We start from the raw sequence: 57,671 nt of genomic DNA, 5'->3' as shown, positions 1-57,671 counted from the left end.
CCGGTGGCGTGCTGGCGGCCTTCCCTGCGCTGTCGATGGCCACGAGTGGGTCGGACTCGCTGTATGCGGCCCGCGCGATCGACCTTGCCGACCGCTACGTCGTCCGGCTGACCACCACCAACGCATGGGTGGCGATCGTGGTGCTGGCCGGAACGCTCTGCTGCGTCGGCGCGGGTGTACTGCTGATGCGTGCCGCGTCCGGGGCGGGCATGTCGAGCAAGTACCGCACCCCGGCGGCCCGCCGGGAGGAGCTCGAACGGCAGGTCTTCGCCGACTACGAACGGCGAAGGTCCGGCGATGCGGAGTCGGCGGGTGACGACACCTCCGCCGACGGGTCGCGGGGTACGTCGAAGGCCGATCCGAAGCCGCAGACCAACGAGCGGATGATGTGGGATGCGCTCGACACGGGGATCGACCCGACCGACCCGCACTGAGTGATCACTTGTGCGCAAGGGACTGTGAGGTAACCCGCGCACGGGCCGTCCGGAGTCGCGGACTACCCTGGTGCGGGCAAGGATCGCGGGAAAGGGAACATCTGTCGTGAGCACTCCCAGCGTCCTCGATTCGATCATCGAGGGAGTCAAGGCCGACGTCGCCGCGCGCGAGGCGGTCATCGATTTCGAGGCCGTCAAGGCGGCCTCGCTGAAGGCCCCCGAGCCCAAGGACGTGATGGCGGCCCTGCGGGAACCGGGTATCGGGGTGATCGCAGAGGTGAAGCGGGCCAGCCCGTCCAAGGGTGAGCTGGCGACCATCGCCGACCCCGCCGAACTGGCATCGGCCTACGAGGCCGGTGGCGCACGGATCATCAGCGTGCTCACCGAGGAGCGTCGCTTCCACGGTTCGCTCGCCGACCTCGATGCGGTTCGCGCCGCGGTGAACATCCCGGTGTTGCGCAAGGACTTCATCGTCGGGCCGTACCAGATCCACGAGGCCCGCGCGCACGGTGCCGACATGATCCTGCTGATCGTGGCGGCGCTCGAACAGAACGTGCTGTCGTCGCTGCTCGACCGCACCGAGAGCCTGGGTATGACCGCGCTCGTCGAGGTGCACACCGAGGAAGAGGCCAACCGTGCGCTCGAGGCCGGCGCGTCGGTCGTCGGCGTCAACAATCGCAACCTGAAGACCCTCGAGGTCGATCGCGACAACTTCTCCCGCATCGCTCCGGGGCTGCCGACCAAGGTCATCCGCGTCGCCGAGTCGGGGGTTCGTGGCACTGCCGACCTGCTGGCCTTCGCCGGCGCCGGCGCCGATGCCGTTCTGGTGGGGGAGGGTCTGGTCACCAGCGGCGATCCGCGTGTGGCGGTGTCCGAGCTGGTCACCGCCGGCACCCATCCGTCCTGTCCGAAACCTGTTCGCTGAGCGCGACGTCCGGCCGCGGCCGGAGTCGCCGACGAACCCAGTGCAGTCAGTGAGTTCTCTGTGACGATCGAGCACGGCGACCAGTCGGTCGCCTCATCCGCACCCGCGGCCGGCCTGCCGACCGCCAGCCAGGGCGTGTCCACCCGCACGTCGATCGAACCCGACGAGGGCGGACACTTCGGGGTCTATGGCGGGCGTCATCTGCCCGAGGCGCTGATGGCGGTCATCGACGAGGTGACCGTCACCTACGAGAAGATGCGCACCGACCGCGAGTACCTCGGTGAGCTCGATCGGCTGCAGCGCGACTACACCGGCCGGCCCTCACCGCTGTACGAGGCCCGGCGCCTGAGCGAATTTGCCGGTGGCGCAAGGATCTTCCTCAAGCGTGAAGATCTCAACCACACCGGGTCGCACAAGATCAACAACGTGCTCGGCCAGGCGTTGCTGGCCCAGCGCATGGGCAAGACCCGGGTCATCGCGGAGACCGGTGCCGGTCAGCACGGCGTGGCCACGGCCACCGCCTGTGCACTGCTCGGCATGGAGTGCGTGGTGTACATGGGTCGTGTCGACACCGACCGGCAGTCCCTCAACGTCGCCCGGATGCGCCTGCTCGGCGCCGAGGTGATCGCCGTCGACACCGGTTCGGCCACCCTCAAGGACGCGATCAACGAGGCGATGCGTGACTGGGTCACCAACGCGCACAACACCTATTACTGCTTCGGTACCGCCGCGGGGCCACATCCGTTCCCGCTGCTGGTGCGCGACCTGCAGCGGATCATCGGCATGGAGGCGCGGGCCCAGATCCTCGCCGCCGAGGGCCGCCTGCCCGACGCCGTGACCGCCTGTATCGGTGGCGGTTCCAATGCGATCGGCATCTTCCATCCGTTCATCGACGACGCCGACGTCCGCCTGGTCGGCTTCGAGGCGGCCGGTGACGGCGTGGAGACCGGTCGGCATGCGGCCACCTTCACCGGTGGCACGCCCGGCGCCTTCCAGGGCGCCTATTCCTACCTGCTGCAGGATGAGGACGGCCAGACCATCGAGTCGCACTCGATCTCGGCCGGGCTGGACTACCCGGGCGTCGGTCCCGAGCACGCCTACCTCAAGGACATCGGCCGCGCCGAGTACCGCCCGGTCACCGACACCGAGGCGATGGAGGCGTTGAGTCTGCTGAGCCGCCGCGAGGGCATCATCCCGGCCATCGAGTCGGCCCACGCCGTCGCCGGTGCCCTGGAGCTCGGCAAGGAACTGGGCGAGGGCGCCATCATCGTGGTGTCGCTGTCGGGTCGTGGCGACAAGGATGTCGACACCGCCGCGCACTGGTTCCACCTGTTCGATCCGCCGCCGTCCGAAGCCGAGGCCGGGGTCACCGCACCGACCGCCGCGAGCACCGAGGAGACCACCCGATGACCGCCGCCGCGTCGACGCACCGCGCCGCCGACTCCAAGCTGGGTCCGGTGTTCGAGAAGTGTCGCGAGCAGGGGCGGGCCGCGCTGATCGGCTATCTGCCGGTCGGGTTCCCGACGGTGCCCGCCTCGGTGGAGTCGTTCCGCACGATGGTCGAGGCCGGCTGCGACATCATCGAGGTCGGCATCCCGTACTCCGACCCGGTGATGGACGGCCCCACCATCCAGGAGGCCGCCGACCTGGCGCTGACCAACGGCGTGCGGGTGCGTGACGTGTTCATCGCGGTCAAGGCGATCACCGAGGCCGGCGGAACCGCCGTGGTGATGAGCTACTGGAACCTGATCCTGCAGTACGGCGTCGACGAGTTCGCCCGCGACCTCGCCGCGGCCGGTGGAGCCGGAGTGATCACGCCCAACCTGATCCCGGAGGAGGGGGGCGCCTGGCACGCCGCCTCCGACAAGTACGGACTCGATCGCATCTACCTGGTCGCGCCGTCGTCCACGCCGGAGCGGATCGCGCTCACCGTCGACTCGTGCCGTGGATTCGTCTACGCGGCATCGACGATGGGTGTCACGGGTGCCCGCGATGCCGTCTCCGACGCCGCGCCGGAGCTGTGTGCACGTGTCCGTGCCCACTCCGACATCCCGATCGGCGTCGGTCTGGGCGTGCGGAATCGGCAGCAGGCCGCCGACATCGCCTCGTATGCCGACGGCGTGATCGTCGGGTCGGCGCTGGTGACCGCGGCCAAGGCCGGTGACCACCACCTGCGTGAGCTCGTCGCCGAACTGGCCGAGGGTGTGGCCCACCCGACCACACCCCGGTAGACCCGCACACCGGCCGGACCCGGGCGTCGCCGGAACGGTGTCCGGGTTCGGCTAGTGTGTGACCGTGATCGCGCCGACTACCACGCTGCTCGCCTACATTCCGAGTCCACCGCAAGGTGTCTGGCATCTGGGAGCGGTCCCGCTGCGCGCCTACGCGCTGTGCATCATCGTGGGCATCGTCATCGCCGTCTGGTGGGGCGATCGCCGATGGCAGGCCCGCGGTGGTCAGCCCGGCGAGGTCCTCGACATCGCGATCTGGGCGGTGCCGTTCGGCCTGATCGGCGGCCGCATCTATCACGTCCTCACCGACTGGCAGATCTACTTCGGCGACGGGCCGAAGTCCCCGATGGACGTCTTCCGGATCTGGGACGGCGGTCTCGGAATCTGGGGAGCGGTGATCTTCGGTGCGCTCGGTGCCTGGATCGGCGCACGCCTGGCCGGGATCCGGCTGCCCGCCTTCGGTGATGCGATCGCCCCGCCGATCCTGTTGGCGCAGGCCATCGGTCGACTCGGCAACTACTTCAACCAGGAACTCTACGGTCGTGAGACCACGCTGCCGTGGGGTCTGGAGATCTACGAACGCACCGACGGCTACCAGACGGGGCCGGGTCTGATCAACGGTCACTCCACCGGAGTCGTGTACTCGGTGGTGCAACCGACGTTCCTCTACGAGTTGCTGTGGAACGTGCTCGTGGTGATCGTGCTGGTGCTGCTCGACCGGTACCTGCGGATCGGTCACGGTCGTCTGTTCGCGTTGTACGTGGCCGGCTACTGTGTCGGCCGGTTCGTCGTGGAGCTGCTCCGTTCCGACACCGCCTACACGATGATCGCCGGTGTCCGGATCAACGTGTTCACCGCGGCCGTCCTGTTCGTCGCCGCCGCCATCTACTTCGTGGTGGCGACCAAGGGGCGCGAGCAGGGCCTGGAGATGTACCACCCGCGTCGCGCCGCGGAGCTGCGGGCCGAAGGGGTTCTCGGGTACGTCGACGATCAGATCGTCGACGAGGTGGACGACGAGGTGGGCGACGAGGTGGACCCGCTCGCCGGAGGCGCGGAACCAGCGGCCGCTGTCGACGAGATCCCCGCACCCGCGGATGACGGGACCGTCGATGCCGAGGTTGCAGGCGACGACACCAGGACGCCCGAAGGTGAGCCGGACGCGACACTTCTCGGTGAGACGGGCACTGGCGAGACGGCTGCGGACATCTCAACCGGCGACACCACCACGGAGGCGGGGGACCTCCCGAGCGAATCGGGCGCTGATACCGACGACGCCGACACCACCGTCACCGACGCCGCCGCCCCGGACGCGACGGGTACCCCGGACGAGATGGGCGCCGACAAGGCGGGCGCCGACGAGGAGGCTCCCAGCGAGGAGGAGGCTCTCAGCGAGGAGGAGGACTCTGCGGCCGAGGCGAGCACCCCTGCCGACGAGACCCCCGCCGAGGAGACGCCTGCCGGGGAGACCCCCACCGACGCATCCGCCGAGCCCGCTACCGACGAGCCCGCAACCGACGACACCGACGACGCCCCCGACGACGTCGTCGACGCCGCTCCCGGGGCCCACGGCGAGGCCGGGCAGGACGCCCCGGCCGGGTCCGGCGCAACCGCCGGGCCGCCAGCCGACACGACCGCCGGACCGGCAGCCGACGCCGCGAGCGAGGACCAGTCGCGCACGTCGTGAGCTGTTCCGTGCGTCATACGATCAACACCACATCTGAAAACCGGCCTTCTCCACCGACACCGGGACGTGAGGTCGGATAAACTCGTGTTTCACGGTCTACGGCAGCCCCACGTCCGCAGACCGGTGCAAGCTCCTCGGGCCAGCGCTGTCCCTGCGGACATCGACCATACGATTCGTCAGAATCCGGTGGAGGTAGTGATGTTGTTTTCGGCGCTCCCGGCAAAGCAGGGCCTCTATGACCCCGAGGCCGAGGTCGATTCGTGCGGTGTGGCCATGGTCACCGATATCTACGGCCGTCGATCACACTCGATCGTCGCCGACGGTCTGCTCGCACTCGAGAATCTCGAACACCGCGGCGCGGCCGGTGCGGAGGCCAACAGCGGTGACGGTGCCGGCATCCTGATCCAGCTGCCCGACGAGCTCCTGCGCGCCACCGTCGACTTCGCCCTGCCCGCCCCGTCGCAGTCGGGGGAGAACACCTACGCCGCGGGCACCTGTTTCCTACCCGCCGACGCCGATCTCCGCGCCGCGGCCCAGGCGCGGGTCACCGACCTCGCCGCCGCCGAGGGGATCACCGTCCTCGGGTGGCGGGATCTCCCGGTCGATCCCGCCGGCGCCGATATCGGTGCCACGGCCGTCGCGTGCATGCCGCACATGGCGCAGCTGTTCGTCACCGTCGACCCGTCCACCGGTACCCATCGGCTCTCCGGGGTCGACCTCGACCGGGCGATCTACCCGTTCCGCAAGCAGGCCGAGCGCGTCACCCCGGAGATCGAGCAGGCGGGCACCGGCCTGTACTTCCCGTCGTTGTCGAGCCGCACGATGGTCTACAAGGGCATGCTCACCACCATGCAGCTGCCGCTGTACTACCCGGATCTGCGTGACGAGCGCTGCCTGAGCGCCATCGCAATCGTCCACTCCCGGTTCTCCACCAACACCTTTCCGTCCTGGCCGCTGGCGCACCCGTTCCGCTTCGTCGCCCACAACGGCGAGATCAACACCGTGCGCGGCAACCGCAACCGCATGCGGGCCCGTGAGGCCATGCTCGCCACCGACCTGATCCCCGGCGACCTCAAACGGTGCTTCCCCATCTGCACCCCGGAGGCATCGGACTCCGCGTCACTGGACGAGGTCCTCGAACTCCTTCATCTCGGCGGGCGCAGCGTCGCACACGCGGTGATGCTGATGGTCCCCGAGGCCTGGGAGAACGTGCCGTCGATGGACCCCAGACGACGCGCCTTCCTGCAGTTCAACGCCTCCCTGATGGAGGCATGGGACGGCCCCGCATGCGTCACCTTCACCGACGGCAAGGTGGTCGGCGCGGTTCTCGACCGCAACGGTCTGCGTCCGGGGCGCTGGTGGCAGACCCGTGACGGTCGCGTCATCCTGGCCTCCGAGGCCGGGGTCCTCGACGTCCCGGTCGACGACGTCGTCTCCAAGGGCCGCCTCGAGCCCGGCAAGATGTTCCTCGTCGACACCGTCGAGGGCCGGATCATCCCGGACGAGGAGATCAAGGGCTCCCTTATCCACGACGAGCCGTACGACGAGTGGCTGCACGCCGGTCTGCTCGACATCGCGACCCTGCCGGGGCGCCCGGTCTACAAGCCCAACCACGACACCGTCGTCCGCCGGCAGGTGTCCTTCGGCTACACCGAGGAGGACCTGCGTGTCCTGCTCACCCCGATGGCCGCCTCCGGCTACGAACCGCTCGGTTCGATGGGCACCGACACCCCGGTCGCGGTGCTCTCCCAGCGTTCCCGGTTGCTCTACGACTACTTCGTGGAGCTGTTCGCACAGGTGACCAATCCGCCGCTGGACGCCATCCGGGAGGAGATCGTCACCTCCATGGGCCGCGTCATGGGTCCGGAGCAGAATCTGCTGAAGCCCACCGCGGCGTCGTGCAGGCAGATCATGCTGCACTGGCCGGTGATCGACAACGACGATCTCGCGAAGCTCGTCCACATCAACGACGACGGTGAGCATCCGGGACTGTCGGCCAAGGTGTTGCACGGGCTCTACGAGGTCGCCGACGGCGGTGAGGGCCTGGCGCGTGCGCTCGAGGACCTGCGGATGCGGGCCAGTCAGGCGATCGCCGAGGGGCACCACACCCTGGTGATCTCCGACCGCCACACCGATCGTGACCATGCCCCGATCCCGTCGCTGCTGGCCACCTCCGCGGTGCATCATCACCTGGTGCGTACCAAGGAGCGCACCAAGGTCGCGCTCGTCGTCGAGTCCGGTGATGCCCGCGAGGTCCACCACATCGCCCTGCTGATCGGTTTCGGTGCCGCCGCGGTCAACCCCTACCTGGCGCTCGAGTCCATCGCCGACCTGATCGGCGAGGGCGAGCTGACCGGTGTCGCCGCGTCCAAGGCGATCCGTAACTACATCGAGGCACTCGGCAAGGGAGTGCTCAAGGTGATGAGCAAGATGGGCATCTCCACCATCTCCTCCTACACCGCCTCACAGGCCTTCGAGGCCGTCGGCCTCTCGTCGGCGGTCGTCAAGGAGTACTTCACCCGCACGGTCTCCCGGATCGAGGGTGTCGGTCTCGACGAACTCGCCGAGGAGGTGCGCATCCGCCACCACCGCGCCTTTCCAGAGAACGCCACCGAGCAGGTGTACCGCCGGCTGGAGGTGGGCGGCGAGTACCAGTACCGCCGCGAGGGTGAGCTGCACGTGTTCACACCGGAGACGGTGTTCCTGCTGCAGCACGCCACCAAGACCGGCCGCGACGACGTCTTCGCGAAGTACTCCGACGAGGTCAACCGGCTGTCGGCCGAGGGCGGCACCCTGCGTGGACTGTTCGAACTCGACCTCACCTCCCGGGATCCGATCCCGCTCGACGAGGTCGAGCCGGTAGAGGCGATCATGACCCGCTTCAACACCGGGGCCATGAGCTACGGGTCGATCTCGGCGGAGGCCCACGAGACCATCGCGATCGCGATGAACCGCATCGGTGCCCGGTCGAACTCGGGGGAGGGTGGCGAGGACGTCGACCGTCTCTACGATCCGGAACGTCGCAGTGCGGTCAAGCAGGTCGCCTCCGGCCGGTTCGGCGTGACCAGCGACTACCTGATCAACGCCACCGACATCCAGATCAAGATGGCGCAGGGCGCGAAGCCCGGTGAAGGCGGTCAGCTCCCGGCGTACAAGGTGTACCCGTGGATCGCCAAGACCCGGCATTCCACGCCGGGCGTCGCCCTGATCTCGCCACCGCCGCACCACGACATCTACTCGATCGAGGATCTCGCGCAGCTGATCCACGACCTGAAGAACGCCAACTCGCAGGCCCGCATCCACGTGAAGCTGGTCAGCGCGGTGGGGGTCGGTACCGTGGCGACCGGCGTGTCCAAGGCGCATGCCGACGTCGTGCTGATCTCCGGTCACGACGGCGGTACCGGCGCCTCCCCGCTGACCTCGCTCAAGCACGCCGGAACCCCCTGGGAGATCGGTCTCGCCGACGCCCAGCAGACGTTGATGCTCAACGGATTACGTGATCGCATCACCGTGCAGTGTGACGGTGCCCTGCGCACCGCCCGGGACGTGATCATGGCCGCGCTGCTCGGTGCCGAGGAGTACGGCTTCTCCACCGCTCCGCTGATCGTGTCCGGCTGCATCATGATGCGGGTGTGCCACCTCGACACCTGCCCGGTGGGCGTGGCCACCCAGAACCCGCAGCTGCGGTCGCGGTTCACCGGCCAGGCCGAGCACATCGTCAACTTCTTCAGGTTCATCGCCGAGGACGTACGGAAGTACTTGGCGCAGTTGGGGTATCGAACCCTCGATGAGGCGATCGGCCAATCTCAGCGGCTGCACACCGACACCGCCGTGGCGCACTGGAAGAGCAAGGGACTCGACCTGACGCCGATCTTCCGGCGCATCGAGGACAAGGGACCCACCCGTCGCGTGCGCGGCCAGGACCACGGCCTCGACAAGGCCCTCGACCAGACCCTCATCCAGCTCGCCGAGGGTGCGCTGGAAGACGCCCACCCGGTGACCCTGGAACTGCCGGTCCGCAACGTCAACCGCACAGTCGGAACGCTGCTGGGCTCGGAGGTCACTCGCCGCTACGGTGCCGCGGGCCTCTCCGAGGACACCATCGTCGTCAATCTCAGTGGATCCGCCGGACAGTCGCTCGGCGCGTTCCTGCCGCCGGGCGTCACCATCAACCTCACCGGCGACACCAACGACTACGTCGGAAAGGGCTTGTGTGGCGGCAAGATCGTCGTCGCCCCGCACCCCGACGCGTGGTTCATCGCCGAAGACCAGGTGATCGCCGGCAACACCATCCTCTACGGTGCCACCTCCGGCGAGCTGTACCTGCGAGGCAAGGTGGGCGAACGGTTCTCGGTTCGCAACTCCGGTGCGACCGCCGTCGTCGAGGGCGTCGGCGACCACGCCTGCGAGTACATGACCGGCGGCCGCGTCGTCATCCTCGGACCCACCGGCCGCAACATGGCCGCCGGGATGTCCGGCGGCATGGCCTACGTCTACGACCTCGACGCGTCGAAGGTCAACATGGCGATGGTCGAACTCCTACGACCCGACCCCGACGACCTGTTGTGGCTGCAACAGGCCATCGCCAAACACACCGAGCAGACCGGGTCGGCCATCGGTGCATCGATGCTGGCCGACTGGCCACGCCGATGCCTCGGCTTCACCAAGGTCATGCCCACCGATTACAAGCGGGTCCTCGACGCGGCCAGAATGGCCGAAGCCGAAGGGCGCGACGTCGATTCAGCGATCATGGAGGCGGCACGTGGCTGACCCACGAGGATTTTTGGAGGTCTCCAAGAAGGAGGCCCGCTACCGGCCCGCGACCGAACGGGTCCACGACTGGGAAGACGTCTACGAGCACAGCATGAACCCCGCCGGGGCGCTCGAGGAGGTCGGCGAGCAGGCCCGTCGGTGCATGGACTGCGGTATTCCGTTCTGTCACTCCGGAAGCGCGGGCTGCCCCTTGGGTAACCTGATCCCGGAATGGAACGACCTCGTCCGTCGGGGGCGTTGGGATGCGGCGAGCAGCCGGCTGCACGCCACCAACAACTTCCCGGAGTTCACCGGGATGGTCTGTCCCGCGCCCTGTGAGGCCGCGTGCGTGCTGTCCATCTCCGACCGCACCACCGGCGGCAGCGTCACCATCAAACGGATCGAGAAGACCATCGCCTACGAGTCGTGGGCCGAGGGGATAATCGGCCCGGAGCCGCCCGCTGCCACGACCGGCAGGTCCGTGGCGGTCGTGGGCTCGGGCCCTGCAGGACTCGCCGCCGCGCAGCAACTCACGCGCGCCGGGCACGACGTGACCGTCTACGAGAAGGACGACCGACTCGGCGGCCTCCTGCGGTACGGCATCCCCGAGTACAAGCTCCAGAAGTCCGACATCGACCGCCGAATCGCCCAGATGCGTGCCGAGGGAACCGAATTCGTCACCGGATGCGACGTCGGCACCACCCTTACGGTGGCCGACCTCAAAGCCCGCCACGAAGCCGTCGTCCTCGCCATCGGTGCGATGGCGGCCCGCGACAACCCCGTCCCCGGACGCGACCTCACCGGTGTGCACCTCGCGATGGAACACCTCGTGCCCGCCAACCGCGAATGCGAGGGCGACGGGCCGTCGCCGATCACGGCCAAGGACAAGCACGTCGTCATCATCGGTGGCGGCGACACCGGCGCCGACTGCCTGGGCACCGCCCACCGACAAGGAGCGGCGTCGGTGGTGCAGCTCGACTACAACCCCGAACTGCCCATCGACCGCGACGACGACCGCTCACCCTGGCCGACCTGGCCGCTCGTCATGCGCACGTCGTCGGCACACGATGAAGGCGGACAACGGAAATACCAGGTCGCCGTGCAGCGGTTCGTCGGCGACGCCGACGGCAACGTCACCACCCTGGTGCTCGCCGAGGTCCAGGTGGTCCGCGAACCCGACGGCCGCCGCGTCATCACCCCCGTCGGCGACGAATTCGAGATCCCGTGCGAACTCGCCCTGTTCGCAATCGGTTTCGAGGGCGTGGAACGCGGCCCCCTGCTCACCGGCCTCGCCCTCGAACCCAACAAGCGTGGCGCACTCTCGTGCGGAAGCGACTGGCAGACCGACGCCCCCGGCGTCTTCGTCTGTGGCGACGCCCACCGCGGCGCATCGCTCGTCGTGTGGGCGATCGCCGAAGGCCGGTCGGCGGCACGCGCCGTCGACGAGTTCCTGATGGGCGCATCCGATCTGCCGTCGCCGGTCCGACCCGCGGCACTCCCGCTGTCGGTGCGGTGAAAACCGCTGCGCAACAGGCGTGTCGTCGGAACATCGCATTGCCGGGCGATGACAAGTCGTGACGGCGGATAGAGAAGCCGAAACGACCGGACTAAGGTGGACACCGTGACGCGCCGTACGAAGATCGTTTGCACCCTGGGCCCTGCCACCAATACCGAAGAACGACTGAAGGAACTGGTCGAAGCCGGTATGGACGTGGCACGACTGAACTTCAGTCACGGTACCCACGATGACCACCGCACCGTCTACCAGCGAGTGCGGCGAGCGGGTGACGCCACCGAGAAGGCCGTCGGCATTCTCGCGGACCTGCAGGGCCCCAAGATCCGCCTCGGCAAGTTCGTCGACGACGGTGCCCTCAACGGCCAGGTCATGTGGAACACCGGCGACGAGGTCCGCATCACCGTCGACGACATCGTCGGCACCAAGGACCGGGTCTCCACCACCTACGCCCAGCTGGCCGAGGACGCGGAAGCCGGTGACCGCCTCCTCGTCGACGACGGCAAGGTCGGTCTCGAGGTCACCGCCGTCGAGGGCAACGACGTGGTCTGCACCGTCACCGAAGGCGGCCCGGTGAGCAACAACAAGGGTCTGAGCCTGCCCGGCGTCAAGACCTCCATCCCCGCACTCAGTGAGAAGGACATCGACGACCTCGAGTTCGCCCTCGAACTCGGCGTCGACCTGGTCGCCCTGTCCTTCGTGCGAAGCCCGTCGGACATCGAGCTCGTCCACGAGGTCATGGACCGTGTCGGCCGCCGCGTACCGGTCATCGCCAAGCTCGAGAAGCCCGAGGCGATCGACAACCTCGAAGCCATCGTGCTCGCCTTCGACGGCGTCATGGTGGCCCGCGGCGACCTCGGCGTCGAACTACCCCTCGAGCAGGTGCCGCTGGTCCAGAAGCGCGCCATCCAGATGGCCCGCGAGAACGCCAAACCGGTCATCGTCGCCACCCAGATGCTCGACTCCATGATCGAGAACTCCCGGCCCACCCGTGCCGAGGCCTCCGATGTCGCCAACGCCGTCCTCGACGGCGCCGACGCCGTCATGCTCTCCGGCGAGACCTCGGTGGGCAAATGGCCACTCGAGACCGTCGGCACCATGAACCGCATCTGCCAGGCCGTCGAATCCGGCTCCCGCGACGTCCCTCCGCTCTCGCATGTGCCCCGCACCAAGCGCGGCATCATCTCCTACGCCGCCCGCGACATCGGTGAGCGACTCGAGGTGAAGGCCATGGTCGCCTTCACCCAGTCCGGCGACACCGTCCGACGCCTCGCCCGCCTGCACTCGCGGCTACCGCTGCTGGCCTTCACGCCCACCCAGGCCGTCCGCAGCCAACTCGCACTCAGCTGGGGCACCGAGACATTCATCGTCGACAAGGTCGACACCACCGACCACATGATCGACCAGGTCGACCACCAGCTCCTCAAGATCGGACGACTCAAGGTCGGCGACGTCGTCGTCATCGTCGCCGGCGCCCCGCCCGGCACCGTCGGCTCCACCAACATGATCCACGTGCACCGGATCGGTGAACAGGACCACTGAGTTCGATTGCGTCGGAAGCCGCGGTGCGCCCAGGTGCGCCGCGGCTTCCTCCTCATCGCATCGGTCGCAAGCTCCCGCGCACTTCGTCGTGCAGGCGCGGCGCGGGCGCACCGCGTTTCCGACGCGAGGCGCGGTTCGGATGCTCAGTCGGCGAATTCGGTGATTGAGCCGATGAGGAGCGGAGCGACGAGGCGTGTCGAAATCTTCGTGGGCCGGGTGCGCAAGGTGACCGGCGAATTCGGTGATTGAGCCGATGAGGAGCGGAGCGACGAGGCGTGTCGAAATCTTCGTGGGTCGGGTGCGCAAGGTGACCAGCTCTGAGGTGGTCAGGTCCTGACGTCGGCCGAGGAGGTTCGACGGCCGGTGGGCCTTCCGGCGCGAGGACGTCCCGCTCGACCGGCGCGGGCATGCGCCGGTCGAGCAGTCGTTCTACGCAACAACTGTCGGGCGGGAGGACACCGACTCACCCCTCGATCTTGAAACCGATCTTCAGTCGCACCTGGAAGTGCGCGATCTGGCCGTCCTCGATGTGTCCGCGCGTCTCTGTGACCTCGAACCAGTCCAGGTGATTCACAGTCTCCGATGCCCGCGTTATCGCGTTGCGGATGGCGTCGTCGGTGCCCGACGTCGATGAACCGACGACCTCGATCACTCGATACACATTGTCAGACAAGGGTATTCCTTTCGGATTCGAGAACTCCGACCGCGATGCCGCGACCGGGCCGACTCGTGCCGACCTCTCCCTTGTCTACCCCGCTTCACCGTGGCGTCCACCTCGAATCGACAAACCGAGACTGGGCTGCGTCACTCATTGGTGCGTGTCGTCGTCGCGCCGGATGACGCTCCTGCCGAACCCGACGACGCCGCCGTCGGAAGCCCAGTCCAGACGGTGGACCCGAATCCGGCCCATCTCGTTGCCGCCAACAGTGGTGGCCGTACTGCCGTCGACGGCGACCACGATGTTCGTGTGTTGACCGAATCCCGAGCTCCGGTCGTACAGGACGACGTCGCCCACACGGGGTGTGCGTCCGCCGACCGGCTCGAATCGGCCGTTGTCCTCGTAGAACTCCTGCAGGGTGTAGACGCCCGGTATGCGCCAGTGCCCGGAATTGGGATTCGACAACGGCTGACCGGCCTCACGCAGAATCCAGGTGACGAAGTCCGCGCACCACGCCTCGTCGACACCCTCGGAGTAGAACGTGCCCGGGCGCTGCGCGGCGTGCTCGCGACGCAGGAGGTCGACGATGAGCGCCTGCGCCGGTGTGAGACCTGGGGTATCGACCGGGATCTCGGCGGTGTCCCACGGCAACCATCGTTCCGGGGCCGATCGAACGGCGAGAACACCCACACCGACGACGACGATCAACGCCGCGGCCAATGCGGCCCACACACGTCGTCGGCGGCGCATGGAACGGCCGTTGCGGGTCGTCGTCGCCGCCGCCTCGGCGACGTGATCGCTGGTCACCCCGACGAGTGTAGAGATCGTCGACGCGCGGATCGGGCTGCGGAATCGTCGATCGCCCCGGCCTTCTGACCGGTGGGGTCACGGCCTAGGGTGGTCGCATGACAGCGGAACGCTCCGGCGACCTCGGCAAACTCCTCGACCTGCTCGACGTCGAGCAGCGCGACGACGATCTCTTCATCGGCCAGCACCCGGAGCAGAAGACCGCACGCACCTTCGGTGGGCAGATGCTCGGTCAGGGAGTGGTTGCGGCGGCGCGCAGCCTGACCCGTGGGCAGCCGCCGGTCCATGCGTTGCACGCCCACTTCATCCGCGGTGGCGACGTCAACAAGCCGATGGAGTACCACGTCGCACGGTTCCGTGACGGCAGGTCATTCGCCAACCGTCAGGTCACCGCGATGCAGGACGGCGAGGAGATCTTCACGATGCTCGTTGCCTTCCAGGACAATTCGGCCGGACTCGAGCATGCCGTCGAGATCCCGCAGGTACCCTACCCGGAGGAGCTGCCCCCGCTGGGTGAGCACTTCAAGGGTTTCGAGGACACGATCGCCACCTTCGTGAATGCGTTGCACCCCATCGACATCCGGTTCGCCAACGACCCGTCGTGGAAGATGCGCACAGCGGGGGAGACGCTGCGCGACAACCGCGTCTGGATGAAGACGGACGGCGTGATGCCCGACGACCCGATCATGCATGTCGCCGCGATGTGTTACGCCTCCGACACCACCGTGCTGGACTCGATCATCACCACTCACGGACTGTCCTGGGGTATCGACCGGCTCTTCGCCGCCACCGTCAACCATTCCATGTGGTTCCACCGCGACTTCCGGTTCGACGAGTGGATGCTGTATGCCACCCGATCGCCGGTTGCCACCGGGTCCCGCGGGATGGGCTCAGGGCGATTCTGGATGCGCGACGGTACCCTCGCCACCTCGGTGGTGCAGGAAGCGCTGATCAAGTACTTCCCGCCCAAGAACTGAGGCGCCACCCCGGACGCCGTCGAACGACACCGACAACCGTCGGATCCCGTCGTGCAGTGCAAACCGCCACTGCGGGATACACTTCGGCGATCTGAGCGACCGAAGCCGGCCGAGGGGGGTTGATGGAGTACAGCATCGATTGGGGCACCGAGATCTGGGCGACCCTGCGGTGGATGGGTATCGTCTTCGCGATCACGCTCGTCGGATTTCTCGTAGTGGGATTCGTGCTTGCGCGATTCACCATGTGGGGCAAGCAGTTCTGGCGGGTCAGCGGCCGATTCTTCCTGGGGCCGCAGACCCGTACGGTCGCCTGGGGCTACCTGATCGGTCTCATGCTCCTCTCCCTGTTCGGGGTGCGATTGTCGGTGCTGCTCACCTATTTCAGCAACGACCTCTACACATCGCTGCAGATCGTGGGACAGGGTCTGACCGGCCAGGGGCCCGAGGGTGAGGCGATGCTCGAGGCCGGCAAGTCCGGGTTCTGGCACTCCATGGCCGTGTTCGGCATCCTCGCCGCGATCCACGTGGGACGCACTCTCCTCGAGATCTACGTCGGCAGCGCATTCGAGATCAAGTGGCGCTGGTGGCTCACCGAGAACGCGACGGCCGACTGGATGGGCGGTCGAGCGTTCTATCGCAACCGCTTCGTCGACATCGGTGATCGCCGCAAGGTTTCGGATATCCACCCAGGCATCGACAATCCGGATCAGCGGATCGAATCCGATATCACCAATCTCGCGAGTTCGAGCCGGGTGCTGGTGTTCAGCTCGGGTGGTTCCTCCACCGGTGGTGTGATCCCGGCGATCGTCACGATCGTCTCGTTCACCAAGATCCTCTGGGATCTGTCGGGTCCGATGACGTTGGGCGGGATCGAGATCCCGCGCATGATGGTGTGGTTGGTCTTCATGTACGTGCTGATCGCGACGGCTGTCGCATTCTGGATCGGCCCCTGATCCGCCTGAACTTCTGGCGGGAGCGTCTCACCGCGAACTTCCGCTACTCGCTCGTGCGCGTGCGCGACGGCGCCGAGAACGTCGCCTTCTACCGAGGCGAAGGCGTCGAACAGCATGGACTCATGACGCGATTCCGGGCGGTCATCGACAACTACTGGCAGATCATCTACCGGACGATGAAATTCGTGGGCTGGAACTTCAGCGTCACCCAGGTGTCGGCGGTGTTCCCGTATATCGTCCAGGCGCCGCGATTCTTCGACGGATCGATCAAACTCGGTGACATGTCCCAGACCGCCGGGGCATTCGGCAACGTCCACGACGCGCTCTCGTTCTTCCGGAACTCCTACGACGATTTCGCCAATCTGCGGGCGTCGATCCTGCGTCTCGACGGGCTCGAGGACGCCGACCTCAAGTCCCGCGCCCTACCCGAGATCGACACCGTCGACCGAGACGGCGCGGTGCAACTCACGGACGTCGGCATCACCACACCCAGCGGCGACGACCTGATCCGCGACCTGAACCTGACCCTCGGCCCTGGCGACGCGCTGGTGATCAAGGGGCGATCCGGGGCAGGCAAGAGCACCCTGTTGCGTGGACTGGCCGGGCTGTGGCCGTTCGTCGACGGCGAGTTCGCCCGTCCGCCGGGTGATCGCACCCTGTTCCTGTCGCAGATCCCGTACATCCCGCTCGGCGACCTCCGCACCGCCGTCGCCTACCCGGCGCTCCCCGACGCCGTCGGCGACGATGCCATCCGCGCGGCTCTCCAGCAGGTGTTCCTGCCTCATCTCGTGGCCCGGCTCGACGAGGAGGAGGACTGGTCAAAGGTACTCTCGCCGGGCGAGCAGCAGCGCGTGGCATTCGCACGAGTGTTGTTGACCCGGCCCGACGTGGTCTTCATGGACGAGGCGACCTCGGCGATCGACGAGGGACTCGAGTACTCCCTGTACTCACTGATCCGCACCGAACTCCCCGACACGATCGTCGTGTCGGTGAGCCACCGCAGCACCACCGACCGGCACCACACATCGGTTCTCGAGCTGACCGGTGGTGGGAGCTGGGACCTCCGTCCGGTGGACGGCGGTCGACCTCGGACCGACGGCCGGACAGCCGTTCCCGGCAGTGCTCTGACGAGTGATCTTCACCATCCGATTACCGATTACGGCATTCCGGACGCAACGCCCTGAGATCGCAGTACTGTGATTCGCATCACAACCGATTCTGCGATGCGAGGGACGTCGGACATGGCACACCACGAACGGATCACCTTTCCGCATGAGAGCGGAGCCCGGGTCGCCACCCTACCCCAGGCGTTCCAGGCCACGATCCGCATGCATCCCGACAAGGTCGCACTCCGTACGGTCGGCGGAATCCGACAGATCACCTGGGACGAGTACGGCCGACGCGTCGAGTCGATCGCGCGGGGCCTGGCCGCGCTCGGGGTGTCCCATGGCGACCGGATCGGCATCATGCTGACCAACCGCCCCGAGTTCCACCTCGTCGACACCGCCGCGCTGCACCTCGGTGCGGTCCCGTTCTCGATCTACAACACCAGCTCGCCCGACCAGGTCGAGTACCTGTTCGGCAACGCCGACAACGCATTCGTCGTCACCGAGCAGGTCTTCCTCCCGGTGCTGGGTGCCGCGTCGACGGGGGTGAGCACCACGATCGTCGTCGACGGTCCGGCCACCGGCGCGATCACGCTCGACGACGTCGAGAGATCGGGCTCACCCGACTTCGACTACGCCGCGAGCTGGCATGCCGTCGAGCCCGAGGACCTGGCCACGCTCATCTACACCTCCGGCACCACCGGGCCGCCGAAGGGCGTGGAGATCACCCATCGCAACATCATCGCCGAGCTGGCGGCGCTCGCCGAGATCGTCGACGTCGGCTTCGACGACCGTGTGATCTCGTATCTGCCTGCCGCCCACATCGCCGACCGCGTGTCCTCGCATGCGGCCAACATGGCCCGGGGCATCCAGATCACGACGGTGCCCGACCCGCGTGAGATCGCCGCAGCGCTCCCGGAGGTGCGGCCCACCTTCTTCTTCGGCGTTCCGCGGGTGTGGCAGAAGATCCGTGCGGGGATCGAGGCCAGACTCGCCGAGGAGACCAGTCCGGTCAGGAAGAATCTCGGCGCGTGGGCGATGGCCGCCGGGACCGCCGCCGCCCACGCCCAGCTGGCCGGCACCGGACAGGGCCCGATCTCCGGCATCCAGCACGGTCTCGCCGACAAACTCGTGCTGCAGAAGGTGCGGGCGGCGATCGGCATGGACCAGCTGACCTTCGCCGGATCGGGCGCGGCGAGCATCCCGACCGAGGTGCTCGAGTTCTTCCTCGGTCTCGGCATCCCGGTCCTCGAGGTGTGGGGCATGTCCGAGACCACCGGTGTCTCTACCATGACCACGCCGGTGAACATGAAGATCGGCACCGTGGGCACACCCATCTCCGGTATGGAGGTCAAGATCGCCGACGACGGCGAACTGCTCGTCCGGGGCCCGGTGGTGATGCGGGGATACCGGAACATGCCGGACAAGACCGCCGAGACCATCGATTCCGACGGATGGCTGGCGACCGGTGACATCGCCTCGATCGACGAGGAGGGCAACGTCACCATCGTCGACCGCAAGAAGGAACTCATCATCAACGAGTCCGGTAAGAACATGTCGCCGACCAACATCGAGAACGCCATGAAGGCGGCGTCGTCGCTGATCGGTCAGGTCGCCGCGATCGGCGACGGCAAGCCCTATGTGTCGGCGCTCGTCGTACTCGATCCCGACGCGGCCGCGGCCCGGGCCAAGGCGCTCAACATGCCCGACGCCGACGTCGCCGCGCTGACCCGGCATCCGGCGGTCATCGAGGAGGTGGTCACCGCGGTGCGGTTGGGCAACGCGAAACTCTCTCGGGTCGAACAGGTCAAACGGCTGACCATCGTGCCCGAGGCGTGGGATCCCGGGGGAGTGGAACTGACCCCGACGATGAAGCTGCGGCGCCGGCCGATCGCCGACAAGTATGCCGAGCAGATCGATCGGCTCTACCGTGCCGAACCGGATGCCGGGGTGGTCGATCTGCGCTGAGTCGCCACCGCCACACCCCACAGCACCAGCCACACCGACATCCCGCCGACCTGGATGCGTTGCGCCAGGCCGAGTCGATAGTCGCCGTGGAGATTGTCGGCGGCCAGCATCCACACCGTCGCGAGCGTGATCACCACCAGGACCGCCAGGCCCCAGTACCGCAGCACCTGCCAGATCGGTGCCCGCCATGCGGCGAGTACACCCAGAATCATCGTGGCGAAGATCGCGAACACTGCGACAGTGCTGGTGAGCGCGTGGATGTGGTGCAGCTGGGGGAGGATTCCACTCGGCTCGTCCGGACAGTTCGCGTCGATGTGCGGGATGCACTCGATCGGCGAGAGTGCATCGGTGACAGTAGCGACCCCGAACAGCGCGAGCGCCGCGAGCGCACCGCGTGCCGCCGGTCCGCGGACCGCCGGACGGGGCAGAAGCATGATCGCGGCCGCGAGAATCGCAGCGACGCTGGTGGTGACGTCGCCGGCGATGTACCACCCGCGGTGCGGACGGTGTGCGGCGTCGAGTTCGCTGAGGAAACTGCGCAGCGGATCCAGCGGCGACGCCCACAGGAACTCCAGCACCCAGGACGAGTAGCAGATCCCGGCCAGCGCCACCAGGATTCCGGCGCAGAGGAGGCGCGTGGTGAACAGTCGGCGATCGGCGGGTGGCACCCGGCCAGACTAGTAGGGTGAATCCTCGCTGGAGGTGACCATGTCCGAGGAGATGTCGCTGCGCCGCGGTCGTGGACGTCCACCCGGCCCGCCGGTCGATCCGGCACGCCGCCGCAAAGAACTGCTCGACGCCGCCGAACAGGCCATCCGGAGGTCCGGGCGGCCCGATGTCGGACTCGCCGACATCGCCTCGGCCGCAGGTCTCACCCGCTCGGCGGTCTACGCCGTGTTCTCTGACCGCGGCGCGGTGATGGAGGCCCTCGCCCGACGGCACGCCGACATCATCCTGCGCCGGCTCGCCGCCATCGTCGACGGCGTCACCGATCCCGCCGAACAGACGCGTGCCGCGATCGACATCCTGGCCCGATGGTTCGACGATGAGCCGGCCCTCGCCCGCGCACTGACCGGCCGGCTCGATCGCCCCGCGGCCACCGACGACGGCCTGATCGTCGGCGCCGTCGCCGACATCCTGCGGGACGGCTTCGTCCGGCGGGGCGGTGACCCGGCCTCGGCCGAGCCATGGGCGCATGCCCTCGTCGGCGCGGTCGCCACGACCGTCGGATGGTGGGCGCAAGCCCGCACGATGACCCGCGAGGAGATCGTCGACCACCTGTTCCTGCTGGTGTGGTCTGGTTTCTCGGGTGTGGGTCGACCCCTTCCTTGACGCCCTCCACCGCAATAGACACACTGTTCTTTATGGCGACGAGGGTGGAGTCGTGGGATGCGGCGAGAATCACCGGGGCACGCAACTGGGAGGCGGTCCGAGCCGATTTCCCGGAGCAGGTCGACGCGATGGGTCGGGGACTCCGCGTGGGCGATCCGCCCGCCGACGCCGTCGTCACCGAACTGATGTCCATCCCCGGTGCCTCGTGGGGCGCGCTGATGGCGGCTCTCGACCGCCCCGAGGATCTCGACGACGCGTTTCCCGAAGCGGCGCACCTCGTGCGGGCCGCTGCGACACCACCGCCCTGGTTCGAGCCCGACCTCGCGCGGGCCGGCGCCGAGGCCTGGTGGCGTTTCGGCTCGCTGCAGTCGAGCACCCTGTACCAATCGCTGATCTACGGTTATCAGGCGCCGGGCTTCGTCCGGCCACTCGTCGCCACCGGCCGGCTCACCGACCGCACCTGGGATCGTGTGCAGTCCACCGCCCGCTGGGTCACCCTCGCCACCGCCCCCGGACTGATGGAACCCGGCGGTCAGGGCTGGCTCGAAACCCTGCGGATCCGCTTGGTGCACGCCATGGTCCGCCACCACCTGCACGCCGAGTGCGACTGGGACGACGACGCGTGGGGTGTGCCGATCAACCAGACGTATGCGCAACTCACCATCACCGCGGGATTCCTGGTGTTGCCGATCGAGATCGCCGAGGACCTCGGTATCCGGTATTCGCGAGCCGATCTCGAGGCGATCACCCACCTGTGGCGCTGGATCGGATGGGTGATGGGTGTCGACGAGGACCTGCTACCGCACGGATTCGCCGATGCCCAGCGCATCCATCGCATCTCCCAGCGGTTCCGGCTACGCCCCGAATCCGAGTCCAAGGTGCTGGTCCGGGCTCTGCTCGACGACGGCTACCGTACCGATCTGGGTCTGCCCGGACCGCTCAACGATGCTGTGCACGTTCTGGCCCGACCGTTCCTGCGGCCGCTGCTCGCCGCGGTCTCCACCCGCTGGGTCGACCGGGAGATCGCCCGTGAGATGGGCCTGCGCTCCACCCCGCTCCATCACGTGGTCGACCTCGCCCGACCGGTGATCCGATCCCGCGAACTGATCCGAGCGATCGGGCTCCTCGGATCGGAACGGACCGTGGCGCAACGGGAGCTGCGTCTCGTCGCCCATCGGCTCGGAATAGATCTCGACGCCCGGCCGGGAACGCCCACCGATACCGACGCCGAGGATCTCGACGCCGTGTCCTGAGGGCTGTCACATTCCGGGCGTGGCCGGTGTCTTGTGGTCGACCCACCCCCGACCGGGGTCTTCGACAACACTGGTAGGAGCCGACCCATGATCACCACACGCGAAACGACACCGCGACGGACCGTCGTCGTCCTCGGCGGCGGCTATGCCGGGATCACCGCGGCCAACCGACTCGCTGCCGACCGGTCGCTCGACGTCGTCCTCGTCAACCCCCGAGATCACTTCGTCGAGCGAATCCGGCTGCACCAGTGGGCCGCCGACACCCGCGATCCCCGACAACCCTTCGCCTCGGTCCTCGCCGCCGGGGTCCGGTTGCTCGTCGACTCCGCCGAGCGCATCGACGCCCGCCGGCACCGGGTGCGGCTCGCCTCGGGCCCGGACCTGGGTTACGACCTGCTGATCTATGCGGTGGGAAGTGCCGGTGCCGACACGATTCCCGGCTCGACCGAACATGCGCTGGCGATCTGTGAATGGGAATCGGCCGGACTCATCCGCGAGCGCATCGCGACCCTGCCCGAGCACGCCGCGATCACCGTGGTCGGTGGTGGGCTCACCGGGGTGGAGACCGCCGCCGAACTCGCCGGACCCGGCCGCCGCATCACCCTCGTCGCCGCGGGCGAGATCACACCCGGCATCTCGCCACGGGGACGGGCGACCACCCGAGCCACGCTGCGCCGCCTCGGCGTCACGGTGTGCGAACACACACCGGTGCGGCGGATCGACGCGGCGGGTGTGGTGGTCGGCGGACCCGACGGCGACACCGCGATCACCGGCGACCTCACTGTTCTCGCCGCCGGGTTCACCGCCCCGGATCTGGCCCGCGACAGCGGACTGACCTGCGACGACGCCGGACGATTGCGAACCCACGCCACCCTCGTCAGCGTTGACGACCCATGCATCGTCGGCACCGGTGACGCGGTCATCCCCGACGGTGTGCACACGCGGATGAGTTGTCAGGCCGCCAACCAGCTCGGTCTGCACGCCGCGAAGACGGCACGTGCGGTACTCGCCGGTCGGCCACCGACGCCCGCACGCCCGGTCTTCGTCTCGCAGTGCATCAGCCTCGGTCGCCGGGCCGCGACCCTGCAATTCACCCACCTCGACGATTCCCCGGCGCGTACGGTGGTCACCGGCCGGGCCGCGGCACTGGTCAAGGAGTATGTCTGTCGGAGCACGGTGTGGGGACTCAGGAGCTTCGCGCGAATGGCCGGTCGGCCGAGCCCGACGGCCGTCGCCGAACCGGTGGAGGTCGCAGGGGCATGACCATGGGAGACACGGAACCGGACGAGCACCTCCGGGTGTTCGTCGAGCATCGGCCGCTACTGTTCACCATCGCCTACGAGATCCTCGGTGTGGCAACCGAATCCGATGACGTTCTGCAGGAGAGCTATCTGCGTTGGGCAGAGGTGGACCTGTCCGGCGTCGTCGACCGGCGTGCCTATCTCGCGAAGATCGTCACCCGGCAGGCGCTCAACGCCGCGCGCACCGCGATGCGCCGGCGCGAGGACTACGTCGGTCCGTGGCTTCCCGAGCCGATCCTGCTCGACGAGCACGACCCGGCCGACGACGTCGTTCTCGCCGAGTCGGTGTCGACCGCGATGCTGGTGGTCCTGCAGTCGCTGAGTCCCGACGAGCGGGCGGTGTTCGTGCTTCGCGAGGTGTTCGGCTTCGCGCACGACGAGATCGCGTCGATGATCGGGAAGAGTGGTGCAGCGGTGCGGCAGACGGCTCATCGCGCACGCAATCACGTGCAGTCCCGTCGGCCGAGGTACACACCTGCCGACGACGAGGCGGCCGCCGCGGTCACCAGGGCGTTCCTGGCCGCCGCGTCCTCCGGTGACATCGACGCGCTGATCGGGGCATTGGCCCCGGACGTCACCTTCATCGCCGACAGCGACGGCAAGGCGAGCGCGGCACGACGCCCGATCGAGGGTGCGCAACGGGTGGCGAAGGTCCTGCGGGGATTCGTCGTCGCCGGCACCCGACGCGACTTGCGGATCGAGTTGCTCAGCATCAACGGCATGCCCGGCTTCTCGGTGGAACTCACCGACGACCCGGGCGGGGTCTTCTGGCTCGACGTCGTCGACGGCCGGATCCAGCACATCTATGCGATGCGCAATCCGGACAAGCTCGGCGGGCTCGGAACTCCCCGCTCCATCGCGCGACAGTGAACAGGGTTCAGGGACAGGTGGTTTCAGGGGCACGAGATCCGTGGGGTGGCGCGGCCCCCGGACGGCTCAGGCCACCCGGCGGTCGGCGTCGTGGATGTCGTGGAGCAGGCCGCCGGGGTCGATGACCATGATGACCGGTCCCATCGACTCGGTGGCGCGCTCGATGATCGTCGCGATCTGGTCGGGGTCGGACGGGTCGGAGACGACGGCCCACACGCGGTCGTGGACGCCGGCGTCGACGTAGGCGACCAGGTCGCGGATGGCGGGTCCGGTGACCGCGACGGTGCGGCCGTTGCGCAGCAGCTCGTCGATGATCGCGGTGGAGCGGACGGTGCCGTCGGTGACGACGAGGACGGTGTCGGTGGCGTGCGGTGCGATGTGCATGAAACCATCACACTCGCTGGCGCTGGCACGGCGCCGTGACCGGCCTGGCAGTTGGCTGGAGGCCGTTCAGGCCACTTGCCGGATCAGTCCCGACGTGTCGTCGATGCTCACCGCACCGGCTCTGACCAGGCGTTCGAGGTGCAGTTGGGCGGTGCGCCGTTCTGTTGCCCGTACCCACGGCGAGATCACATGCGGGCGGTAGACGAGGCGGTGCGCCACGATCTCGTCGAGGGTTCGCGGTTCGGCGAGGAACGCCAGCAGGCGTTCCTCCCGCTCGACGATGCGGTGGCGGTAGGCGGCGATCCTCCTCGTGAACTCGGCATGTCCCTCGACCACGCCCTTGTGGTGGAAGGTCGCATACCAGCGGGCCTCGACCGACTCGGCGTGCTCGAGGGAGGCGAGGAAGTCGTCGAGGCTCGAGCCGCGGTCGCCGTAGAACGGTCCGAAGGACGTGAGGTCGATGTCGGCGACGTAGAAGAATCCGTCGGGTTCCACGAGCACCCCGCAGTGACCGGCGGTGTGACCGGGCAGGTGGATGAGCTGCGCGCGTCGCCCGCCGAGGTCGAACACGTGGTCGCCGTCGACGCCGTGCACGCCGGTCCGTGAGATGGGCAGGTGGTAGTCGATGGTGAGGGCGGTCGCGGCGGCGGCACGCTCCTCGGGGGTGAAGTCGTACTCGCCGAGCAACAGTTCGAGGGAGCCGACGATGGGGGCGTCGAGGTGGTGGGCGTAGGTCTCGCCGGAACAGTGCCGCAGGCCGGCCATGTGGTCCTCGTGCGCATGCGAGAGCACCACGATGTCGGCGTCCACGGGGTCACGATCGAGTGCGAGGGACGGGTCGATCAGCATCGTCGCCTCGGATCCGGGCACCACCACCGAGTTCCCGTATGGCACCACCCCGCCGTTGTCGGCGAACAGCACCGACACCGACCCGAACGACCGCTCCGTCACCATGACCTGCAATCTGCTCATCCGGGCCGGGGAAGTCAAGCGGCGTGCGCCCGCTACCCTGACCGACATGCGAGTGGTGGAGCCCGACGATCGGTGCCCGTGTGGCACTGGTGAGGTGTACGGGCAGTGTTGCGGGCCGATCCTGGCCGGGGAGCGCACGGCGCCGACGGCCGAGGCGCTGATGCGGTCGCGGTTCAGTGCGTTCGTGACCGGTGACCGCGACTACGTGGTCCGGAGCTGGCATCCGCACACCCGACCGCGGCGCGTGACCCTCGACGAGGACCTCGACTGGTATCGGCTCGACGTCGAATCATCCACGGCCGGTGGTCCGTTCGACACCGCAGGGGAGGTGACGTTCACCGCCCACCACCGCAACGGTTCGTCGCGGGGCAGCCTGCACGAGCACAGCCGGTTCACCCGGGTCGACGGCGCGTGGGTGTACCTCGACGGTGTCCTCGAGTCCTGACCGGCACTCCGGTCCGGCCCGGTCAGGGCGCGTCGTTGCCGTGCCGCAGAATCCAGTCGATCAGCGGTGCGGTCTCCCGCCAGTCGATGCGGATGCGTTCGACGAGTTCGGGAGTGTGGATCACCTCGTCGAAACCGTAGTCCCGCATCGCGGTGAACGTCTTGTGCCGGAGCAATCCGATGCGCGGGTGGTCTTTCGGGAAGCCGCGTGGTGCGGTCTTGAGCTGATCCCCGCCGAACTCCCATCCGGCCGCGGTGAGCGCCTCGGCGATCTCGATCAGCTCGGCACCGTGACGCTCGTGCACGATGGCCGACCGGATCGCGGCGAGCCGGTCGGTGGACACGTCGTAGATCCCGCCGCCGACACGCACCCCGGGTGCTCCGATCTGCACGTAGTAGCCGGTCGCGGGGGCCACTGAGACGTAGGCGCCCTGATGGGTCTTGTACGGTGTCTTGTCCTTCGAGAACCGCACGTCGCGGTAGGGCCGGAACAGCTTGGCCGGCCCGAATTCTGCGGCGAGGTCATCGGTCAGCGCGGTCATGGGTTCGGCGACCGCGGTGCGATAGGTCTGTTTGTGTTCTTCCCAGAACGCTTTGGTGTTCTCGATCTCGAGGTCGTCGTAGAAGTCCAGGGCGGCCTCGGGAAACCCCGCGAAACTCATGCCGACCACCCTAGTCCGCGTCACGCGCGCGGTGCGACCACGCCATGATCGAAGGCGAACACCACTGCCGCCGCCCGGTCCCGGACACCGAGCGCCCGGAAGATCCTGCCCACATGGCTTTTCACGGTCACCACCGAGATCACCAGTTCGGCGGCGATCTCGTCGTTGGTCATCCCGCGCCCGATCAGTTCGAGGACGGTCCGTTCACGGGCGGTGAGTGTCCCCAGCGTGGTCGCACCGCGCGCACGGCCGGGTGCGGGAGCGCTGCGATAGGTGTCGAGGACCCGGGCGGTCACCGCCGGATCGAGGACGGCGTCACCGGCGGCCACCACGCGGACCGCGCGGATCAGTTCCTCGGCGGGGGAGTCCTTGAGCACGAAGCCTGCCGCACCGGCCCGCAACGCCTCCGACAGCAACTCCTCGTCGTGAAAGGTGGTGAGCACCAGCACCGGTGGGGCAGAGGCGGCGTCCGAGGCACGCAGCCGTCGGGTGGCCTCCATCCCGCTGACCCGTTTCATCCGCAGGTCCATCACCACCACGTCGGCGTCGGCGGACCGCAGTGTCTCGGGCACCTCGTCGCCGTCGGCGCATTCGGCGACGATCTCGAATCCGTCCTTGCGGCGCAGGATTCGACGCAGCCCCGACCGGATGAGCTCCTGATCGTCGACGAGCATCACCCGGATCGGTTGGTCATTCACCTGCCACTCCTCGAGTTGTGGTCGGCGGGATGCTGAACGCCGGGTGATGATCGGCGACCGGCCGATCTTCGCGGCGGCCCTCGGTGTCATGCGTGGCAACAGCGTCGTCACGGATCTCCGCGGGATCGTCGGAGTCAGGGAAGACGGCATCCAATAGACCGGTGATCCGTGGACAGCAGCCGGTGATATCGGTGTCGAACTCGGCGATCACCTGCCATATCCCGCTGCTGATGTCGGTGCGGACCCGGCCGTTCAGGTTCTCCACGCGCGCGGCCATCCCGGCCAGGCCGTAGCCGCCGGCCGACCGTCGGGTTCCCGGGCCGACCGGGTTGCGGACGGCCACGACGTACCCGCCCTGCGGGTCGGGTTCGGCGGCGACGTGCACCGGACGTCCGGGGGCATGCTTGGCCGCATTCGACAGTGACTCCTGCACCACCCGGAACACGGCGAGCTCGGTGGCGCTGCTCAACGCCGTCACCGGTGCGCGAAAGTGGAACGTGACCGTCGATCCCGCCCGGCGGAACCCGTCGATGAGGTCGTCGAGATCGCCGAGGCCGGGCTGGGCGCTGGTGGGCGCGGACTCGCTGCGGAGCAGGTCAATGGTGGTTCGCACATCGGTCATCGCCACCCGGCCCTGTTGTTCGGCGTCCCGCAGGGCGTCGAGCGCGTCGGCGATGTCGGCGTGATCGGCCGGTCGCGCATCCGCGAGGGCGCGCCGGGCGGCAGTGACGTTCAGCAGGACGATCGCCAGCGAATGGGCGACCACGTCATGTACCTCGCCGGCGATGGCGGCGCGGTCGAGCGCGACCTGTCGGCTTCGTTCGCGGCGTTCGGCCTGGAGCAGGTGCAACTGCTTCTGCAGCAGATGACCGACGGCGCCACCGAATCCGACCATCAGGATGAACACCCATCCCTGCTCGACGACGCCGAGGACGGTGCCGATCACCGCCGCCGCGGTGTAGAGGAGCGTGTAGACGGCGCCGGAGCGGAAGGAGGAGACCCCTGCCGACATCGCGGCCCCGAGAACCAGGACCAGAGGAGCCACGTCGCCATGCGTCGGTACCAGCCAGAAGAACACCACGGTGCCGATCAGCAGGAACGGCAACATCCAGATGCGTGGTTTGGTGCAGGCAACCACCGCGCCGACCACTGCCACCAGTGCCGACGCGACAGCCAGCGCCACGAAGATCCAGTCGATACCGGTGACACCGTTGACCACGCGCTGGACCGCGGCGAAGACGACGAAGAAGAGCAGGCCGCAGTCGGAGATCAGCATGTACACCGGTGGATACTCGTACCCGGCCTGCGTGAACCAGGTGCGGTATCGATCCAGCAGCCACCGCATCCCCCGATTCTAACGCCGCGGTCGTGCCCCGGTCCTCCACCCACGGGTGGATTCCGCGTCCGCCTGCAGATGGTCTCCACGTTCCGTCTGCGGCCCGGTGACCTGCGTCGATCGGCCTAATAGCGTCGTAGGCAACGCCGGTGCACATCCCAGAGAGCCGGTTCTACGAAAAGGAGACCGAGATGTGGTTCGTCCTGATTAGTGTGGGGGTACTACTGGTGATGTGGGCACTGCTGCGCGATTCGCGGGGCCTCGACTACCGGTCGCGTGAGATCGACGCGGCGATGGCCGAGCGCGAGTTCCGTGCGACGGTGCAGGCCCGCCGCCACCGACGGGCCGCCGCACAGGCTCGCCGTCGCGCAGAGGAGCAACGCGCACAGCAACGTCGGGCGCGAGCACCTCGGGCGCGCGGGGGCCTTCCGCCGGCAACCGGATACGCACACTAGGGGAGGGGAGAGAACGATGACCGGAACAACGATGACAGGCGCATTGACGTATGGGGTGTCCCGCGTGGGGACGGTGGTCCGGGCGATCCCGCGCGCGGGGACGTCGACGGGATGGCACCTGCGACCGGCCGACGAGTCGTCGGGGATCGCCGGCGGTGACGAGCGCGCGGGGCAACTCGATGACGACGTGTCGTCGCCGCCTCCGATATCGAAGCGAGTACGGGTCGAATCCGTCTGGAACTCGGTCAGATTCGTGCGACGGCAGGGCGATGTGCTGTTCGATGACGCGGCCGAACGCGGCGATGTGTTGTGGTATGACCTCGCCGGTGGGCCCGGTCCGGTCACGGTGGTGTGCAATCCCGCACACATCACGTCGCTCATGACCGCAGACCCGGCGATCGCACCGTCGGCCACCCGACGGTCTCCGCTGCGGCCGATCGTCGGTCCGAACTCGGTGCTGACCTCGATCGGCGAACGTCATCGCAGACAGCGTTCCCTGCTGATGCCGCGCTTCCACGGCAAGTCGGTGGCGGCCTATCGGGACAGTATCGAGCGGGCGACCGCGGCGCGGATCGACGCGTGGCCGGTGGGTGAGCCCGTGCGGCTGGCCGATCTGGCGCAGCATCTGACCCTCGACGTGATCATGTCCGCGGTGTTCGGACTACCCGACGGGGTGCCCACCACCGAGGCCGAACGGGCGCTGCGCACCGCGCTGGTCCGCGCGCTGCACATGTCCACACAGCCGGTGGCGACCGCCGCGCAACTGATGAACGGATTCAGCGAGAACCCGGTGGGCGTCACCAAACTCGTTCTGCGGCCGGTGGATCGGGCGATCGCAGCCATTCTGGCCGAGCGTCGTGCGGAGTCGGGAGCGCGAGAACGCACCGACATCACGGCGCTGCTGCTCGACGCCCGAACCGAGGATGGACAACCGTTGTCGGACGGCGAGATCCGCGATGAGCTGCTCACCCTGGTCCTCGCGGGTCACGAGACCACGGCGAACACCGTGGCATGGACCTTCGAGCGACTGACTCGCAACCCGGGCGTCTACGACGATGCGCGTGAGGCAGTCGCGGCCGGCGACGACGGCTACGTGGCCGCGCTGCTCAACGAGTCCATGCGCAATCGCCCGGTGGTCCCGCTGGTGGCCCGGGAACTGCTGCAGTCCTGGAGGTTCGGCACCACACTGGTGCCGTCCGGGATGACGGTGCTGGTCAGCATCCTGCTGCTTCATCATCGCGATGACCTGTACCCGCAGCCATTCGCGTTCGACCCGGGACGTTTCCTCGGGGTGCGACCCGCACCGCACACCCTGCTGCCGTTCGGCGGCGGGAACCGACGCTGCCTGGGGGCCGCGCTGGCGATGGCCGAGCTGACCACGGTCGTCACCGAGATCCTGCGTCGCGTGGATCTCGAGACCCATGACCGGCCCGCCGAACGCCCGCGACACCGCAACGTCACGATGATCCCGCGCGACGGCGGTCTGGTCCGCGCACTCGCCGTGCGCTGATCGGTATCGGCTCAATCAGCAACGGCGAGTTGGTGGTTGAGTCGACGGGGAGCGGGGCGACGGGGTGTGTCGAAACCTCGGTCGGCCGGGTCGCCGGCGCGGCGACGTACGAGGTGGTGGCTTCCCGAGGTGGGCTGTGGAGATTTCGACTCGGGTCCTCGCCTCTTCCGGCTCGGTCCCGGCTCAATCATCGAAGGGTGGTCCGGCTCAATCGTCGAAGGGTGGTCCGGCTCAATGATCCACTACCAGTTGGTGGTTGAGCCGATGAGGAGCGGAGCGACGAGGCGCGTCGAAACCTCGGTCGGCCGGGGTCGCGGGGTGAGCAACTCGGAGGTTGTTTGTTCCGGGCGGTGGTGACAGGGGTTTCGATCGCGGGTCGGCCTCGCTTCGCGAGGGCGTCCTGCTCGACCGCCGCATGGTGATGGCGTGCGGTGCTTGTCCAGACCGACTCCGTCGTCGCGTGCTGCCCGCGTCGACCCGTCGGTGGCGACTGGGCCCGAAGGTGAGGCAGATGCCTCACGCGACCACGATCGGTCCCGGCTGACACTGGGTGCATGACCACCACACTCACACCCCGACGGGCCACCACGGATCTCACCTCCGGCCGCGAACTCCCGGCCGGCTCCGACGAACGATTCTGCGGATACGGTGTCATGGGGATCGCCTTCTCCAGTGGGCACTACCTCGCCCTGCGGGACATGACCGCCAGCTCGATCGGTCCCGCCTATCGTGCGGTCTGGCACCGAGATGCCACCGGCGCCTGGACGTTCCACAGCACCGTCGAGCCAGGGCTCAGCTGCGCCCGCTACTTCGGTCCGGCGCTGACACATTCCGAAACCGGCCCGATCGACCTGACCTGGCAGGACGACACCACCCTCGACGTCCATGTCGCGGACCTGAGCTGGCGCATCACCCTCGCGCGCTCGACGGCCACCCGCACGATGACCACCATGGCGCAGATGATGCCGTCGGCCGCGTGGTCGAGTGACAGCGTTCTGGCAGCGATGGGTCCGATGGCGCGAATCATGCTGCGCAGTGGCCGAATTTCTCTGACCGGAACGACCCCGGCGGGCCAGCACTATCGGGCGGCGCCGCTGCGGGTCTGGCGGGTCGTCGACAGCACCGCCACCGAGCACGACGTCGACCTGGGCCGACCGGAACCCTTGACCACACAGATTCGACTGGGTGACTTCTGGCTACCCCAGCGTGGCCTGTTCTTCGCGGGTCGGGCGCGATTCACGCCGTCGGGGTGATGGTGTGGGAACCTGGCACGCGCGACAATCGTCTCCATGACCGCGTTCGCCGCGCCACGCAGGGTGGAGGTCCTGGCCGGACTGTCGATCGCCATCGACCTCGGGCTCGGACAGCCTGCCGAGCACATGCTGCGGTCGGCGATCATCGCATGCCGACTGGCAGATCGCCTCGGTCTCGACACCACGGTCCGCGACACCGTCTACTACGCAACGCTGGTCATGTGGATCGGCTGTCATGCGGACTCACCGGAGTACGCCCGCTGGTTCGGTGATGACATCGCCGTGCGCCACGATGCCTACCTGGTGGACTGGACCGGGTTGCCCTACCTGCGATTCCTCGTGGGAAATATCGGGCGTGGCGATCCCTTTGTGCGTCGCATGGTGACCATGTCGATCCTGCTGCGAGATGCGCGAGGTCAGATCGGCGCACTGGTGCACTCGCACTGCCGGTCCGCATCGGCGCTGGCGCGGCACATCGGCCTCGGTGAGAACGTCGCTCACGCCGTCGGATACACCGTCGAACGATTCGACGGTCGGGGACTGCCCGCCGGTGCGGCGGGTGATGAGATCCCGATAGCGATGCGGGTCGCCCAGCTCGCCGACATGGTCGAGGTCCACGACCGCACCGTCGGCGTCGCCGGCGCCGTGGCGATGGTGCGGAGACGTCGGGGCGGACAGTTCGATCCGCAGGTCGCCGATGCGTTCCTCGGGAGCCCGGCAGATGCGCTGCCGTCGCTTGATACCGACCTCTGGATACGCGCACTCGATCTGGCGCCGGATGCCGAACGGCGACTGCACGATCCGGAGATCGACACGCTGCTGCAAGCGATCGGCGACTTCGCAGATCTCAAATGCCCTTTCCTGCTGGGGCATTCGCGGAATGTGGCAGCACTCGTCGCCGACGCGGCGTCGCATCTCGGGCTGGCCGACGCCGACATCGCCACGGTGCGGCGGGCCGGATACGTCCACGACGTCGGTCGGATGGGCATCTCCAATCGGATCTGGTCCAAGCCGGGCGAGCTGACCACCGCGGACTGGGAGCGGGTCCGGCTGCATCCCTACCTCACCGACCGGGTGTTGTCGCGTATCCCGTCGCTGTCGCGGGTGGCGATGGTCGCTCGTTCCCATCACGAGTCCCTCGACGGTACGGGATATCCGACCGGTCTCGGTGGATCGGCAATGGGACGACCGGAACGCTTGCTCGCGGCCGCCGTCGCCTACCGCTCGGCGCTCGAGCCGCGCCCGTATCGAGACGCGATGTCGGAGTCGGAGGCTGCGGCGCTGCTGGCGCGACGGGTTGCTGCGGGGGCTCTGGACGGGGAGTGCGTGGAGGCCGTGCTCGCGGTGTCCGGGCAGCAACCGGCACGGACCCGACGTGATGACCGACTGACCCCACGGGAGGCCGAGATCCTCGGACTTGTGGCGCGCGGCTTGTCCAACCGGGAGATCGCCGACCGGCTCGTGGTGAGCGAGAAGACAGTCCGCAATCACGTGGAGCGCTCCTACGCGAAGATCGGCGCGTCGAATCGCGTCGGTGCGAGTCTGTACGCGGTGACCCACGGCCTGGTGGCGCCACCGGACGGCTGACCGTTGTCGGTTGCCGGTTGCCGGTTGCCGGTTGTCGGTTGTCGGACCGACGTCGTCCGCTGATGTCGGTGCCGGTTGTTACGGTGACCGGCTCGACACCCGACGACGAGAGGACCTCGCGATGAGCATCGACACCGGTCGTATCCCGCGCCGCGCCACCGCCGATCAGCACGAGGTGTGCTTCAACCTGTGGGCTTTCGCCGATGTGTCCGGACTGATCCGCCGGATCAGCGGAAAGGCCTACATCCTCGACGGCTCCGACGAACAGAAGTCCGCCGTGTTGCGGTCACTGGCCGGCTCCGACTTCCGTACCGCCGCGACGCGTCCGGTGCCCGACCGGCTGGGGGTGGTCGATCGAGACGGACGCCGGATCGCCGGTGCGGTACTGCCCCACCGGCTGTCGGAGGTGAGCCTGATCTTCGGGACCGTCCTGGACGAGCTGTCGGCGTTGCCGGTGCAACTCTGCAGCGTCGCCGGCAGGTCCGTGGAGTTCCCTCCGCCGGAGGTGGAGGCTCCGCTGTACGTGCTGACTGTGGTCGTCGAGCATGCGGACGGCCGGCTGGTTCCGAGCGTGCGATGAGCCGACATGCGATCCCGGTCGGGCCCGGTCGCCGACCACCTCGTCGTGCAGGGCGTGGTCTCCTCGCCATGGCGTGAAGTCGGCGCCGCCGATCACCGCCGACCCGGCCGGTGAGGTTCCATCGGGAACGGATCGGCCGCCGCCGGGAATGGCGCGATGAGGTGGCGGCGGTCAGGTGGCGGTGGTCAGCCACTCGGGCCGTCGCGGCAACGAGGATCGCATCGCCATGAGTTCACGCGCGTGGTCGTCGAGTGCCCGGTCCTCGTCGGAGACCGGAACCCACCGTCGCACGGCGGTCGCATCACCGTGGTCGTCGACGGCGGCGACGATCGTCAGGCTGTGAGCGCAGTCGCGCATCGCACCGGTGTGCGGATCGCCCGCGCGGACATGAACCGACACGTGCATCGTCTGCTTGCCGGTGTAGATGAGCCTCGCGTCGAGCTCGACGACGTCGCCGATGTGGATCGGCGCATAGAACCGGATGCCGCCGACGTAGGCCGACACGCACCGTCCGCCACACCAGCGCGCCGCGTTGAGGTATGCCGACTCGTCCATCCACTCCATCACACGTCCGCCGTGGGCGTTGCCGCCCCAGTTCACATCGGTGGGCGCGGCGAGGAATCGGGTCTGTGAGCGGGGTGCGGTTCCGGCCTCGGAATAGGTCACGCCGGCCATCGCGTCCTCGATCGCCCGGCGGACCGGAATCCGCGCGGTCGCGTACTCCTGCGCGGCACGGTCGGCGTCGGTGACCGGCACCCACTGCGGGACCGGGCGAGGGCGCCGCTCCTCACTCATCGCGACGAAGATGACCAGGCATTCGCCGGCCACGGTGAAGACACCGGTGTGTGGTGCTGCCGAGCGCACAGTGCACTGGATGTGCATGCTCGACGTCCCGGTGTGGATCAGCGTGGCCGTCACCTCGACGATGTCGCCGGGTTCGATGCCACGCGTGAAGGTGATGTTCCCGAAGTAGGCGGTGACCGCATAGCCGCCCGACCATGCTGCCGCGCACGCATAGGCGGCCTTGTCGATCCATGACAGCAGCCGGCCGCCGCGTACGTCACCCCCGAGGGTGGTGGCGTCGGTCGGTGCGGCGAGAAAACGAAGGGTGATCTCACGGTCGGACACGGCAGACATCAAACCTCCAGGGGTGATCGGTGATCAGCAGATCATGCCTGGACACAAAACCTGACACGCCTGGGAGGGGGCTTGTGAGGGGTTTGGCACATGGCGTTCACATGGGGCCAGTGCCGGGACGCACGCCTGTGGCCGGCTCCGATCGGCGGTCCCGGGCGTCCTCGAGGGTGACCCGTGTGTCCTCAAGGATTCCGATGGCCGCGGTGAGGGTCTCGCAGGCCGCCGCGGCGTCGACCCGCGCCAGGGTCAGCGCCGCAATGCAGGAGCCGGTGACGATGGTCGTCAAGCGCTGTCGCGCAACGGTTTCGGTGTCGGGGAGGAGGGCCTGGATGCCGTTCGACACGGCCTGTGACAGTTCGCGGTGATAGTCGGTGATCACCTGGTGGACCGCAGCGTCATCTCCGATCGGCGTAGCGGCAGAGGTCAGGAGGAGGCATCCGTGGGGGGTGGTGTCGCCGGCGAGTGCGGTGATGGCTGCTCGGAGACCCACGAGATAGTCGACGATGGCGGTGGCGGTGACGGCGTCTCCGGTGAGGGGCTCCAGCCTGGGTCGCACGATCTCGTCGAGATAGTCGGAGACGGTGGCGTCGAAGAGTCCCCGCATGTTGCCGAACGCGTGGTAGATGCTCGAGCGGCCCACGCCGGTAGCCTCCTCCACTTCCGACACAGAGACGGCATCGAAGCCGCGACGCCAGAAGAGATCGCGCGCGGACCGGACGAGATCACTCCGGTCGTAGGCGGCGGTTCGTCCCATGAGTGGCTCCTTGACATATTCTGCAACGACCGTTCTAGTATAGGTCTGCACCGTTCGGTCTACACAAGGAGCCCCGATGGCGGTTGTCGCACTCGTCTGTGCCGTTCTCGCAGCAGCGCTGCACGTCTACATCTTCGTGCTCGAGTCGGTGCGCTGGACCGACGAGCGAACCCGCCGCACCTTCGGCACCACTCTCGCCGAGGCCGAGGCCACCCGCGAGATGGCGTTCAACCAGGGCTTCTACAACCTGTTCCTGGCCGTCGTCACGGTGGTCGGCGTCGCGCTCTGGGCGGTCTCCGACGCGGTCGGAGCGGCGCTCATCTATGCCGGGGCGGGGTCGATGCTCGCCGCCGGACTGGTGCTGCTGATCTCGTCGCCGAGTAAGGCCAAGGCGGCCGTCACCCAACTGTTCTTCCCTTTGCTGGCCGTCGTCGCGGTCACGATCGCACTCCTCGCCTGACGCTGACCCGTCACCACTCACCGAGATCAGGAGGTCTCATGTCCATCAGTACCCAGATCCAACTCGTCTCCCGCCCGGTCGGCTGGCCCGAACCCTCGGACTTCCGGGCTGTCGAGGTGGAGCTCGCCGATCTCGCCGACGGCGAGGTGCGTGTCGCCAACGAGTTCGTCTCGGTCGATCCGTATATGCGTGGTCGGATGATCGACACCCGCTCCTACATCCCGCCGTTCGCGCTCGGCGAGACGATGAGCGGCGGAGCCGTCGGTCGCGTCGTCGAATCGCGGTCGGCAGACCTGCCGGTGGGAACGCTCGTGCTGCATCAGCTCGGCTGGCGAGATGTGGCGACCGGGCCCGCCGCTGCGTTCAGTCGACTGCCGGAACCGCCGGCCGGTGCGGAGTCGTCGGTGTACCTGGGCATCCTCGGAATGACCGGGCTGACCGCCTACGTGGGCCTCACCGTGATTGCCGGGGTGAAACCCGGTGACGTCGTGTTCATCTCGGGTGCCGCGGGTGCGGTCGGTACGGCCGCCGGACAGATCGCGCGGCTGCTCGGTGCATCCGAGGTGATCGGATCGGCCGGTGGTCCGCAGAAGGTCGAGCTGCTGACGTCGCGCTACGGCTACGATGCGGCCATCGACTACCGGGCCGGGTCGGTCCGTGATCAGTTGCGCGCCAACGCCACCAAGGGAATCGACGTCTACTTCGACAATGTCGGCGGTGATCACCTCGAGGCGGCACTCGATGTGTTCAACGACGGCGGGCGCGCGGCACTGTGCGGCGCCATCTCGGCGTACAACGAGACCAAGGCGCTGCCCGGTCCGCGCAACATGAGCAACATCATCACGCGGGGCCTGACGCTGCAGGGCTTCACCCTGGGCAACTACCTCGGCTACGCCAAGGAGTTCAACGAGAAGATGGCGCAGTGGTTCTCCGCAGGCGAGATCGTGTACGACGAGACCGTCGTCGACGGCATCGACCACGCGGTCGACGCATTCCTGGGCATGATGCGCGGGGAGAACATCGGAAAGATGGTTGTGCGCATCGCTTCTGGTGGTTGAGGGCGGATTCATCGGGCCGGCCCTGCGCTCCGCGTCGGATCAACGATCAAGGGCTGGTTGCTGATTGAGCGAGAGGTTCCCTGAACGGTGATTGAGCCGGGACCGAGCATCGCGAGGACCCGTGTCGAAATCTCTGCGCTCCGTGTCGGCTCAACCATCGAGAACGGCGCCGGTGGTGTTGGTGCGCAAGGGGTCCGCGCTCTGAGTCGGCTCAACGATCGAGGGCTGGTTGCTGATTGAGCGAGAGGTTCCCTGAATGGTGATTGAGCCGGGACCGAGCATCGCGAGGACCCGTGTCGAAATCTCTGTGGCGTGTGTTGGGGTGGTGTCCGCTTCGGAGGTGGTTAGGTTGGCGAGCTCGGCCGGCGGAGGTTTCGACTCGACTTGTCGCTGCGCTCCGTGTCGGCTCAACCATCGAGAACGGCGCCGGTGGTGTTGGTGCGCAACGGGTCCGCGCTTCGCGTCGGCTCAACCATCGAGAACGGCGCCGGTGGTGTTGGTGCGCAACGGGTCCGCGCTTCGCGTCGGCTCAACCATCGTGGGTGTCGGCCGCTCGCGTGTCGAAACCTGGTGGGTCCACCATGTCCGCAACAACCTGGGGCGAGGACCGGTCATCCGAGCAGGTTGACCGCGTTGGCGACGACGAGGCTGAGGATCACGATCGACAGCAGCGACTGGATCGCCATCGCGAGCTTGGCCCACCGGGCCAGCGGCATGACATCGGTGGGGCTGAAAGCGGTGGCGTTGGTCAACGCGAGGTAGAGGTAGTCGAAGAAGACCGGGCGCCACCCCGGCTTGGCGAGCGCGGGGTCGAGCTGTTGCGGAAAAGCCAGGTCGGGATGTCTGCCCGGACGCAGGTGCCGTGTGACCGGTCCGCCGTTGTCGAGTTCCCAGTAGAGGAATGCGAACGCGATGATGGTCTGTATCCACACCAGAGCGCCCGAGATGAGCAGCTCGGTCGCCACGGTGGTCTGGGGATTGCCGTGCAACAGATCCCAGACGAGACGCCCTGCGCCCCATGCGGCGCCGACGGCGATCGCGGCGACGAGGGCAAGCGAGAGGGTACGCGCCCGGGGGCCAGGCCGATCGATCCGACCAGGATCGACCACGATCAGCGCCACCAGCACGAGTCCTTCGATCGCGGGCAGGAGCCAGTCGGTTCCCGGTGAGTAGCGTGCCGGGAGGAGAAACGGCACCGCCATCGAGACCAGGACGAAGGCCGATGCGGTCCACCGACGCTCGGCGCGGGGTCGGCCGTCAGCCGGGATACTGTCGTCGTCGGTCATGCGCTCGCCGTCCCTTTACTGGGGTTCTGCTATCGGTCATCGAAAGCAGGATCCCACCAATGGTGGATCAGATGTGGCGGGTTGGCGGCTTTGGCTCTGTCTGGACGATTCGACCTCGAGTGTCATTCACACTGCCGACCGGCGTCGTCGGGCGGGATACCGGCACTGCGTCCGTAGGGTCCCTGGGTCGTAGCGAGCCCGATGCGTGGTGAGATGGCGTGGCGACCGCGACGCGAGGACCGTGGAGGGCCTACCTACGCAAGGGCCCCAAGACCACGGTGCCCCATTGCCCGCCATCAACTGTGCAACCCCCGCCGATGTCGATCTCATGCCGCGTTCGCAACCGATTTCGGTGTGGCCGTCGGCGATGTCCCCAGCAGACGGTGTCGATCGATCTGCGGAAGAGACGGCGGGGACCGGGGGCTCACCGTCGGCCTCGAATGGGATGGTGGCGGGGCCGCCGACAACAGCGATGGAACGGTCGAGAGGAACGGTTCTGGCGACCTTGACGTCCACTTCTTCTGTCGCGATGAGGAAGTCGGCCGCTTCGTTGTCCTGAGCGTCAAGAAGGGGCATACCGGCAGTCTCGAGCAGTGGCCGTTCGATACATCACCAAGGGGTCGGGGCGATGGAAAGACCCGGCACAGCCGTGCATTCGCCGAGAAGGTGCCCACGCTGGATCGCCATGGAACCTGGGTGCGGCGCGCCAGTGGCCCCCCACCGCGTGCAGCAAATCCCGGACCCGATAAGGTCTTTCCGGGTATCGAGGCACCCGCTGAGGGATGCCGCCGACTCGACTGGGCACGCCGAACGGGTCACGACTCCACAGCAGAGCCGACGATCAGCCGGACGATCAACGCCCGCTGGACCGACGCGGCCTCGTCGTCGTGGTGGATCAGCCACTGCAGCACGAGGCCGTCGATGAAGGTCAGCACCATCGGCCCGAGCGAGGTCACCGGTACCGACCATGTGGTACCGGTGACCTCGGCCATGGTTGCCAACAGTGCGCACACCCGCTCGGTGTTGGCGTCGTACTGGCTGCGGACGAGTTCGGCTATTCCCGCATCCTCGCCTTCACGCAGCGAGTGGGTCGCCATCTCGTAGGTGACCAACTGTCGATTCGCGGTCTGTTCGACGGTGTGCCACAGGGCGTCGAGTGAGGCCGTCAGCAATCCCTCGAGGCCCGCCACGCCCGGCCGGTCCCACGTGTCGAGCCGGACCCCGACGGCGATGGAGTCCAGCAGCTCGTCGGAGAGGGCCCGTGCAACCGACGTCATGAGCTGGGTCTTGGTGGGGAAGAAGTGGTGCAGCGTTCCGAGGGACACCTCGGCCCGTTGCGCCACGTCGCGTAACCGCACGGCGGATACACCGCCTTCCTCGGCGACGGCGATCGCGACATCCACGAGCTGAGCTCGCCGTGCGGCGGCGGTGAGACGGCTGCGGGTCACACCGGTGAGTGAATAGCGCTGTGTCGCGCCCGTCAAGTCGGCCGCGGCAGGCATGCGGGGTAGGGCGACCGGAGAAACCGTACGGGAATGGTCCAGATCACGTCGTCGGATCGGGTGTGAGTGGTTCTATTACCTTCCCGTGCAGATCATTTCGCTCGCGTAAACCTTCGGCCTCCGACTGGGAAGCCGGTGGTGGGGTGTCGCATCATCGGTTTATCGGACAGATGACCGATAACGATCCTTCTCGCACTCAGCGACATGAAAGGGCGCGGCATGACCGCTGTCACCGATTCCCCCGACGATCCACCGACCCCGGAGAAGCGACCGTTTCTCGGTCGCGTGGCCATGACCCTCCACGCGGCGTCCCGGTCACGACCGGTCCGCGTGGCCGCGGTACTGCTGCTGGTGGTGCCGACCGCGCTCGCGGCCGTCTACATGTGGATCATGTGGGACCCGGAGCTGTATCTGAAACAGGTCCCGGTCGCAGTGGTCAACCAGGACGTCGGCGCGACCAGCGACGGTGGATACGAGAATATCGGTAAAGACGTTCTCGAATCCCTCACGAGCACAGGAGAACTCCAATTCCACCAGGTCTCGGGCGAGGAGGCGGTGAAGGGAGTGGCCGAGACCCGATACGCGTTCGCGTTGATCATCCCGAGAGACTTCACCTCTCGACTGCACAGCGTCACCGATGCCCATCCGACGAAGGCCGTCATCAACGTCTACTACAACGACTTCAACGGAACCCTGGGGCCGACGGTGGCCAACAGTGTGATCACGGAGGCGCAGAAGGAGATCACCACCCAGATCGGTTCCCAGTACGCCACCCAGGTTCTGCTGGGGCTGAACCAGATGGGCTCCGGACTCCGAGAGGCGGCCGACGGCGGGGGGCAGCTCAAAGACGGCACCGCGCAACTGAAAGACGGCACCAGCCAGTTGACCGCCGGGGTCGGGCAGGCGGCCGACGGGGTCACTCAGCTGAAGAGTGGTACCGCCCAATTGTCCACCGGTGCGGGTCAACTCTCCGATGGCGCAGATGAACTCGTCACCGGAACACACCGATTGGGGGATGGTGCCGTCCAGATCCGAGACGGCCTGGGTGGTGTGCTCACGCCGCTGATCGACGCGATCGGTCCCGCCGGACACTCTGCCCAGGCCCTCGCCCCGGCACTGATCACGCTCGAACACAATCCGGATTCCGGTGTCCGGGAGGCGGCACGTCAACTCGCTACAGTGCTCGCCGAACTCGACGCGGCCGACGAGAACGGCACACTCGGGCAGATCGTGGCATTGCGCGACGGCACCGCGGAACTGGCCCGCCAGCTCTCCGATCCGCAGGCCGACTACCTCGGTGGGGTACTGCAACTCGCCGATGGCGCCCATCAACTCGACAGTGGCGCCGAGGAACTCGACGCGGGAATGGGGGAGCTGAACGACGGGATGCCGGAACTGCTCGACGGTGCCCGACAACTCGACAACGGCACCGGCCAGGTTGATCAGGGCATGGGACAACTGACCACGGGCCTGACCGACGGTGCCGGCCAGGCGCCGAACGTCGACGACGTCCCGGCGAGTGCGGACATGTTCGCCACGCCGATGACCGTCGACGTCGCCAATCTCCAGCCGAGCCAGACCGTGATCGACGACGACCGCAGCCACAAGGAGATCTCCCGGGGTGCCGGACCGGTGATCGTGGTGCTCGGGTGTTTCCTGCTCTGCATCGTGCTGTGGATGATCATCCGTCCCGTCCGCCCCCGGGCCGACGACGACCGCTCCGCGTGGCGACAGGCGCTGCTGCCCATCCTGCGCAGCGCGGCGGTCGGCGCGGCGGCGGGTGTGCTGTTCGCACTGATCCTGGCGGCATACGGGGCGTCGGTGGGATGGAGTCCGGGCAACTGGTGGGCGATGGTGTTGGTCGTGGCGGTGGTCGGGATCGCGGCGGCACTGACCACCCAGATGTTCGTGGTGATCTTCGGCAAGGTGTTCGGGTCGATCGCCTCATTCGCCTTCTTCATGTACCAGATCTTCGCGTTCGGCGGGATATTCCCTTTGGGCACAACACCTCCCGCCTTCCGTCCGTTTCGGGACATCTCGCCGATGACCTACGCGCAGCGGGCGATCCTGCGGACCCACCTGGAGCTGTACGACACGATGTACTGGGTCTCGCTGGCCGCACTCGTGGTCTGTTCCCTCGGCGCGGTCACCGTGGGTGCGCTGGTGCGCTACTGGGCGGCACGCACGGCCGACGACGACCCGCCGGACCCGGAATCGGCCGCTGCCGGTGACGTCCTGGTCGGAGAGGTGACGTCATGAAACCCTCTGTGGGACAAGGATCTCTCGCCGGGACGGCAGCATCGGGCCGACACCGGGTGGTCACCGACGCCGGCCGCGGACCGTCGACGGGCATCCGTCACCCGGTCAGCCGGCGCTGGATCGCCTACTTCGCATCGGCATGGCTGGGCGTGTGGATGGCGCAACTCGCACCGTTCCAGCTGACCCTTCCCCAGCAGATCAACATGTGGCTCGGCCTCGACGCCGTGAACGTTCCCGAGGACCAATGGCGGCACAGCGTGGCCACATTCGGACAGATCTCCGGGATCTCGGCGCTGTGTGCGCTGGTGACCTTTCCGCTGGTCGGCGCACTGTCGGACCGCACCACCGGGCGCTTCGGTCGACGACGGCCCTGGATCGCCGGGGGAGTGATGACCTTCGCGTTCGGCCTGGCCGGACTCGGATTCCAGCACACCTTCTTCGGGATGGCGGCCTTCTGGTCCATCATCATCACCGGATTCGCGGCCACGGCCGCGGCCCTGACCGCCTTGATCAGCGACCAGGTGCCGGACGGTCAGCGAGGGTTGGTCTCCAGCTGGGTCTCGGCACCCCAGGCGCTGGGAATCCTGCTGGGGGTGGGGGTGATCGGCACGATCTTTACCACCACCTACGTCGGACAGTACCTGGTGCTGGCGGCCTTGCTGGTGGTGCTGGTGACGCCGTTCCTCTGCTACCTCGACGACCCACAACACCACACCCACGAGAAGGGCACGCTGACCCCGGCGTCGCTGATCCGCGACATGTGGGTTTCACCACGCGAACAGCCGGACTTCGGATGGACCCTGTTGGGCCGCGTCCTGGTGAACATCGGCAATGCGCTGGGTACGGCACTGCTGTTGCAGTTTCTCCAGTTCGGGCTGCGGGTGGACCATCCGGCCGACAAGTTGACCATCGCGGCCGGGATCTACATGGTGTTCGTGCTGACCGGTGCGCTGATCACCGGTCCGCTGAGCGACCGGCTGCGCCGACGGAAGCCGTTCGTCCTGGTCGCAGGACTGGCGCAGGGACTGGCGGCCGTCGCAATGGTGAGCACGTCGTCGTTCACGATGACCCTCGTCGCTGCGGGACTGCTCGGCGTCGGCTATGGCTCGTTCCTCGGGGTGGACCAGGCGTTGGCGACCGAGGTGCTGCCGGATGCCGAACACAGCGGTAAGGACCTCGGGATCATGAACATCGCGATGCAGGTGCCGCAGGCGCTCGGCCCCCTCATCGGAGCAGGAATCGTCGAGGCGACATCGGGTTTCGCGGGTGTGTTCGTGGCCTCGGCGGCCTTTGGCATCGCAGGTGGTCTGGCTGTGCTGCCGGTCCGGCGAGTGCGCTGACCGGGCTGGGGTGACCGGGCTGGGCTGACCGGCTGTAGCGCGGTACGGGTGACGGCCGGCCTCAGTCGATAGACGGGCGGCCGATGAACGGACCGTCGGCAGGTCGATGGTTGACGAATGGATGATCGATGACTTCAGACGGGAGTGATTCACGAATGGATGTGACACGACGACAGACGCTGGGCGGGGGACTCGCGGGAGCTGCCGCACTGGTGATCGGTGGTCTCGGGCCGCTCGCGACGAGCGCGTCCGCGGCGGCCCAGCCGGCGGCGGGCGCCACGAGCGGTGAGCCCTTCCTGGTGGGTTGCGGCGCCTCGGACATGACCGGCGCGGTGGCCGGGCAGGGCATGATGGGCTACAGCGAGACCGACCAGGTCGCGATCGGTCTGCGGCAGAGGTACTTTGCGCGTGCCTTCGTCATCGTCGACAGATCGACGGGGTCGCGGTTCCTCTACGTGCTCGGCGATATCGCGGAACTGTTCGACTCGGTCTACGTCGAGGCGCTCAAGCGGATCAAGAAGAAGCACGGATCGCTCTACTCCGAGCAGAACACGATGATGACGTGTACGCACAATCACAATTCATGCGGCGGCACATCGCATGACTGGGCATACACGTTGGCGTCGTACGGATTCAAGAAGAACTCGTTCGAGGCCGAGGTCCAGGGGATCGTCGAAGCGGTGGAGATGGCCCACTCCCGGTTGGCCCCTGGCACGATCCTGGTGGGGCAGTCGCGTCTGCACAATGCGAGTGCGAACCGCTCGCGGGTGGCATTCGATCTGAATCCCCAGCGGGACAAGGACTACTACCCCAACGCTATCGATCCGCGGGTGACAGCGCTGAAGTTCGTCCAGGGCGGGCGCGAGGTGGGCGTGTTGTCGTGGTTCGCCACCCACGGCACATCGCTGACCGACCGCAATCGGTACATCTCGCCGGACAACAAGGGAATCGCTTCCTACCGATGGGAACACGACGAGAAGGGCTGGCGGTATCTGGACGGGCCACCGGACTTCGTGGCCGGATTCGCCCAATCGAGCCCGGGGGACATGACCCCCAACCTCTGGAATCGGAAGCTGGATCCGAGCGGTCCCACCCACGACAACCCGGCCAACGCGGCGATCATCGCCGAACGTCAGTATCAGGCGGTCAAGGCAGCCTACGACTCGGCGACCCCGCTGCTGGGCAGCAGCGTGAAGTCGGTACTGCGGTACATCGACATGGCACACCAGCAGATCGACGGCCGGTGGACGCCCGACGGCAAACCGGGGATCACCACACCGACCATCATGGGTGCGGGAGCGGCAGCGACCGCCGAGGAGGAGAACGCCTACCAGCCGGCACCGTTCCTCTGGGAAGGGATGAAGGACCCCCTGGCCCGGTTCTGGGGGGTCGACATCGACAACCTGCCGACCATCCCGCAGGAATACCTTGCGGCGCAGGCACCGAAGGTCAATCTGCTGCCGTTGGGTTTCCTGCCGCCTCAACCGTGGAATCCGCAGATCGTCCCGATCCAGCTGACCCAGCTCGGTCACATCGTGATCGTCGCGGGCCCTGTGGAGTTCACCATCGTGGCGGCACTGCGGGTCCGACGACTGATCAGTGCCGAACTCGGCGTCGACCTGGAGAACGTGATCTGCCAGAGCTACGCCAACAGCTACGTGCAGTACTGCACCACGCCCGAGGAATACATGTCGCAGCAGTACGAGGGCGGCGAAACCCAGTTCGGCAGACTGATGCTCTGCGCGTTCCTGCAGAACTACCACGAACTGTGCCAGGTGTTCACCGGAAAGCGTTCGGCGCTCGATCCACGGCTGAGGTCGGTGGACAAGTCCGGACTCCAACCCGACTTCCTGCCACCGGTGCCCCCGGACGCGCCGTTGCCCGGCAAGAAGTTCGGCGACGTGATCACGCAACCGAAGCCCCGCTACCGCGTCCCCGAGACGGTCGTCGTGGAGTTCAGCGGTGCACACCCCAACAACAACCTGCGCCGCAACGACCGCTACCACGAGATCCAGCGGAAGGAGAACGGTCGGTGGGTCCGAATAGCCGACGACAACACCTACGAGACGACGATGCACTGGGAGCGTCCCGCCGGGTCCACGAACCAGTCGGTGATCCGGATCATGTGGGCGCTGACCCGCAGCGGTGCCACAGCCGGCACCTATCGGGTCGTGCACCTGGGTGACTGGAAGGACACACGGGGCGGAATTCACACGTACCAAGGGATCTCGAATGCTTTCACGATCGGCTGAGCTGATCGTGTCGATGACAGGAGGAATGGACAGCGATGTCTGAAACGGTGGATGTGGTCGTCGTCGGGGCCGGTGTGGCGGGTCTGACCGCGGCTCGCGCGCTCGACGCCGCCGGCGCACGGGTGTGCGTCCTGGAAGCCCGTGACCGGGTGGGCGGGCGCACGCTCGACCACCCGGTCGGCGTCGGCCATGTGGTCGAGGCCGGCGGCCAGTTCGTCGGTCCCACCCAGAATCACGTGCTGCGCCTTGCCGCGGAACTCGGTGTGGACACCTTCCCGGCCCACGACACCGGCGACAACGTCTATGTGAAGAACGGCCGGGCACAGCGGTTCGGCAACGGCGTCCCACCGGACGGTACGGCGCTACCCGACCTGGCCGTGATGATCTCTCGGATCAACCGGATCGCACGACGCATCCCCGTCCACGAGCCATGGCGTGCCCGGGACGCCGCGGCGCTCGACGCGCAGACCCTCGACACCTGGGTGCGTCGGCGTTCGTTGACCGGCGGTGGACTGGAACTGCTGAACCTGCTGCTTGCATCGGCCTTCGGGAAGACGGCAGCGGAGGTCTCCGCTCTGTTCGGTCTCTGGTATGTCGCCGGGGCGGGCGACGAGACCACTCCGGGCACAGTCGAACGGATGATGGGTGTGGCCGGCGGAGCCCAGGAGTCGCGGTTCGTGGGCGGCTCGCAGCGCTTGGCGACGGAGATGGTGGCCGAGCTCGGGGATGCTGTCGTCCTCGATTCCGCGGTCCGCCGCATCCACCAGAGCGACGGGTCGGTGACCGTCGGCACCGACCGGGGTGACTGGCGAGCCGAGCGCGTGATCGTGGCGACACCACCGGTACTGGCCACCCAGATCAACTGGGACCCGGTGCTTCCCGCGCCGCAGGCGGCGCTGTTCGAGCGGATGGGATTCGGCACCCTGATGAAATGCGAGGCGATCTACGAGCGACCGTTCTGGCGAGAAGCAGGACTTTCGGGCCAGGCGGTGTTCCGCGACCCCGACGTCCCGGTGTGCTCGATGTTCGACAACAGTCCACCCGACGGTGGCCCGGGCATCCTCATGGGCTTTGTCGGCGCCGACGAGTGGCGCCGCTGGGCGCCACTTCCGGAGCGCCGCAGACGGGGGGCGGTGCTCCGGGCGTTCGAGAAGGTGGTGGGACCGCGGGCACTGCGGCCGATCGGGTGGCTCGAACAGGACTGGACCCGCGAGCCCTGGACGCGTGGTGGTCCGACCAGCGTGCTCGGCCCCGGCGTGCTGACCGGTGCGGGTCGATGGCGTGACGTCCCCTTCGGCCGAGTCCATTGGGCCGGCGCAGAACACGCCGATCACTGGAACGGTTACCTCGACGGCGCGGTCCGCTCGGGAACCCATACCGCGGCCGAAGTCCTCGCCGCGGAGAGGAGATGACATGTCGAACGCCCACACGATCGTTGCACACCGGAATCTCGTGGTGTCGGTGGACGAGATCTGGTCCGTGGTCGAGGACACAAGCCGCTACGGCGAGTGGGTCACCAGTGTGGCGGCTGTGCTCGCCGATCACGGGCAGGCCACCATCGGCGAGTCCTACCGGGAACGGGTGACCACCGTCGGTCCACTGACCTCCGAGGTGGTGTGGACGGTGCGAGAGATCGTCCCGAAGACCCTGCGGGTCGATTCCGCAACCGGCCTCGGCCCACTGCTGGATGTGGCCAACGTCTTCCGGTTCGCACCCATCGAAGCGGGGACCGCGACGTCGATGACCTACGAGTTCCATTTCCGGCTCGGCCCGCGTCCGCTGGGTTCGCTGGTCCGGGCCGTGCTGGCCTCCGCCATGTGCCGCGACTTCGACGAGTCCATGCGAACGCTGGAATCGATCGTCCTCTCCGAGAGGGGACCACTGCTGGAGTGAGCGCTCGGCGACGTTTCGTCGTCGCCGAGCGCCGGTCGGGTGGTCGGGTGGTCGGGTTCGCAGGACCTCACCGTTGGTGTGTGGATGTGGCCGTCAGGGGTGTCGCCGTGTCGCCGGCTCGCCCGGCATCGGTCTTGTCGAAGAACTGCTGCGACCGAGACTCGACCGTGGTGTTACCCCCGCAGAGCGCATAGCCCCACATCGCCTCGACACGAAGCTGATCGTGGAGGGGACGGCCGATGATCTCGTGGACGGTCTCCTTGGCCGACTCGATGGCGGCCTGATCGCAACGCAGGATCTGTTGCACGAGAAGTTCGGTGGCATCGGCGAGTTGCCCGTGGGGAACGACCCGATTCACCATGTTGGCCGCGAACGCGCGGTCCGCGGTGACGGGTTCACCGGTCAGAACGAGTTCCATCGCGAATCCGACCCCGCACGCGTTGACCAGCCGGACGATCCCGCCGTCGGCCGAGTGCATTCCACGGCGAACCTCGAAGGTGCCGAACTGTGCTCTGTCGGAGGCGATTCGGAGATCGCAGGCCATCGCGAGTTCGATTCCGTGACCCAGGCACCACCCGTCGATAGACGCCACGATGGGCTTGGTGATCCGGGCGAGCGGACCACGAGTGATACCCGAGAGCCCATCCTCGAGTCGTTCCCTTCCCACCATCGGTCCGACCGTCTGCCATTCGGGGGCGTGGGTCCGCAGGTCTGCGCCCGCGGTGAAGGCGTCCCCGGCGCCGGTCAGTACGGCCACCCGAAGTCGGGGGTCGTCGCGGAAGTCCTCGAACGCCGCCGAGAGCTGTTCGTGCATGTCGACATCGACGGCGTTCTTGACCTCTGGTCGATTCATGGTGATCCAGGCCACCGAATCACGCTTCTCATAGACGACTTTGCTCATGATCACTTCCTGTTTGTGGACGAACTATCGGCTGGAGGGGTCGAGTGACGGAGACACCGACGCGCGAAGGACGTTCTTGCGCACTTTGCCGCTCGGCGTCGTGGGCAGCTGATCGAGAAAGGTGATCGACTTGGGCACCTTGTATCCGGCGATGTGATCGCGACAGTGCGCGATCAGTTGTGCTTCCGTCACCTCGGAATCGGTGACGACGAAGGCGGTGACCTGCTCACCCCATCGATCGCTGGGAAGCCCGAGCACTGCCGCCGACCGAACTGCCGGATGCAGATTCAGCGCGCGCTCGACCTCGACCGAATAGACGTTCTCGCCGCCCGTGACGATCATGTCCTTGGCCCGGTCGACCAGGTACAGATTGCCGTCGCCGTCCAGTCGTCCGAGATCCCCGGTCTTGTACCACTCACCCGAGAAGGCGGATGCCGTCGCCTCGGGGTTGTTCCAGTAGCCGTCGATCATGATCGGCGACCGCACCAGTACCTCGCCGACAGTGTCGTCGGCGACGTCGTGGCCATCGGCGTCCGCGACCCGTACCTCGACGAAGGGAAACGGGCTTCCACAGGAGGCCAACAGTTCGGCATTGTCCGGATCGTGTGCCTCGGGTCGGAGAATGGTGATGATGTAGGTCTCGGTGGTTCCGTAGAACTGTTCGAGCTCGCATCCGATCCGGTCGGTCGCCGCGCGGATCGTGTCGGCGGAGATCGCCGAGCCCGCGTAGAGGATTCGGCGTATCGATCCGAAGTCGGTGTGAGCAGCGTCGGGATGGTGGACGATCATCTGGATCGCGGTGGGTACCAGGCAGACCACGGTGGGTCTGAACTCCGTCACCGCAGTGAAGAAGGTTCCCGGATCGAACTGCCCCACAACGGCGATCGTGGCACCGTGATAGATCCCGGAGAGGGTGAGCCACGACCCCGCGAGGTGGAAATTGGGCATGATCATCAGGACCACGTCGTCGCCGTGGAAGGTTTCGGTGGGCTCGAGTGACGCCATCATGAACCAGTTGTCGAACGCGCGGTGGGTGACCTGGGCCCCCTTGGGGTGCCCGGTGGTGCCCGACGTGTACGCGAGGAGTGAGACGTCATCGGATGAGATCGGCACCGACGGGTCCGTGGTGGGTTGATCGGCGATCCACTGGTCGATCCCGATCTCGCCGTCGAGTTCTGTTCCGAAGACGACGATCTCGAATGGCCGAATACACAGGTCTCGGACCTCCCGGAGGATGGTGACGAACTGGGGATCGACCACGACGACCGAGAGTGCGGCGTCATCGATGAGGGCGACGAACTCGGGTGTGGCGAATCGCCAGTTGAGCGGAACGAAGATCCCTCCGGCCTTGTTCGTTCCCAGCCAGCACTCCCAGAAGCTGACGGAGTTGGGGCCGACATAGCCGATCCGATCTCCTCGTCGTACTCCGGCATCGATGGCGGCGTGGGCGATCTGGTTGGTGCGGTCCTCGAGCTCGCGGTAGCTGACCGAGGCCGTGGTGTCGATCAGCGCGACCTTGTCAGGGCGCATTCGCGACCAGTGGCGAGCGATGTCGGGGAGTACGCGAATTGATCTATGTCGCCACATGGCAACACCTTTCGATCATGGCCGCATGTGCGGCGATGGGGTCATTCGGCTGCCGAGGCGTGGGGTGCGGCGAGGATCGCGGGTGTGACGGCGCGGTGGAAGCCGTCATACGGCGAATTGTGCTGGGCGGGTTTCAGTTCCCACCAGCCGCGTCTCGCGTTCGGTGCCCCACCGTCGATCCGTATGCAGGAGCCCGTGATGAACGATGCGGCCGGGGACAGGAGGAAGACGATCGCGGCCGAGACCTCTGCCTCGGTTCCGAACCGTTGTAGGGGGATGTGCGAGGAAACGCCCGACCGGATGAATTCGGTGTCCTTGGTGTCGTAGGTGTCGAGGCCGCTGGAGGCGATGGAGCCGGGAGCGACGGCATTCACGCGGACACCGGACTCGGCGAATTCGGTTGCGGCGGTTTCGGTCAGCGTGAACATGCCGCCGCGGGCCGCGGCGGAGTGTGAGAAGTTCGGCCACCCGTTCCAGATGTCGGCGATCATGTTCACGATCGCGCCGCCGGTGTGTGCCATCGCCCGGTTGTAGACCTCGCGCATCACGATGAATCCGCCGGTCAGGTTGTTGCGAACGACCGCCTCGAATCCCTTGGTGCTGATGTCTTTGAGCGCCGACCTGTATTGCCCGCCTGCGTTGTTCACCAGTCCGTCGATGCGGCCGTGGCGTTGGAGTATGGCGTCGACCAGGTCGCCGACCGCCGATTCGTCGCGGATGTCGGCGGGATGGATGGAGACGGATCCGCCGTCCTCGGTGATCTCGCGGCGGACGAGTTCCAGCTTGTCAGGGTTTCGTCCGACGATGGCCACGTGGGCGCCGAGGCCGGCCAGTTCGTGAGCTGTGCACCGCCCGATGCCACTGCCACCTCCGGTGACGATCACGACCTGATCACTCAACAAACCGGACACGTAAATGGATTGGTAGGGCATGGGACGGACCTCCTCGATGCAATCCGGAGAGCGACCGCCCGCCGGGTATAACACGGCAAAATCACGTGATGCATCACAGTAATACGCTGCGAATCGTGGCGTCAATGGTATGTCCAAAAATGTCGGTGTACTGTTGGCGCGTGTCGGACCGCCTTCTACCTGCCGTGACGCCGATGACGTCGCGATCTGTTGCCATCAGTGCACTGCTCGGCTATCACCCGCCGGAACTGGCGGTGAGTGCATTGGTGAGAATCGGCGGGCTTTTCGGTATTGCCGAGCAGACCATGCGCGTCGCATTGACCCGGATGGTCACCGACGGCGACGCCACTGTGGAGAACAGTGTCTATCGGCTCACCGAGAAGCAGGTTCGACGGCAGCGAGAACAGGAAGCCAACGCGTCTCCACCCCCGAGGAAGTGGAACGGGAACTGGGACATCGCGATACTCGAGTCCGTATCCCGTACGCAGTCGGAACGGCTCGCGTTCCGCCGTGCGATGCTGCGGGCCCGGTTCGCGGAGCTGCGTGAGGGGGTGTGGACCAGGCCGGCCAATCTCGACCAGGATCTCGAGAAGATCATCACCGGGTCATGCAGGTTCGTCGTCGGGCGGTTTCGCGACGACGCGCCGCCCGCCGCCGACCTCTGGGACCTGTCTGCCTGGGCGGCCGATGCCTGGCGTCTGATGGGGGTGATGGATGATGCCGACACGCTGGTCACGGGATTTGTGGCCAACGCGCAGGTGTTTCGACACCTGCAGCTCGACCCCCTGCTGCCCCCGGAGCTCTTGCCGGCGGATTGGCCGGGGGAGGTGCTGCGGGCGCGCTTTTCGGCGTTCAACGCCGACTATGCCGCCCGGCTGCGGGAGTTCAGCAAGCGGTGACCGCCGGCGATCGTTCGACCAGTCGGCGGTGGTGGAATCCGTCCCTGATGGCGGAAGCGGTGGCGGTCCGACCTCTCGGGCGGCCGCTCAACACCCGCGCCGAAGCCGCACCGCCCGGGCCACCGACGCAGTGACCGCTGCCGCCGCGAGTACCACCATCGGGGTCGTCAGGCCGACGGTCGGGGCGAGGGTCGTGACGAGGACCGGGAGTCCGAAGCCCAGGTAGCAGGCGACGTAGAAGATCCCCGTCACCGCACCCCGGTGTGCAGGCGGCGTCATCGTCTCCACATCGACGAGCCCGTCACGCAGACACAACCCGTAGGCGAGGCCGAGAACGACGGCGGTGACGACGAACAGCGCCATCGAGGGATGCGCACCACCCACCGCGCACAGGAGGAAGCCCGCCGCGGCCAGAGCGGCTCCGACGACTCCGGCGGTCGGTCCGGTATGCGCCTGCCGGACCACGAACTGGATGACCACCCCGGTGCCCAGGGCCAGGGCGGCGGCGAGTCCGGGAATCCAGGCGCCGTCGTGGCCATCACCGATCCGTGCCGCCATCACCACCACCACGACCGTCACCGACGAGAACACCCACAGCGCCATCGGGACCGACCACGACAAGGCTGCACCGACCGACCGGGTGTTGTCGTCGACCGGCCCATTCGCCGACGGGGCATGACGGGGACGTCCACCAGGGGTGAGCACCGTGCCGACCGCCGCCACCACCAGCGAGACGACCCCGGTCGCCAGGAACGGGACCCGCAGTGGATGCGCGGCGAACTCGGCGAGTAGGCCGGTGATCACCGGACCGAGCGCGAAACCGCTGGTGAGGATGGCGCCGGCCGACGTCACCCCCGATCGTCCCCGTAGATCACCGGCCCAGGCGGTGCCGGCGCTGATCGTCAGTCCGGCGCCCAGACCCACCACGAGACGACCCACCATGACCCCGGCCGAGTCGTGCCACAACACCATCGCCAGGTTGCCCAGTCCGGCCACGGCCGCACCCGAGAGCACCACGGGTCGTCGTCCGGTCCGGTCCGACAGCGATCCGCCACCGAACAGCCCGGGCAGCAGTCCGAGCGCATAGATGCCGAACGCGCCGTTGAGGATCGTCGCCGACAGCCCCTCCTCGGCCTTGAGGACCGGGATCATCGACGCGAAATGGTTGGCACCCCAACCGGTCGCGAACAGCACGAACAGGATGACCGGAAGGGCGTGGCGTCGCCGAATCGGTTGCTCACCGGTGCTCCGATGACGCGAGCCCGGCCGGTGGACTCTGATCTGCGGGTCGGGTCCGCGTTGCTGCACGGTACTCAGCCCTCGAATCGGCCGGACAACCGCTGGACACCACGGAACAGGGCTCCGTGATCGAGCCCGCCGTCGCCGTTGGCGCGTGCCGATGCCATCAGGGTCGCCATCAGCGATCCGACCGGGACGACCACCCCGGCCTCGCGTGCTGCGGCCGTGACGATCCCGAGGTCCTTGTGGTGCAGATCGATCCGACCACCGGGCTCGAAGTCGCGGGCGATCATCCGGGCCGCCTTGTGGTCGAGGACCGCCGACCCGGCCAATCCGCCGGCGAGGACCCGGACCGCCGTCGAGGTGTCGACGTCGTGGGCCTCGAGGAAGACGATCGCCTCGGCCAGGGCTTGGATGTTGGCTGCGACGATCAGCTGGTTGGCGGCCTTCACCGTCTGCCCGCTGCCACTGGGGCCGACGTGCGCGACGGTCCCACCGACCGCGTCGAGGACCGGTGCGACGGTCGCGAAGGCGTCCGGGGAGCCGCCGACCATGATCGACAAGGAGCCGGCCACCGCGCCCTCCTCGCCGCCGGAGACGGGGGCGTCGAGGAACTCGAGCCCATGGGCGCGGGCGAGCTCGGCCATCCGGATCGCGGCATCGGGTCGGATGGTGGAGAAGTCGATGATCACGGTGCCCGGTGCGGCGTGGGCGAACACCCCGTCGTCGGCGGTGAGGACCAGTTCCACGTCGCTCGAGTCCGGAACGTTCAGCATGACGATGTCCGCACCCGAGGTGGCCTCGGCGATGGAGGCCGCGGCCATACCACCGGCATTCACCAGATCGGCTGCGCGCGCGGGGGTCCGGTTGTACCCGGTGACAGTGTGCCCGGCGCGCACGAGATTGGTCGACATCGGGCTGCCCATGACACCGAGTCCGATGAAAGCGATTGTGGCCATGGTGATCCTTTGCGGTGGAACGATCAGTGGTCGGTCGAGGGCGGCACCGGGAACCCCGGAATCCAGTCGAACGGGTCGGGGCGGGTGGCACGGTATTCGAGGCTGATCCGGCCCGAATATCGTCGTGCGTCGAGGATGGCGAGGTGCGCGGCGAGATCCATTGTCCCGGTGCCTGGTTCACCGCGGCCGGGGGCGTCGGCGATCTGGACGTGACCGATCTGGTCGGCGAAGGCGCCGAGCACGTTATCGACGTCGTCGCCGTTGACCGTCAGGTGATACAGGTCGGCGAGGAGTTTCACGTTGTCGACGTGGTGCTCGCGGCGGACGCGTTCACCGGCGGCGATCGCGTCGGCGGCATGGGTCAGCGGGTAGGTGGGTATCCCGCTGATCGGTTCGAGGAGGATGTCGGCGCCGATGGTCGCGGCGGCGCGGGCGGCGACGGCGAGATTGGTTGTGGCGAGATCGTTCTGGACGTCGACGTCGAGGCCGTCGAGCCGATTGCCGTACAGCGCGTTGAAACCCGCCGTGCCCAGTTGTCCGCCGATCCCGATGGCGACGTCGACGCTGTCGGTGAACTCGCGGGAGGCCGTCGGGTGCGACAGCAGCCCGCGGTCCCCGGCGGCGAGGTCGCCTGCGGCCAGATTCAGATGCGTGAGGCGGACCCCGGCGTCGTCGATCGCGGTGACGAAGCCGTTCACGTCCCGATCGGAGGGAACGGCGGAGTCGAAGGGCCACCAGAACTCGACTGCGCCGAATCCGGCATCGCGTGCCGCCTGCGGTCGGCGCAACAGTGGAAGGTCGGTGAACAGGATCGAACAGTTCACGGTCAGTCGGAGAGTGTCGATGACGCACCTCCTCAGCACTGTTCGTGTCCGTCGACGGGCAATCGACACCCATCGAGCCTAGTGCCGACGCTGGTGGTGCCCCTGCACCGGCCTCGCGAGGGACCGTCACGACAGGTGGTCGGTCGGCGGCACCGGGAGGTGGACATGTGCAGCAGCTGTCGACCGAATCGGAGTCGGGGAGGTGATCGGAAAACCGATTGCGTGGTGAACAGGAACTCCGATAGCGTCGCGTCCTCTGAACATGTGAGTCCGAGAGAGGAGCGGGATCGATGACCGTCGTCGTCCGTGCTGCCCGCAGCACCCCCAGTGGTTCCCGTCCCATCATTCCCAAGGACCTCATATGTCTTCTCGCCACCAAGAATCCGTCGACCTGACCTCCATCGGCTGGGATACCCTCCGCACGACAGAGTTCTCCGACCATGCCGCACAGGGATTGGTCCCCGGTCGCGTCGCGCGTGTCGACCGCGGCCGATGTGTCGCCCTCACCCCGGTCGGCACGCTGCGGGCATCCACCGCCGCGGTCGGGGTCACCGAGACCGACGGCGGTGTCGTCGTCGGTGACTGGGTGGCGCTGCGACTGGGCGGCACCACCGAGGTGGTCGCCCTGCTCGCGCGTCGGGGCGCGATCTGTCGTGCCTCGGCCGGGCGCACCTCCCTTCCGCAGATCCTCGCCGCCAACGTCGACACCGTCCTCGTCGTGGCGGCGCTGACCGGCAGGCTACGGCCGTCGCGGATCGAGCGGCTCATGGCCCTCGCCTGGGATGCGGGCGCGACACCGCTCGTCGTCCTCACCAAGGCCGACCTGTTCGTCGCCGATCCACAGGAGACCGCCGTCGATCTCGCCGCCGCGGTTCCCGGCGTGGAGGTGATCACCACCAGCTCGGTCTCCGGGACCGGACTCGATGAGATCCGGGATCGGTTGCGCGGCACCACTGTCGTGCTCGGACCGTCCGGTGTCGGGAAGTCGACGCTGGTGAATGCGATCCTGCGGTCGGACCGGATGAAGACCGGTACGGTGCGCGCGGCCGACGACAAGGGCCGCCACACCACCGTCACCCGTGAACTGATCCCGATTGCCGGCGGTGGGGTGCTCATCGACACCCCGGGCCTGCGGGGGATCGGGCTCCAGGATGCCGGCGTCGGCATCGACCAGGTCTTTGCCGACATCGAGGAACTCGCGGCCGGTTGTCGCTTCACCGACTGTGGTCACCGGTCCGAGCCGGGCTGTGCCGTGCAGGACGCAATCGAGGCCGGGGAACTCGATGCCACCCGCCTCGACCGCTATGGGCGGATGCTGCGCGAGAGCCGTTGGGCTGCTGATCGGGGTGACGCGCGCGCGGAACGTCGTCGGCGTGACGAGTGGAAGACGATCACCAAGCAGCAACGCGCTACACACCGATTCCGCGAACGCAACGCCTGACGCAGCGAGCCCGACGGTGCGCCGTGATCCGAACTGTGGCGGAGTTCCCCGGATACCGGGTGCGTGTGGGGCACGGTGCGTGTGGAGGGGAATGCGCCGACGATGATCTCGGATTCGTCGAGTCGGCGGCGTTGCGTTCGAGTGCGCTCGAAGGCCTACCGTGGCTCCATGACCAGTTCCGACGACCAGTCCATCGCGGAGGTGTCCGCGCGAACGGGTCTCTCGCGTGACACCCTGCGCTGGTACGAATCCGAGGGCGTGATCCCGACGGTGCCACGGACCGCGGCCGGGGTGCGCCGCTATGACGACGCGACCATCCGCATGATCGAACTCCTGGTCCGGTTGCGGCAGACCGGGATGTCGGTGGCCCACATGCGCGACTTCGTGACCATGGTGGCGCAGGGAGCCCGGACGCATGGGCGGCGGATGCGGCTTCTGGAGGACCACCGGGAGGAGATCGAGTCCCGCATCCGGGAACTCGTCGACGGTCTCGCCGCCGTCGACGAGAAGATCGCACACTACCGGCGACTCATCGACGCCGGGCTCGACTGCACAGAGCAGGTGATCGACGATCCCCACGAGCTGGCCGAGCAGCGGTGGACCGGCGAACAATCAACAGAGAGAAAGTGATACATGCGAACAATCGAGTTGGGTGATGGTCTGACGACTTCAGCCCTCGGCTTCGGCGGGATGTCGCTGACACACGTGTACGGCGGCACCGACGACGACACCGCGTTGGCGGTTCTCCACGCCGCCGTCGACGCCGGGATCGGCTTCATCGA

49 protein-coding genes and 1 pseudogene (2 of these 50 cut by a window edge) are annotated in these 57,671 nt (G+C 67.4%); 32 read left to right on the top strand and 18 right to left on the bottom strand.

Annotated elements, in window-relative coordinates:
• The 8 genes from ACWDUA_RS04550 to pyk all read left to right on the top strand — a co-directional run.
• Positions 1–434, top strand: partial view of a TIGR02234 family membrane protein gene (locus ACWDUA_RS04550; RefSeq protein WP_449749814.1) — the 3' portion only. The gene continues 370 nt to the left of window position 1, outside the view; 434 of the gene's 804 nt are visible here — the last part of the coding sequence; its start codon lies off the left edge, out of view; its stop codon occupies positions 432–434.
• 106 nt (positions 435–540) lie between these two features.
• Positions 541–1,359, top strand: a complete 819-nt coding sequence (gene trpC, locus ACWDUA_RS04545) for an indole-3-glycerol phosphate synthase TrpC (protein ID WP_449749813.1) — start codon at positions 541–543, stop codon at positions 1,357–1,359.
• Positions 1,360–1,425: 66 nt separating this feature from the next.
• Positions 1,426–2,769, top strand: coding sequence for a tryptophan synthase subunit beta (trpB, locus tag ACWDUA_RS04540; RefSeq protein ID WP_449750037.1), 1,344 nt, complete (start codon positions 1,426–1,428; stop codon positions 2,767–2,769).
• Complete coding sequence (gene trpA, locus ACWDUA_RS04535) at positions 2,766–3,590, top strand: tryptophan synthase subunit alpha (RefSeq protein WP_449749812.1); 825 nt, start codon at positions 2,766–2,768, stop codon at positions 3,588–3,590. The genes trpB and trpA overlap by 4 nt, the downstream gene beginning before the upstream one ends.
• A gap of 64 nt (positions 3,591–3,654) precedes the next feature.
• A complete protein-coding gene (lgt, locus tag ACWDUA_RS04530) occupies positions 3,655–5,274 on the top strand; it encodes a prolipoprotein diacylglyceryl transferase (RefSeq protein WP_449749811.1) in 1,620 nt (539 codons plus the stop codon).
• Between the two features lie 198 nt (positions 5,275–5,472).
• A complete protein-coding gene (gene gltB, locus ACWDUA_RS04525; protein WP_449749810.1) occupies positions 5,473–10,044 on the top strand; it encodes a glutamate synthase large subunit in 4,572 nt (1,523 codons plus the stop codon).
• Positions 10,037–11,542, top strand: coding sequence for a glutamate synthase subunit beta (locus tag ACWDUA_RS04520; protein WP_449749809.1), 1,506 nt, complete (start codon positions 10,037–10,039; stop codon positions 11,540–11,542). Before gltB ends, ACWDUA_RS04520 begins: the two co-directional genes overlap by 8 nt.
• A gap of 105 nt (positions 11,543–11,647) precedes the next feature.
• Complete coding sequence (gene pyk, locus ACWDUA_RS04515) at positions 11,648–13,081, top strand: pyruvate kinase (protein ID WP_449749808.1); 1,434 nt, start codon at positions 11,648–11,650, stop codon at positions 13,079–13,081.
• A 463-nt stretch (positions 13,082–13,544) separates the two neighbouring features.
• On the opposite strand, the gene ACWDUA_RS04510 is transcribed toward pyk, so the two are convergent.
• Complete coding sequence (locus ACWDUA_RS04510; protein WP_449749807.1) at positions 13,545–13,754, bottom strand: dodecin; 210 nt, start codon at positions 13,752–13,754, stop codon at positions 13,545–13,547.
• A gap of 135 nt (positions 13,755–13,889) precedes the next feature.
• On the bottom strand, positions 13,890–14,489 hold the full coding sequence (locus ACWDUA_RS04505; protein WP_449750036.1) for a CHAP domain-containing protein: 600 nt from the start codon (positions 14,487–14,489) through the stop codon (positions 13,890–13,892).
• Positions 14,490–14,644: 155 nt separating this feature from the next.
• Here ACWDUA_RS04505 and ACWDUA_RS04500 point away from each other — a divergent pair, with 155 nt between their 5' ends.
• The 3 genes and pseudogenes from ACWDUA_RS04500 to ACWDUA_RS04490 all read left to right on the top strand — a co-directional run bounded on the left by ACWDUA_RS04500 (position 14,645) and on the right by ACWDUA_RS04490 (position 19,550).
• On the top strand, positions 14,645–15,523 hold the full coding sequence (locus tag ACWDUA_RS04500) for an acyl-CoA thioesterase (protein WP_449749806.1): 879 nt from the start codon (positions 14,645–14,647) through the stop codon (positions 15,521–15,523).
• Between the two features lie 122 nt (positions 15,524–15,645).
• Positions 15,646–17,573, top strand: a pseudogene (locus tag ACWDUA_RS04495) (ABC transporter ATP-binding protein/permease); the annotation flags it as partial.
• 144 nt (positions 17,574–17,717) lie between these two features.
• The gene (locus ACWDUA_RS04490; protein ID WP_449749805.1) at positions 17,718–19,550 is read left to right on the top strand and encodes an AMP-dependent synthetase/ligase; all 1,833 of its coding nucleotides are present in this window, start codon (positions 17,718–17,720) and stop codon (positions 19,548–19,550) included.
• On the opposite strand, the gene ACWDUA_RS04485 is transcribed toward ACWDUA_RS04490, so the two are convergent.
• Complete coding sequence (locus tag ACWDUA_RS04485) at positions 19,508–20,218, bottom strand: DUF998 domain-containing protein (protein ID WP_449749804.1); 711 nt, start codon at positions 20,216–20,218, stop codon at positions 19,508–19,510. The two genes, ACWDUA_RS04490 and ACWDUA_RS04485, sit on opposite strands and share 43 nt — an antisense overlap.
• A gap of 40 nt (positions 20,219–20,258) precedes the next feature.
• Here ACWDUA_RS04485 and ACWDUA_RS04480 point away from each other — a divergent pair, with 40 nt between their 5' ends.
• The 4 genes from ACWDUA_RS04480 (at position 20,259) to sigJ (ending at position 24,306) form a co-directional block, all read left to right on the top strand.
• Entirely contained in the window at positions 20,259–20,882 is a 624-nt protein-coding gene (locus tag ACWDUA_RS04480; protein ID WP_449749803.1) for a TetR family transcriptional regulator, read from the top strand.
• A gap of 32 nt (positions 20,883–20,914) precedes the next feature.
• Positions 20,915–22,135 carry an oxygenase MpaB family protein gene (locus ACWDUA_RS04475; protein ID WP_449749802.1) on the top strand — a complete coding sequence of 407 codons (1,221 nt, stop codon included), beginning with the start codon at positions 20,915–20,917 and terminating at the stop codon, positions 22,133–22,135.
• Between the two features lie 87 nt (positions 22,136–22,222).
• Positions 22,223–23,398 (top strand): NAD(P)/FAD-dependent oxidoreductase, encoded by a 1,176-nt coding sequence (locus ACWDUA_RS04470; protein WP_449749801.1) that lies wholly within the window; start codon positions 22,223–22,225, stop codon positions 23,396–23,398.
• Complete coding sequence (sigJ, locus tag ACWDUA_RS04465; RefSeq protein ID WP_449749800.1) at positions 23,395–24,306, top strand: RNA polymerase sigma factor SigJ; 912 nt, start codon at positions 23,395–23,397, stop codon at positions 24,304–24,306. Before ACWDUA_RS04470 ends, sigJ begins: the two co-directional genes overlap by 4 nt.
• Before the next feature lie 66 nt (positions 24,307–24,372).
• Here the strand turns inward: sigJ and ACWDUA_RS04460 are convergent, their stop codons facing one another.
• Positions 24,373–24,690: a hypothetical protein gene (locus tag ACWDUA_RS04460; RefSeq protein ID WP_449749799.1), complete on the bottom strand. Its 318-nt coding sequence runs from the start codon at positions 24,688–24,690 to the stop codon at positions 24,373–24,375.
• Positions 24,691–24,756: 66 nt separating this feature from the next.
• Complete coding sequence (locus tag ACWDUA_RS04455) at positions 24,757–25,644, bottom strand: MBL fold metallo-hydrolase (RefSeq protein ID WP_449750035.1); 888 nt, start codon at positions 25,642–25,644, stop codon at positions 24,757–24,759.
• A 64-nt stretch (positions 25,645–25,708) separates the two neighbouring features.
• Here ACWDUA_RS04455 and ACWDUA_RS04450 point away from each other — a divergent pair, with 64 nt between their 5' ends.
• Positions 25,709–26,107, top strand: a complete 399-nt coding sequence (locus tag ACWDUA_RS04450) for a YchJ family protein (RefSeq protein WP_449749798.1) — start codon at positions 25,709–25,711, stop codon at positions 26,105–26,107.
• Between the two features lie 22 nt (positions 26,108–26,129).
• Here ACWDUA_RS04450 and ACWDUA_RS04445 read toward each other — a convergent pair whose 3' ends face one another.
• Genes ACWDUA_RS04445 through ACWDUA_RS04435 form a run of 3 tightly spaced genes read right to left on the bottom strand, consistent with a single transcriptional unit; the run spans position 26,130 to position 28,811 of the window.
• Positions 26,130–26,768, bottom strand: a complete 639-nt coding sequence (locus tag ACWDUA_RS04445; protein WP_449749797.1) for a DUF2461 domain-containing protein — start codon at positions 26,766–26,768, stop codon at positions 26,130–26,132.
• Positions 26,769–26,788: 20 nt separating this feature from the next.
• On the bottom strand, positions 26,789–27,442 hold the full coding sequence (locus ACWDUA_RS04440) for a response regulator transcription factor (RefSeq protein WP_449750034.1): 654 nt from the start codon (positions 27,440–27,442) through the stop codon (positions 26,789–26,791).
• Positions 27,443–27,458: 16 nt separating this feature from the next.
• The gene (locus ACWDUA_RS04435; RefSeq protein WP_449749796.1) at positions 27,459–28,811 is read right to left on the bottom strand and encodes a sensor histidine kinase; all 1,353 of its coding nucleotides are present in this window, start codon (positions 28,809–28,811) and stop codon (positions 27,459–27,461) included.
• A 182-nt stretch (positions 28,812–28,993) separates the two neighbouring features.
• On the opposite strand from ACWDUA_RS04435, the gene ACWDUA_RS04430 reads away from it, so the two are divergent.
• From ACWDUA_RS04430 to ACWDUA_RS04410, 5 genes are all read left to right on the top strand, one after another.
• Positions 28,994–29,257 carry a hypothetical protein gene (locus tag ACWDUA_RS04430; RefSeq protein ID WP_449749795.1) on the top strand — a complete coding sequence of 88 codons (264 nt, stop codon included), beginning with the start codon at positions 28,994–28,996 and terminating at the stop codon, positions 29,255–29,257.
• 16 nt (positions 29,258–29,273) lie between these two features.
• Entirely contained in the window at positions 29,274–30,767 is a 1,494-nt protein-coding gene (locus tag ACWDUA_RS04425) for a cytochrome P450 (RefSeq protein WP_449749794.1), read from the top strand.
• Between the two features lie 554 nt (positions 30,768–31,321).
• Entirely contained in the window at positions 31,322–32,020 is a 699-nt protein-coding gene (locus ACWDUA_RS04420) for a hypothetical protein (protein ID WP_449749793.1), read from the top strand.
• A 36-nt stretch (positions 32,021–32,056) separates the two neighbouring features.
• Positions 32,057–33,607, top strand: coding sequence for an HD domain-containing phosphohydrolase (locus ACWDUA_RS04415; RefSeq protein ID WP_449749792.1), 1,551 nt, complete (start codon positions 32,057–32,059; stop codon positions 33,605–33,607).
• Positions 33,608–33,728: 121 nt separating this feature from the next.
• A complete protein-coding gene (locus ACWDUA_RS04410) occupies positions 33,729–34,187 on the top strand; it encodes a hypothetical protein (RefSeq protein WP_449749791.1) in 459 nt (152 codons plus the stop codon).
• Positions 34,188–34,358: 171 nt separating this feature from the next.
• On the opposite strand, the gene ACWDUA_RS04405 is transcribed toward ACWDUA_RS04410, so the two are convergent.
• Both ACWDUA_RS04405 and ACWDUA_RS04400 read right to left on the bottom strand, forming a co-directional pair.
• On the bottom strand, positions 34,359–35,324 hold the full coding sequence (locus tag ACWDUA_RS04405; RefSeq protein ID WP_449749790.1) for an acyl-CoA thioesterase: 966 nt from the start codon (positions 35,322–35,324) through the stop codon (positions 34,359–34,361).
• Positions 35,325–35,421: 97 nt separating this feature from the next.
• Complete coding sequence (locus tag ACWDUA_RS04400) at positions 35,422–36,078, bottom strand: TetR/AcrR family transcriptional regulator (protein WP_449749789.1); 657 nt, start codon at positions 36,076–36,078, stop codon at positions 35,422–35,424.
• Positions 36,079–36,154: 76 nt separating this feature from the next.
• Between ACWDUA_RS04400 and ACWDUA_RS04395 the strand changes: the two genes are divergently transcribed.
• Positions 36,155–36,538: a DUF1304 domain-containing protein gene (locus tag ACWDUA_RS04395; protein ID WP_449749788.1), complete on the top strand. Its 384-nt coding sequence runs from the start codon at positions 36,155–36,157 to the stop codon at positions 36,536–36,538.
• Between the two features lie 38 nt (positions 36,539–36,576).
• Complete coding sequence (locus ACWDUA_RS04390; protein ID WP_449749787.1) at positions 36,577–37,596, top strand: NADP-dependent oxidoreductase; 1,020 nt, start codon at positions 36,577–36,579, stop codon at positions 37,594–37,596.
• Positions 37,597–38,207: 611 nt separating this feature from the next.
• Here ACWDUA_RS04390 and ACWDUA_RS04385 read toward each other — a convergent pair.
• Positions 38,208–38,882 (bottom strand): hypothetical protein, encoded by a 675-nt coding sequence (locus tag ACWDUA_RS04385; protein WP_449749786.1) that lies wholly within the window; start codon positions 38,880–38,882, stop codon positions 38,208–38,210.
• 815 nt (positions 38,883–39,697) lie between these two features.
• Positions 39,698–40,330, bottom strand: coding sequence for a TetR/AcrR family transcriptional regulator (locus tag ACWDUA_RS04380; protein ID WP_449749785.1), 633 nt, complete (start codon positions 40,328–40,330; stop codon positions 39,698–39,700).
• Between the two features lie 273 nt (positions 40,331–40,603).
• On the opposite strand from ACWDUA_RS04380, the gene ACWDUA_RS04375 reads away from it, so the two are divergent.
• The 5 genes from ACWDUA_RS04375 to ACWDUA_RS04355 all read left to right on the top strand — a co-directional run bounded on the left by ACWDUA_RS04375 (position 40,604) and on the right by ACWDUA_RS04355 (position 48,128).
• Positions 40,604–42,643, top strand: a complete 2,040-nt coding sequence (locus tag ACWDUA_RS04375) for a YhgE/Pip family protein (protein WP_449749784.1) — start codon at positions 40,604–40,606, stop codon at positions 42,641–42,643.
• Complete coding sequence (locus tag ACWDUA_RS04370) at positions 42,640–43,983, top strand: MFS transporter (protein ID WP_449749783.1); 1,344 nt, start codon at positions 42,640–42,642, stop codon at positions 43,981–43,983. The genes ACWDUA_RS04375 and ACWDUA_RS04370 overlap by 4 nt, the downstream gene beginning before the upstream one ends.
• Positions 43,984–44,111: 128 nt before the next feature.
• On the top strand, positions 44,112–46,235 hold the full coding sequence (locus tag ACWDUA_RS04365; RefSeq protein ID WP_449749782.1) for a neutral/alkaline non-lysosomal ceramidase N-terminal domain-containing protein: 2,124 nt from the start codon (positions 44,112–44,114) through the stop codon (positions 46,233–46,235).
• Positions 46,236–46,270: 35 nt separating this feature from the next.
• Positions 46,271–47,647 carry a flavin monoamine oxidase family protein gene (locus ACWDUA_RS04360; protein ID WP_449749781.1) on the top strand — a complete coding sequence of 459 codons (1,377 nt, stop codon included), beginning with the start codon at positions 46,271–46,273 and terminating at the stop codon, positions 47,645–47,647.
• A gap of 1 nt (position 47,648) precedes the next feature.
• The gene (locus ACWDUA_RS04355; protein WP_449749780.1) at positions 47,649–48,128 is read left to right on the top strand and encodes an SRPBCC family protein; all 480 of its coding nucleotides are present in this window, start codon (positions 47,649–47,651) and stop codon (positions 48,126–48,128) included.
• Positions 48,129–48,195: 67 nt separating this feature from the next.
• Here the strand turns inward: ACWDUA_RS04355 and ACWDUA_RS04350 are convergent, their stop codons facing one another.
• Genes ACWDUA_RS04350 through ACWDUA_RS04340 form a run of 3 tightly spaced genes read right to left on the bottom strand, consistent with a single transcriptional unit; the run spans position 48,196 to position 51,500 of the window.
• Complete coding sequence (locus ACWDUA_RS04350) at positions 48,196–49,029, bottom strand: enoyl-CoA hydratase/isomerase family protein (protein WP_449749779.1); 834 nt, start codon at positions 49,027–49,029, stop codon at positions 48,196–48,198.
• Between the two features lie 24 nt (positions 49,030–49,053).
• Positions 49,054–50,616, bottom strand: coding sequence for a long-chain-fatty-acid--CoA ligase (locus ACWDUA_RS04345; RefSeq protein WP_449749778.1), 1,563 nt, complete (start codon positions 50,614–50,616; stop codon positions 49,054–49,056).
• A 41-nt stretch (positions 50,617–50,657) separates the two neighbouring features.
• Positions 50,658–51,500 carry an SDR family oxidoreductase gene (locus ACWDUA_RS04340; RefSeq protein ID WP_449749777.1) on the bottom strand — a complete coding sequence of 281 codons (843 nt, stop codon included), beginning with the start codon at positions 51,498–51,500 and terminating at the stop codon, positions 50,658–50,660.
• Between the two features lie 188 nt (positions 51,501–51,688).
• On the opposite strand from ACWDUA_RS04340, the gene ACWDUA_RS04335 reads away from it, so the two are divergent.
• A complete protein-coding gene (locus ACWDUA_RS04335) occupies positions 51,689–52,426 on the top strand; it encodes a PaaX family transcriptional regulator C-terminal domain-containing protein (RefSeq protein ID WP_449749776.1) in 738 nt (245 codons plus the stop codon).
• 87 nt (positions 52,427–52,513) lie between these two features.
• Here the strand turns inward: ACWDUA_RS04335 and ACWDUA_RS04330 are convergent, their stop codons facing one another.
• The 3 genes from ACWDUA_RS04330 to ACWDUA_RS04320 are packed head-to-tail and all read right to left on the bottom strand — an operon-like array spanning position 52,514 to position 55,469.
• Complete coding sequence (locus ACWDUA_RS04330) at positions 52,514–53,734, bottom strand: MFS transporter (protein ID WP_449749775.1); 1,221 nt, start codon at positions 53,732–53,734, stop codon at positions 52,514–52,516.
• 5 nt (positions 53,735–53,739) lie between these two features.
• On the bottom strand, positions 53,740–54,630 hold the full coding sequence (locus ACWDUA_RS04325; protein WP_449750033.1) for an NAD(P)-dependent oxidoreductase: 891 nt from the start codon (positions 54,628–54,630) through the stop codon (positions 53,740–53,742).
• A 17-nt stretch (positions 54,631–54,647) separates the two neighbouring features.
• Positions 54,648–55,469 carry a hydroxypyruvate isomerase family protein gene (locus ACWDUA_RS04320; protein WP_449750032.1) on the bottom strand — a complete coding sequence of 274 codons (822 nt, stop codon included), beginning with the start codon at positions 55,467–55,469 and terminating at the stop codon, positions 54,648–54,650.
• A gap of 340 nt (positions 55,470–55,809) precedes the next feature.
• Between ACWDUA_RS04320 and rsgA the strand changes: the two genes are divergently transcribed.
• From rsgA to ACWDUA_RS04305, 3 genes are all read left to right on the top strand, one after another.
• Positions 55,810–56,889 carry a ribosome small subunit-dependent GTPase A gene (gene rsgA / locus ACWDUA_RS04315; protein WP_449749774.1) on the top strand — a complete coding sequence of 360 codons (1,080 nt, stop codon included), beginning with the start codon at positions 55,810–55,812 and terminating at the stop codon, positions 56,887–56,889.
• A gap of 168 nt (positions 56,890–57,057) precedes the next feature.
• Positions 57,058–57,519, top strand: coding sequence for a MerR family transcriptional regulator (locus ACWDUA_RS04310; protein WP_449749773.1), 462 nt, complete (start codon positions 57,058–57,060; stop codon positions 57,517–57,519).
• Between the two features lie 3 nt (positions 57,520–57,522).
• Positions 57,523–57,671: the beginning of an aldo/keto reductase gene (locus ACWDUA_RS04305; protein WP_449749772.1), read on the top strand. It continues 880 nt past the right edge of the window; the window shows 149 of its 1,029 coding nt (coding positions 1–149); its start codon is at positions 57,523–57,525; its stop codon lies off the right edge, out of view.

This window comes from Gordonia sp. NPDC003376 (genome assembly GCF_053589235.1).
Note: the sequence above shows the minus strand (reverse complement) of the source record. Positions and strands in the feature narration are given on the sequence as shown.

Coding starts and splice junctions, on each gene's coding strand:
- trpA (WP_449749812.1), top strand. CDS start 2,766: ATGACCGCCGCCGCGTCGACGCACCGCGCCGCCGACTCCAAGCTGGGT.
- gltB (WP_449749810.1), top strand. CDS start 5,473: ATGTTGTTTTCGGCGCTCCCGGCAAAGCAGGGCCTCTATGACCCCGAG.
- ACWDUA_RS04505 (WP_449750036.1), bottom strand. CDS start 14,489: ATGCGCCGCCGACGACGTGTGTGGGCCGCATTGGCCGCGGCGTTGATC.
- ACWDUA_RS04500 (WP_449749806.1), top strand. CDS start 14,645: ATGACAGCGGAACGCTCCGGCGACCTCGGCAAACTCCTCGACCTGCTC.
- ACWDUA_RS04490 (WP_449749805.1), top strand. CDS start 17,718: ATGGCACACCACGAACGGATCACCTTTCCGCATGAGAGCGGAGCCCGG.
- ACWDUA_RS04480 (WP_449749803.1), top strand. CDS start 20,259: ATGTCCGAGGAGATGTCGCTGCGCCGCGGTCGTGGACGTCCACCCGGC.
- ACWDUA_RS04475 (WP_449749802.1), top strand. CDS start 20,915: ATGGCGACGAGGGTGGAGTCGTGGGATGCGGCGAGAATCACCGGGGCA.
- ACWDUA_RS04470 (WP_449749801.1), top strand. CDS start 22,223: ATGATCACCACACGCGAAACGACACCGCGACGGACCGTCGTCGTCCTC.
- sigJ (WP_449749800.1), top strand. CDS start 23,395: ATGACCATGGGAGACACGGAACCGGACGAGCACCTCCGGGTGTTCGTC.
- ACWDUA_RS04460 (WP_449749799.1), bottom strand. CDS start 24,690: ATGCACATCGCACCGCACGCCACCGACACCGTCCTCGTCGTCACCGAC.
- ACWDUA_RS04455 (WP_449750035.1), bottom strand. CDS start 25,644: ATGGTGACGGAGCGGTCGTTCGGGTCGGTGTCGGTGCTGTTCGCCGAC.
- ACWDUA_RS04450 (WP_449749798.1), top strand. CDS start 25,709: ATGCGAGTGGTGGAGCCCGACGATCGGTGCCCGTGTGGCACTGGTGAG.
- ACWDUA_RS04445 (WP_449749797.1), bottom strand. CDS start 26,768: ATGAGTTTCGCGGGGTTTCCCGAGGCCGCCCTGGACTTCTACGACGAC.
- ACWDUA_RS04440 (WP_449750034.1), bottom strand. CDS start 27,442: ATGCTCGTCGACGATCAGGAGCTCATCCGGTCGGGGCTGCGTCGAATC.
- ACWDUA_RS04435 (WP_449749796.1), bottom strand. CDS start 28,811: ATGCGGTGGCTGCTGGATCGATACCGCACCTGGTTCACGCAGGCCGGG.
- ACWDUA_RS04430 (WP_449749795.1), top strand. CDS start 28,994: ATGTGGTTCGTCCTGATTAGTGTGGGGGTACTACTGGTGATGTGGGCA.
- ACWDUA_RS04425 (WP_449749794.1), top strand. CDS start 29,274: ATGACCGGAACAACGATGACAGGCGCATTGACGTATGGGGTGTCCCGC.
- ACWDUA_RS04420 (WP_449749793.1), top strand. CDS start 31,322: ATGACCACCACACTCACACCCCGACGGGCCACCACGGATCTCACCTCC.
- ACWDUA_RS04415 (WP_449749792.1), top strand. CDS start 32,057: ATGACCGCGTTCGCCGCGCCACGCAGGGTGGAGGTCCTGGCCGGACTG.
- ACWDUA_RS04410 (WP_449749791.1), top strand. CDS start 33,729: ATGAGCATCGACACCGGTCGTATCCCGCGCCGCGCCACCGCCGATCAG.
- ACWDUA_RS04405 (WP_449749790.1), bottom strand. CDS start 35,324: ATGTCTGCCGTGTCCGACCGTGAGATCACCCTTCGTTTTCTCGCCGCA.
- ACWDUA_RS04400 (WP_449749789.1), bottom strand. CDS start 36,078: ATGGGACGAACCGCCGCCTACGACCGGAGTGATCTCGTCCGGTCCGCG.
- ACWDUA_RS04395 (WP_449749788.1), top strand. CDS start 36,155: ATGGCGGTTGTCGCACTCGTCTGTGCCGTTCTCGCAGCAGCGCTGCAC.
- ACWDUA_RS04390 (WP_449749787.1), top strand. CDS start 36,577: ATGTCCATCAGTACCCAGATCCAACTCGTCTCCCGCCCGGTCGGCTGG.
- ACWDUA_RS04385 (WP_449749786.1), bottom strand. CDS start 38,882: ATGACCGACGACGACAGTATCCCGGCTGACGGCCGACCCCGCGCCGAG.
- ACWDUA_RS04375 (WP_449749784.1), top strand. CDS start 40,604: ATGACCGCTGTCACCGATTCCCCCGACGATCCACCGACCCCGGAGAAG.
- ACWDUA_RS04370 (WP_449749783.1), top strand. CDS start 42,640: ATGAAACCCTCTGTGGGACAAGGATCTCTCGCCGGGACGGCAGCATCG.
- ACWDUA_RS04365 (WP_449749782.1), top strand. CDS start 44,112: ATGACTTCAGACGGGAGTGATTCACGAATGGATGTGACACGACGACAG.
- ACWDUA_RS04360 (WP_449749781.1), top strand. CDS start 46,271: ATGTCTGAAACGGTGGATGTGGTCGTCGTCGGGGCCGGTGTGGCGGGT.
- ACWDUA_RS04355 (WP_449749780.1), top strand. CDS start 47,649: ATGTCGAACGCCCACACGATCGTTGCACACCGGAATCTCGTGGTGTCG.
- ACWDUA_RS04350 (WP_449749779.1), bottom strand. CDS start 49,029: ATGAGCAAAGTCGTCTATGAGAAGCGTGATTCGGTGGCCTGGATCACC.
- ACWDUA_RS04345 (WP_449749778.1), bottom strand. CDS start 50,616: ATGTGGCGACATAGATCAATTCGCGTACTCCCCGACATCGCTCGCCAC.
- rsgA (WP_449749774.1), top strand. CDS start 55,810: ATGTCTTCTCGCCACCAAGAATCCGTCGACCTGACCTCCATCGGCTGG.
- ACWDUA_RS04310 (WP_449749773.1), top strand. CDS start 57,058: ATGACCAGTTCCGACGACCAGTCCATCGCGGAGGTGTCCGCGCGAACG.